The 57,671-nt window shown below is 51.5% G+C and carries 57 protein-coding genes and 1 pseudogene (1 of these 58 only partly in view); 34 read left to right on the forward strand and 24 right to left on the reverse strand.

Translation table 11 applies throughout. From position 1 onward, the window contains the following. Positions 1-484: the 3' portion of a LysR family transcriptional regulator gene (locus K5I40_RS18370; protein WP_223075156.1), read on the forward strand. 416 nt of this gene lie to the left of the window's left edge; 484 of the gene's 900 nt are visible here — the last part of the coding sequence; the start codon falls outside the window, past its left edge; it ends in the stop codon at positions 482-484. 33 nt (positions 485-517) lie between these two features. Here K5I40_RS18370 and K5I40_RS18375 read toward each other — a convergent pair whose 3' ends face one another. Continuing rightward, positions 518-1,426: a LysR family transcriptional regulator gene (locus tag K5I40_RS18375; protein ID WP_223075157.1), complete on the reverse strand. Its 909-nt coding sequence runs from the start codon at positions 1,424-1,426 to the stop codon at positions 518-520. 212 nt (positions 1,427-1,638) lie between these two features. Here K5I40_RS18375 and K5I40_RS18380 point away from each other — a divergent pair, with 212 nt between their 5' ends. The 3 genes from K5I40_RS18380 (at position 1,639) to K5I40_RS18390 (ending at position 4,863) form a co-directional block, all read left to right on the forward strand. Continuing rightward, entirely contained in the window at positions 1,639-2,625 is a 987-nt protein-coding gene (locus K5I40_RS18380) for an aldo/keto reductase (RefSeq protein WP_223075158.1), read from the forward strand. A gap of 46 nt (positions 2,626-2,671) precedes the next feature. After that, positions 2,672-3,853, forward strand: coding sequence for an aldo/keto reductase (locus K5I40_RS18385; protein WP_223075159.1), 1,182 nt, complete (start codon positions 2,672-2,674; stop codon positions 3,851-3,853). Positions 3,854-3,918: 65 nt separating this feature from the next. Then, positions 3,919-4,863, forward strand: coding sequence for an SMP-30/gluconolactonase/LRE family protein (locus tag K5I40_RS18390; protein ID WP_223075160.1), 945 nt, complete (start codon positions 3,919-3,921; stop codon positions 4,861-4,863). A gap of 51 nt (positions 4,864-4,914) precedes the next feature. On the opposite strand, the gene K5I40_RS18395 is transcribed toward K5I40_RS18390, so the two are convergent. The 3 genes from K5I40_RS18395 to K5I40_RS18405 all read right to left on the reverse strand — a co-directional run bounded on the left by K5I40_RS18395 (position 4,915) and on the right by K5I40_RS18405 (position 6,884). Beyond that, positions 4,915-5,952 (reverse strand): aldo/keto reductase, encoded by a 1,038-nt coding sequence (locus tag K5I40_RS18395; protein WP_223075161.1) that lies wholly within the window; start codon positions 5,950-5,952, stop codon positions 4,915-4,917. A 388-nt stretch (positions 5,953-6,340) separates the two neighbouring features. Continuing rightward, positions 6,341-6,658 carry a type II toxin-antitoxin system RelE/ParE family toxin gene (locus K5I40_RS18400; protein WP_375540648.1) on the reverse strand — a complete coding sequence of 106 codons (318 nt, stop codon included), beginning with the start codon at positions 6,656-6,658 and terminating at the stop codon, positions 6,341-6,343. Continuing rightward, the gene (locus tag K5I40_RS18405; protein ID WP_223075163.1) at positions 6,624-6,884 is read right to left on the reverse strand and encodes a type II toxin-antitoxin system ParD family antitoxin; all 261 of its coding nucleotides are present in this window, start codon (positions 6,882-6,884) and stop codon (positions 6,624-6,626) included. Before K5I40_RS18405 ends, K5I40_RS18400 begins: the two co-directional genes overlap by 35 nt. Positions 6,885-7,213: 329 nt before the next feature. On the opposite strand from K5I40_RS18405, the gene vapB reads away from it, so the two are divergent. From vapB to K5I40_RS24160, 3 genes are all read left to right on the forward strand, one after another. Further along, entirely contained in the window at positions 7,214-7,444 is a 231-nt protein-coding gene (gene vapB, locus K5I40_RS18410; protein WP_223075164.1) for a type II toxin-antitoxin system VapB family antitoxin, read from the forward strand. After that, complete coding sequence (locus tag K5I40_RS18415) at positions 7,441-7,857, forward strand: PIN domain-containing protein (RefSeq protein WP_223075165.1); 417 nt, start codon at positions 7,441-7,443, stop codon at positions 7,855-7,857. Before vapB ends, K5I40_RS18415 begins: the two co-directional genes overlap by 4 nt. Before the next feature lie 2,046 nt (positions 7,858-9,903). After that, positions 9,904-10,119, forward strand: coding sequence for a YciI family protein (locus tag K5I40_RS24160; RefSeq protein ID WP_375540651.1), 216 nt, complete (start codon positions 9,904-9,906; stop codon positions 10,117-10,119). Between the two features lie 468 nt (positions 10,120-10,587). On the opposite strand, the gene K5I40_RS18420 is transcribed toward K5I40_RS24160, so the two are convergent. The 4 genes from K5I40_RS18420 to K5I40_RS23945 form a co-directional block, all read right to left on the reverse strand. After that, positions 10,588-11,361: a type II toxin-antitoxin system HicB family antitoxin gene (locus tag K5I40_RS18420; protein ID WP_223075167.1), complete on the reverse strand. Its 774-nt coding sequence runs from the start codon at positions 11,359-11,361 to the stop codon at positions 10,588-10,590. Positions 11,362-11,748: 387 nt separating this feature from the next. Then, positions 11,749-12,417 carry a uracil-DNA glycosylase family protein gene (locus K5I40_RS18425; protein WP_223075168.1) on the reverse strand — a complete coding sequence of 223 codons (669 nt, stop codon included), beginning with the start codon at positions 12,415-12,417 and terminating at the stop codon, positions 11,749-11,751. Continuing rightward, on the reverse strand, positions 12,414-12,884 hold the full coding sequence (locus K5I40_RS18430) for a hypothetical protein (RefSeq protein ID WP_251929782.1): 471 nt from the start codon (positions 12,882-12,884) through the stop codon (positions 12,414-12,416). Before K5I40_RS18430 ends, K5I40_RS18425 begins: the two co-directional genes overlap by 4 nt. Positions 12,885-12,957: 73 nt before the next feature. Then, complete coding sequence (locus tag K5I40_RS23945; RefSeq protein WP_255589003.1) at positions 12,958-13,086, reverse strand: hypothetical protein; 129 nt, start codon at positions 13,084-13,086, stop codon at positions 12,958-12,960. Positions 13,087-14,029: 943 nt separating this feature from the next. Between K5I40_RS23945 and K5I40_RS18435 the strand changes: the two genes are divergently transcribed. The 10 genes from K5I40_RS18435 (at position 14,030) to K5I40_RS24165 (ending at position 18,172) form a co-directional block, all read left to right on the forward strand. Then, on the forward strand, positions 14,030-14,392 hold the full coding sequence (locus tag K5I40_RS18435) for a hypothetical protein (protein ID WP_223075169.1): 363 nt from the start codon (positions 14,030-14,032) through the stop codon (positions 14,390-14,392). 71 nt (positions 14,393-14,463) lie between these two features. Then, on the forward strand, positions 14,464-14,628 hold the full coding sequence (locus K5I40_RS18440) for a hypothetical protein (RefSeq protein WP_223075170.1): 165 nt from the start codon (positions 14,464-14,466) through the stop codon (positions 14,626-14,628). A gap of 46 nt (positions 14,629-14,674) precedes the next feature. Beyond that, positions 14,675-15,109: a hypothetical protein gene (locus tag K5I40_RS18445; RefSeq protein ID WP_223075171.1), complete on the forward strand. Its 435-nt coding sequence runs from the start codon at positions 14,675-14,677 to the stop codon at positions 15,107-15,109. Positions 15,110-15,166: 57 nt separating this feature from the next. Continuing rightward, positions 15,167-15,514, forward strand: a complete 348-nt coding sequence (locus K5I40_RS18450) for a hypothetical protein (protein WP_223075172.1) — start codon at positions 15,167-15,169, stop codon at positions 15,512-15,514. 39 nt (positions 15,515-15,553) lie between these two features. Beyond that, positions 15,554-16,090, forward strand: a complete 537-nt coding sequence (locus tag K5I40_RS18455) for a hypothetical protein (RefSeq protein ID WP_223075173.1) — start codon at positions 15,554-15,556, stop codon at positions 16,088-16,090. 38 nt (positions 16,091-16,128) lie between these two features. Further along, positions 16,129-16,563: an OB-fold putative lipoprotein gene (locus K5I40_RS18460; protein WP_223075174.1), complete on the forward strand. Its 435-nt coding sequence runs from the start codon at positions 16,129-16,131 to the stop codon at positions 16,561-16,563. After that, complete coding sequence (locus tag K5I40_RS18465) at positions 16,563-16,922, forward strand: hypothetical protein (protein ID WP_223075175.1); 360 nt, start codon at positions 16,563-16,565, stop codon at positions 16,920-16,922. The genes K5I40_RS18460 and K5I40_RS18465 overlap by 1 nt, the downstream gene beginning before the upstream one ends. 75 nt (positions 16,923-16,997) lie before the next feature. Continuing rightward, on the forward strand, positions 16,998-17,474 hold the full coding sequence (locus K5I40_RS18470) for a GNAT family N-acetyltransferase (protein ID WP_251929781.1): 477 nt from the start codon (positions 16,998-17,000) through the stop codon (positions 17,472-17,474). Then, a complete protein-coding gene (locus K5I40_RS18475; RefSeq protein WP_223075176.1) occupies positions 17,474-17,803 on the forward strand; it encodes a hypothetical protein in 330 nt (109 codons plus the stop codon). The genes K5I40_RS18470 and K5I40_RS18475 overlap by 1 nt, the downstream gene beginning before the upstream one ends. 141 nt (positions 17,804-17,944) lie before the next feature. Next, on the forward strand, positions 17,945-18,172 hold the full coding sequence (locus K5I40_RS24165) for a cell envelope integrity TolA C-terminal domain-containing protein (protein ID WP_375540652.1): 228 nt from the start codon (positions 17,945-17,947) through the stop codon (positions 18,170-18,172). Positions 18,173-18,292: 120 nt separating this feature from the next. Here the strand turns inward: K5I40_RS24165 and K5I40_RS18480 are convergent, their stop codons facing one another. The 3 genes from K5I40_RS18480 to K5I40_RS18490 all read right to left on the reverse strand — a co-directional run bounded on the left by K5I40_RS18480 (position 18,293) and on the right by K5I40_RS18490 (position 22,215). Continuing rightward, entirely contained in the window at positions 18,293-18,706 is a 414-nt protein-coding gene (locus K5I40_RS18480) for a DUF2846 domain-containing protein (RefSeq protein ID WP_223075178.1), read from the reverse strand. A 713-nt stretch (positions 18,707-19,419) separates the two neighbouring features. Continuing rightward, positions 19,420-20,220 (reverse strand): hypothetical protein, encoded by an 801-nt coding sequence (locus tag K5I40_RS18485; protein WP_223075179.1) that lies wholly within the window; start codon positions 20,218-20,220, stop codon positions 19,420-19,422. Between the two features lie 873 nt (positions 20,221-21,093). After that, a complete protein-coding gene (locus K5I40_RS18490; protein WP_223075180.1) occupies positions 21,094-22,215 on the reverse strand; it encodes an FAD-dependent oxidoreductase in 1,122 nt (373 codons plus the stop codon). Positions 22,216-22,400: 185 nt separating this feature from the next. On the opposite strand from K5I40_RS18490, the gene K5I40_RS18495 reads away from it, so the two are divergent. The 11 genes and pseudogenes from K5I40_RS18495 to K5I40_RS18545 all read left to right on the forward strand — a co-directional run bounded on the left by K5I40_RS18495 (position 22,401) and on the right by K5I40_RS18545 (position 33,178). Further along, entirely contained in the window at positions 22,401-23,300 is a 900-nt protein-coding gene (locus K5I40_RS18495) for a LysR family transcriptional regulator (protein WP_223075181.1), read from the forward strand. A gap of 136 nt (positions 23,301-23,436) precedes the next feature. Further along, positions 23,437-24,639 carry a S9 family peptidase gene (locus K5I40_RS18500; protein ID WP_223075182.1) on the forward strand — a complete coding sequence of 401 codons (1,203 nt, stop codon included), beginning with the start codon at positions 23,437-23,439 and terminating at the stop codon, positions 24,637-24,639. Beyond that, on the forward strand, positions 24,620-25,543 hold the full coding sequence (locus K5I40_RS18505) for a VOC family protein (protein ID WP_223075183.1): 924 nt from the start codon (positions 24,620-24,622) through the stop codon (positions 25,541-25,543). Before K5I40_RS18500 ends, K5I40_RS18505 begins: the two co-directional genes overlap by 20 nt. Further along, a complete protein-coding gene (locus K5I40_RS18510; RefSeq protein ID WP_223075184.1) occupies positions 25,540-25,905 on the forward strand; it encodes a Rieske (2Fe-2S) protein in 366 nt (121 codons plus the stop codon). Before K5I40_RS18505 ends, K5I40_RS18510 begins: the two co-directional genes overlap by 4 nt. Further along, complete coding sequence (locus tag K5I40_RS18515; protein WP_223075185.1) at positions 25,883-26,881, forward strand: fumarylacetoacetate hydrolase family protein; 999 nt, start codon at positions 25,883-25,885, stop codon at positions 26,879-26,881. The genes K5I40_RS18510 and K5I40_RS18515 overlap by 23 nt, the downstream gene beginning before the upstream one ends. Next, positions 26,878-27,666 carry a cyclase family protein gene (locus K5I40_RS18520; protein ID WP_223075186.1) on the forward strand — a complete coding sequence of 263 codons (789 nt, stop codon included), beginning with the start codon at positions 26,878-26,880 and terminating at the stop codon, positions 27,664-27,666. The genes K5I40_RS18515 and K5I40_RS18520 overlap by 4 nt, the downstream gene beginning before the upstream one ends. Position 27,667: 1 nt before the next feature. Next, positions 27,668-28,385 (forward strand): annotated as a pseudogene (locus K5I40_RS18525) (CoA transferase subunit A). Then, positions 28,372-29,025 carry a CoA transferase subunit B gene (locus K5I40_RS18530; RefSeq protein WP_223075188.1) on the forward strand — a complete coding sequence of 218 codons (654 nt, stop codon included), beginning with the start codon at positions 28,372-28,374 and terminating at the stop codon, positions 29,023-29,025. Before K5I40_RS18525 ends, K5I40_RS18530 begins: the two are co-directional and overlap by 14 nt. Positions 29,026-29,032: 7 nt before the next feature. Then, complete coding sequence (locus K5I40_RS18535) at positions 29,033-30,235, forward strand: acetyl-CoA C-acetyltransferase (protein ID WP_223075189.1); 1,203 nt, start codon at positions 29,033-29,035, stop codon at positions 30,233-30,235. A 232-nt stretch (positions 30,236-30,467) separates the two neighbouring features. Then, entirely contained in the window at positions 30,468-31,652 is a 1,185-nt protein-coding gene (locus K5I40_RS18540; RefSeq protein ID WP_251929780.1) for an MFS transporter, read from the forward strand. Positions 31,653-31,861: 209 nt separating this feature from the next. Next, positions 31,862-33,178, forward strand: coding sequence for a carbohydrate porin (locus K5I40_RS18545; RefSeq protein ID WP_223075191.1), 1,317 nt, complete (start codon positions 31,862-31,864; stop codon positions 33,176-33,178). Positions 33,179-33,244: 66 nt separating this feature from the next. Here K5I40_RS18545 and K5I40_RS18550 read toward each other — a convergent pair whose 3' ends face one another. Genes K5I40_RS18550 through K5I40_RS18560 form a run of 3 tightly spaced genes read right to left on the reverse strand, consistent with a single transcriptional unit; the run spans position 33,245 to position 37,398 of the window. Then, entirely contained in the window at positions 33,245-35,686 is a 2,442-nt protein-coding gene (locus K5I40_RS18550) for a glycoside hydrolase family 3 protein (RefSeq protein ID WP_223075192.1), read from the reverse strand. Further along, on the reverse strand, positions 35,661-36,284 hold the full coding sequence (locus K5I40_RS18555) for an NADPH-dependent FMN reductase (RefSeq protein WP_223075193.1): 624 nt from the start codon (positions 36,282-36,284) through the stop codon (positions 35,661-35,663). The genes K5I40_RS18550 and K5I40_RS18555 overlap by 26 nt, the downstream gene beginning before the upstream one ends. A gap of 19 nt (positions 36,285-36,303) precedes the next feature. Continuing rightward, positions 36,304-37,398, reverse strand: a complete 1,095-nt coding sequence (locus K5I40_RS18560; RefSeq protein ID WP_223075194.1) for an LLM class flavin-dependent oxidoreductase — start codon at positions 37,396-37,398, stop codon at positions 36,304-36,306. Positions 37,399-37,596: 198 nt separating this feature from the next. On the opposite strand from K5I40_RS18560, the gene K5I40_RS18565 reads away from it, so the two are divergent. Continuing rightward, positions 37,597-38,247 (forward strand): TetR/AcrR family transcriptional regulator, encoded by a 651-nt coding sequence (locus tag K5I40_RS18565; protein ID WP_223075195.1) that lies wholly within the window; start codon positions 37,597-37,599, stop codon positions 38,245-38,247. A 28-nt stretch (positions 38,248-38,275) separates the two neighbouring features. Here K5I40_RS18565 and K5I40_RS18570 read toward each other — a convergent pair whose 3' ends face one another. The 3 genes from K5I40_RS18570 to K5I40_RS18580 all read right to left on the reverse strand — a co-directional run bounded on the left by K5I40_RS18570 (position 38,276) and on the right by K5I40_RS18580 (position 42,810). After that, positions 38,276-39,517, reverse strand: a complete 1,242-nt coding sequence (locus K5I40_RS18570; RefSeq protein ID WP_251929778.1) for an MFS transporter — start codon at positions 39,515-39,517, stop codon at positions 38,276-38,278. Between the two features lie 242 nt (positions 39,518-39,759). Continuing rightward, entirely contained in the window at positions 39,760-41,286 is a 1,527-nt protein-coding gene (locus K5I40_RS18575) for a GMC oxidoreductase (protein ID WP_223075196.1), read from the reverse strand. Positions 41,287-41,349: 63 nt separating this feature from the next. Then, positions 41,350-42,810, reverse strand: a complete 1,461-nt coding sequence (locus K5I40_RS18580) for an MFS transporter (RefSeq protein ID WP_223075197.1) — start codon at positions 42,808-42,810, stop codon at positions 41,350-41,352. 218 nt (positions 42,811-43,028) lie between these two features. Between K5I40_RS18580 and K5I40_RS18585 the strand changes: the two genes are divergently transcribed. The 5 genes from K5I40_RS18585 to K5I40_RS18605 all read left to right on the forward strand — a co-directional run bounded on the left by K5I40_RS18585 (position 43,029) and on the right by K5I40_RS18605 (position 47,493). After that, positions 43,029-43,835 carry a TIM barrel protein gene (locus tag K5I40_RS18585; RefSeq protein WP_223075198.1) on the forward strand — a complete coding sequence of 269 codons (807 nt, stop codon included), beginning with the start codon at positions 43,029-43,031 and terminating at the stop codon, positions 43,833-43,835. Beyond that, complete coding sequence (locus K5I40_RS18590; protein ID WP_251931028.1) at positions 43,825-44,232, forward strand: hypothetical protein; 408 nt, start codon at positions 43,825-43,827, stop codon at positions 44,230-44,232. Before K5I40_RS18585 ends, K5I40_RS18590 begins: the two co-directional genes overlap by 11 nt. Then, on the forward strand, positions 44,189-44,833 hold the full coding sequence (locus tag K5I40_RS18595; RefSeq protein ID WP_251931029.1) for a hypothetical protein: 645 nt from the start codon (positions 44,189-44,191) through the stop codon (positions 44,831-44,833). Before K5I40_RS18590 ends, K5I40_RS18595 begins: the two co-directional genes overlap by 44 nt. A 12-nt stretch (positions 44,834-44,845) precedes the next feature. Continuing rightward, the gene (locus tag K5I40_RS18600; RefSeq protein WP_223075199.1) at positions 44,846-45,241 is read left to right on the forward strand and encodes a DUF6379 domain-containing protein; all 396 of its coding nucleotides are present in this window, start codon (positions 44,846-44,848) and stop codon (positions 45,239-45,241) included. A 1,259-nt stretch (positions 45,242-46,500) separates the two neighbouring features. Then, complete coding sequence (locus K5I40_RS18605; RefSeq protein WP_223075200.1) at positions 46,501-47,493, forward strand: tyrosine-type recombinase/integrase; 993 nt, start codon at positions 46,501-46,503, stop codon at positions 47,491-47,493. A gap of 305 nt (positions 47,494-47,798) precedes the next feature. On the opposite strand, the gene K5I40_RS18610 is transcribed toward K5I40_RS18605, so the two are convergent. The 7 genes from K5I40_RS18610 to K5I40_RS18640 form a co-directional block, all read right to left on the reverse strand. Then, on the reverse strand, positions 47,799-49,679 hold the full coding sequence (locus tag K5I40_RS18610) for a sigma 54-interacting transcriptional regulator (RefSeq protein WP_223075201.1): 1,881 nt from the start codon (positions 49,677-49,679) through the stop codon (positions 47,799-47,801). 133 nt (positions 49,680-49,812) lie between these two features. After that, on the reverse strand, positions 49,813-50,979 hold the full coding sequence (locus tag K5I40_RS18615; RefSeq protein WP_223075202.1) for a metallo-dependent hydrolase: 1,167 nt from the start codon (positions 50,977-50,979) through the stop codon (positions 49,813-49,815). Between the two features lie 15 nt (positions 50,980-50,994). Next, complete coding sequence (locus K5I40_RS18620) at positions 50,995-52,389, reverse strand: DASS family sodium-coupled anion symporter (RefSeq protein ID WP_223075290.1); 1,395 nt, start codon at positions 52,387-52,389, stop codon at positions 50,995-50,997. A 72-nt stretch (positions 52,390-52,461) separates the two neighbouring features. Further along, positions 52,462-53,160 carry an RraA family protein gene (locus K5I40_RS18625; RefSeq protein WP_223075203.1) on the reverse strand — a complete coding sequence of 233 codons (699 nt, stop codon included), beginning with the start codon at positions 53,158-53,160 and terminating at the stop codon, positions 52,462-52,464. A gap of 10 nt (positions 53,161-53,170) precedes the next feature. Next, positions 53,171-54,124 (reverse strand): hydroxyacid dehydrogenase, encoded by a 954-nt coding sequence (locus K5I40_RS18630; protein ID WP_223075204.1) that lies wholly within the window; start codon positions 54,122-54,124, stop codon positions 53,171-53,173. 1,114 nt (positions 54,125-55,238) lie between these two features. Then, complete coding sequence (locus K5I40_RS18635; protein ID WP_223075205.1) at positions 55,239-56,780, reverse strand: sensor domain-containing diguanylate cyclase; 1,542 nt, start codon at positions 56,778-56,780, stop codon at positions 55,239-55,241. Between the two features lie 59 nt (positions 56,781-56,839). After that, positions 56,840-57,607: an EAL domain-containing protein gene (locus tag K5I40_RS18640; protein ID WP_223075206.1), complete on the reverse strand. Its 768-nt coding sequence runs from the start codon at positions 57,605-57,607 to the stop codon at positions 56,840-56,842. Positions 57,608-57,671: the final 64 nt, after the last annotated feature.

The following is a 57,671-nucleotide window of genomic DNA, read 5'->3' on the forward strand; positions in this document are numbered from 1 at the left end:
GCGTTTTGATCTTGGGATCCGTTTTGGCGATATCCTTGAGGGTGGAGTAGTGGCGCGGCCGTTAATGAAACCCTTTCGTGAAGGGTTATATGCATCCTCAGCTTATATCAGCGAGTATGGAATGCCTCAGGTGCCGTCAGACCTCAGTCAACACAAGCTGATTGGCTACCGTTTTATTACGAACAACCGCATCCTTCCGTTGATCCTGAATGACTGCGGAGAGCAGTTGACGGTTGAGATGCCCGGGCAGTTAATCAGTAACGATATCGACGTTATGGCTGACGGGATCCGTAACGGGCTGGGAATTGGACGCCTGTTTGAACCCATCTGGCAGTTACAGCCCGACAGGGAGCACTTTATGCCCGTGATGGAGAGTTACTGGAAAACCTACCCGCCAGTCTATCTCTATTACCCCAAAAACGCGGGTAAAACGAAAAGAGTGAAGGCCCTGATTGATTTTCTGATATCCGCTACGGGGCGATAAAGACGATAACGCTTCGTTCAGTATGGAGGTGCTTCACAACCCCAGCGGCCTGGCCTCCTGTATGAACTCAATCAGAAGGCGAAGCCCGATCGGCAATTGCCGACGGCTTGAATAATAGATATGAAAACCTTCCTCCTGCGGGGACCATTCCGTAAGCACCAGGCGGAGCCGTCCATCCTTCACATAGGGTGTAACAAGAGGCTCCGGAAAATACATCAGGCCGGCCCCGCCTAATACGGCCACAAGACCCGTTTCAGCCTGGTTGACCGTCACTGAGCCAGGCACAGTGATTTGGTACCTTTCGCCATTTCGCTCAAGTTCCCAGCGATAAATCCGATCGTCGCCGAGGCGATTGCTAATACAGCGATGGTGCAATAAATCATCAGGATGTTCAGGCGTTCCGTAGCGTTCAAGGTAGTCGGGGGATGCTGCGATAACCCAGCGAATATCGGCAGATAAACGCCGGGCAACCATGTCTTCCGGGACGGTGCCACCATAGCGGATACCGGCATCGAAGCCCGCATCAGTGACGTCAACCATACGGTTGCTGGCCACAATATCGATTTCAATATCGGGATAGCGATCCATAAACGCGGGCATAACCGGCGCAAGCAAAAGATTAGCTGCTTCAACGGCAGCATTGATGCGGATACGTCCGGTAGGGGTTTTACGATACCGATTAAGCGATTCAAGCGCGCCTTCTATCGTGTCGAAAGGTTGAAGGACAGACTGAACCAGTTCTTCACCTGCAGCCGTAGGTGTAACGCTCTTGGTCGTGCGATTAAGGAGGCGAACCCCGAGCCGTGTTTCCAGTCCCTTCAGGGCATGACTAAGCGCTGATGCACTGACACCTAATTCAATCGCCGCACGGCTGAAACTGCGATGACGTGCAATAGCCATGAAATAAATGAGATCGGCGACATCAGCTCTGCTTATTTGCATACAGAATCGTTTTCCTTGTGCGTTAAGGCCCGAATGTATGGATACGGAAATGATATACACCATAGACCGATTAGCGCTAATCCGTTGCTGAATTTATTTCACAAGTCCATCCACTCATCGCCTCTCACTGAACACGTTGTGCTTCGTTATTCTTGAAAATTATGCGCTCTGGCCGTCGGTCAGGGCGGAACATTCACCTAACGGAGCCGTGTATGAACTATACGCATCTTGGCCGCACCGGCCTGAAAGTCAGCCGCCTTTGTCTCGGAACCATGAATTTTGGTGACGTCACCGACGAGAAAACCAGCGCCCGCATTCTGGATGAAGCGCTTGAGGCGGGTATAAATTTCATTGATACAGCAGACGTGTATGGCACTGAGCAATCACCCGATATCCAGCAAGGTTCGGGGCTGTCCGAGGAAATTATTGGTCGCTGGCTCCAGCAGGGTGGCCGCCGTGACCGTATTGTTTTGGCGACGAAAGTCTATCAGCCTATGGGGCCAGGTCCGAACGATCGCCGTCTTTCTGCTTATCATATTCGCAAGGCCTGCGAAGACAGTTTGCGACGGCTTAAGACGGACCATATTGACGTCTATCTGATGCATCACATCGATCGCTATACGCCATGGGAAGAGGTCTGGCAGGCCATGGAACTCCTTGTTCAGCAGGGAAAAGTGCTTTATATCGGTAGCAGCAATTTCGCGGGCTGGGACATTGCGACTGCGCAGTCAGTTGCTACGGCCCGTCATTCCCTTGGCCTGGTTGCTGAGCAAAGTCTCTACAATTTGACTGCCCGGACTGTTGAGCTGGAGGTCATTCCCTCATGCCGTCATTTTGGCCTAGGACTGATTCCCTGGAGTCCACTTGCCGGAGGGTTGCTTGGCGGCGTACTGAAAAAGATGGAAAGCGGGCGCCGTGCAAGGCCCGCGTTTTCCCGTCTAATCGAACAGTATCGTCCACAGCTGGAAGCCTACGAAGGATTATGTGAGGACCTCGACGAAACCCCTTCCGATGTGGCTCTTGCCTGGCTCCTGCAGAATCCTGTCGTTACTGCGCCACTTATCGGGCCTCGTACGGTCGAACAACTCCAGCAGGCGCTTCACGCAACGACAATCACGCTATCAGACGACACCATGAGCTGTCTCGACGAAATCTGGCCCGGACCCGGGGGAGAAGCGCCACAGGCTTATGCCTGGTAAGGACCAAATTAATGAATCCTTTCTTCGCTATAGGGAGTTCCAGTTTATGAGCAAGATGATGCATGACCAGCATTCTGCTTCCGTACCCGCTTCCCGGGATCGTCGCAATTTTCTGATCGCCGGCGCCGGTCTGGCATTGGCCGCAACCACCCTTGGCAGGAGCGGTGCAGTGATGGCGAAACCGGCTGGTCAGGACACGTCGAACGCACCTTCGGATGCTGTTCCCGTCCAGAAGGAGACCTTAACCACGCGTAAACTCGGCTCGCTGGAGGTTTCCAGCATGGGACTCGGGTGTCTGCCTATGGTGGGGTATTACGGCGGTGGTCTGCGCGATCGTAAAGCCATGGTTTCGCTCATCCGGGCCGCCTTCGAACAAGGCATTACGTTCTTTGATACTGCCGAGGTGTATGGCCCTCATCTCAGTGAAGAATTTGTCGGGGAAGCACTGGCCCCCGTTCGCGATCGTGTGGTGATTGCCACTAAGTTCGGTTTCGGTGTGGAGGAGGGGAAGCCAACCTCCATCAACAGCCATCCTGACCATATCCGCCGCGCCGTAGAGGGCTCGCTAAAGCGTCTGAAAACGGACCATATCGATCTTCTTTATCAACATCGCCCTGATCCGAATGTGCCGATTGAGGATGTGGCGGAAACCGTGAAGGCGTTGATCCAGGAGGGTAAAGTGAAACACTGGGGATTGTCGGAAGCGAGTGCCAGGACAATCCGCCGCGCACATACGGTACTCCCTGTGACTGCAGTACAGAGTGAGTATGCCATGTGGTGGCGTGAACCGGAAACGCGGATATTTCCAACGCTCGAAGAGCTGGGTATCGGTTTCGTACCTTACTGCCCGACCGCCCGCAGTTTCCTTGCCGGAGCAGTCAATCCAAGCCAGCGGTTCGACAGCACCGATCGGCGGCATAACCTGCCACGCTTCCAGCCCGATGCCCTGGCCAAAAACATGGTACTGCTTGGATTCGCGCAGTCGTGGGCCCGTCGCAAAAACACCACTCCGGTTCAGTTCGCGCTGGCCTGGGTGATGGCGCAGCGGCCCTGGATTGTCCCTATCCCGGGTACGACGCAATATCCGCACCTAATAGAAAACAGCGGTGCACCGCAAGTCCGGTTGACGGACAGCGAGCTACGCGAAATCGATGCGGCGCTTGCCAAAATCCCATTGCAGGGCGGTCGCGCCGACCCGTTTACCGAAAGTCAGTTTGATAAAAATTAATACCTGCTGTCACAGGGAGACTGCAGGTAAAGTCTCCCTCAGTGCTATTGCCGGGGGTAAACCACATGAATGGACTAAATCATAACGCGCTTACGCGCAGTGCCGTCCCCATACCGCCCTGCGAGCGTTCTCTTCAGACCGTGGAGGCCCAACCGTACTTCAGCGTTTCAGAGGCGTCGCTCGTGCTCGAAGGGGCTGTGTTCGATCGGAACAATAACCTGCTGTTTGTTGATGTGGTGACGGGACGCGTGTTTAAGCTCACCCCGGAGCGGCAGCTTACCATTGTCCTTAAGGAGAATACATTCGGTGCTTCCGGCCTGGCGGTACACAAAGATGGACGGATCTTTATTGCGTCGGTGGGCGATATGCAGCGAGGTTCAGTCCGGGCTATTGAACCCGACGGCACCCGTGAGCAGATGGTTGTTGCTCCTGATGCTGGATTTCTTGTCAACGACCTGGTCTTTGATAATCAGGGCGGATTTTATTTTACTGACAGCCGGGGAAATTCAGCCGATCCACAGGGTGGGGTGTTCTACGTTAGTCCCAACGTCGGGTCAATTCATACCATCCTGCCTGGACTCGCGGTCGGGAACGGCATAGCGATTGACTCCGCCGGCTCTCAGATATGGGCCACAGAACACGCTAAAAACAGGCTTCATCGCGTAAGATTGTCAGACGCCACCACGATTGCCCCCTTTGGTTCGGTTGTTACCTATCAGTTCACCGGGCCGGCTCCAGATGGGGCCCGTGTCGACAGCGAAGGCAATGTATATGTGGCCATCTCAGGCCAGGGACGCGTCATGGTCTTCAACCGCAACGGACTGCCGATTGGGCAAATTGTGCTGCCTGACCGCGACAAAGGTCGTAACCTTAAATCGACAAGCCTGGCGATCCGACCCGGACATCACGAGTTGTTCATTGTCACCAACAGCGGGAACGAACCTGGTGGAGCGATGATTTTTCGATCGGGCGCATTCGCGCCGGCACCGCTTCCCTTTTCACATCAGTGACCGGGCATGAGTGTCCTGGGGGACCCGGCAACGCCGGGCTAGGGTAGGGCATTAACAGTCCTGTATTGCTGAAGGCGGCGTGAGTGAAGGTGGCGTATCCGGAAGCGGGGGAATGATCCCGTCGACGGGGTGTGGCAGATAGTGTGTCTCGAGTTCCATGATTTCGTCATCGCTAAGTGAAAAGTCCAGTGCGCTGATAGCCGTGGAAAGATGTTCTGGTTTCGTCGCGCCGATGATCGGTGCTGTGATGACCGTTTTTGATAGCAACCAGGCAATTGCAACATGGGCTCTTGGCACATGGTGCTTTTCAGCAATGCTGGCAACAACATCAATAACGGGCTTATCCAGAAGGGTTGCGTTCTCATACATTTTTAACGCAAAGGCATCGTTTTGCGTTCGTCGGGACGTGACACTCCAGTCGCGCGTGAGCCTGCCGCGTGCCATCGGACTCCAGGGGATCACACCAACGCCCTGGTCTTCACACAGGGGCAACATCTCGCGCTCTTCTTCCCGGTAAAGCAGATTGTATTGCGGTTGCATCGTAATAAATCGGGTCCAGCCGTTACGCTCTGCCGTATGCTGCATTTTTGCAAAGCGCCAGGCTTCCATAGATGATGCGCCGATGTAACGTACTTTTCCTGATTTAACGAGGTCATGCAGAGCCTCCATGGTCTCTTCAACAGGCGTGGAGTGGTCAAAGCGGTGAATCTGAAAGAGATCGACATAATCCATACCTAAGCGCATCAGGCTATCGTCAATAGATTGAAAAATGGCTTTGCGGGAAAGAAACCCGGTATTGGGTGAGTTGCGCCACGGAAAGAAGGTCTTTGTCGCCACAACGATCTCATCGCGTCTGGCCATTTCTTTCAGTGCTTTTCCAGTGATCTCTTCAGAACTTCCGCCCGAGTATATATTCGCGGTATCAAAAAAATTAATGCCCGCTTCAAGCGCCTGACGAATGAGTGGACGTGACGCCTTTTCATCCAGGGACCAGGGTTGAGGAAGACGTTCAGGTTCACCATAGCTCATACAACCGAGGCAAAGACGGGATACTTTCAAACCGCTACGACCCAGATTCACATACTTCATTCTGTGTTCCTTCTTTTATTGCCAGCAATTCTTTGTGTGACAGGGTATTGCACTGACATGAAGGGAACCAGCATGCGTTATCGAATGGTGTTGTGAGTTTTTTTCACAGATGGGCGTAATCGTCAGTGGATTTTCTATTAAAGGAAAGCGACCCACAAATCTGTATAAGAGAATTAATAGCAAGATCCAACAATCAGCATTAGATGAAGTAAATGTGCGACAGACCTAATGCAAAAAAGGGAAGTATCTCAAAATTGACAACATGCTGATTTCTGTGGCCGCACGAGTAAACCATGAAGTAATAGACTCATGGAGGTTATTTAACATAAGATAGATTGTGCGAACTAAGTTATTGAATTTATTATTATTTGATCAATGGCTTTCTCAGCTATCTCCAGGGTTCATGCCGCACCGTATCCTGAGACTGGCTGAGAATACGAATGATCGTAACCACCGAATGTGATGCCACAAAATAGATCATGTGATGTTCCACCGGCAGCGAGTAGATATTTTCTCCCAACTCTGCGCGATGCGTGCCGATATCATGCATGGCCAGCACATCAAACACCGCTGCTATACGGCCGATATACGCATCCGCCTGAACAACCCCGAACTTTCTGAAGCTGTAGTCCCAGATAGCCTCCAGATCTTCTTCTGCTTTCCGTGTCAGCTCAATCTCTTTCATTTGCCACCCTGGCCCTGACATTATTCAGGAATGCATCCTTGTTCCATGGTTTCGCCTCGCCGCTGCTGATCCCTTCAGTCAGTAGATCGCGCAGTTCCTGAAGGCGTGATTCAGCCTGCTTCTCGCGCAGTAGACGCAACGCATCACGCATGACCTCGCTCTGGGTACGGTAATCACCAGCCTTCACCAGGGAATCGATAAATTCACGCAGCTCATCCCCCACGTCCACCGTCATAGTACGAGCCATATCCCCTCCTTTTCTCAATGTAAGATTTGTTCTTACATCATTATATCAGTTTACTTCCTTACTTCCATCTCCGGCATTTTAGCCTAAACAATCCGGCTGTAGTCTGGGGATCCGACTTTTGTATTTTTCGGATCTTCACGGAAAACGAGAGGAAAGGGTATAGGTTGAACATATTCAAATGCAAGGCATCTCCATATGTCAGCCATACGCATATCCAGCTCCTACACATATGTAGAACATCTGCCTATACTAAGCATATGCGCACACCCTATGTAATGAACACTATTCCGGATATGCACCACGTATCCACACTTACCCGGGAGAGAATCATGAGAACCGTATCCATTTTTAAAAACGGCAACAACCGCGCCATCCGTCTGCCCCGCGATATGGATTTTGAGGGAGTGAGTGAGCTGGAGATCGTCCGGGAAGGGGACAGCATCATCCTGCGTCCCGTCCGGCCGACCTGGGATTCATTCTTTGAGCTCGATAGAGCCGATCCGGACTTTATGGCGGAGCGCGAGGACGTTGTCACCGACGAAGGACGATTTGATTCATGAACAAGATTTATATGCTCGACACCTGTATCTGCTCGTTCATCATGAGTGAGCAGCCGGAAGCCGTCCGAAAACGCCTGGCGCTGGCGGTGCTGCGCGGTCAACACATCGTGATCTCGGCCATCACCTACCAGGAGATGCGCTTCGGTGCCGCCGGCCCGAAGGCCTCGCCCCGCTATGTGCAGCTGGTCGATGAATTCTGCACCCGCCTCGATGCCGTCCTGCCCTGGGACCGCGCGGCGGTGGACGCCACCACGGAGATTAAGGTCGCGCTGCGCCTCGCCGGAACACCGATCGGCCCGAACGACACGGCGATTGCCGGGCACGCCATTGCCGCCGGCGCCATCCTGGTGACGAATAATGTGCGGGAGTTTGAGCGGGTGCCGGGCCTGGTGCTGGAAGACTGGGTTAACTGACCACAAAAAGAATACTTAAGCGAGGAATGTCCGCTTTGTGCCAAGAGCGAAAGTCAACTATATCTCGCTCTATTTGCGTATGGTCAACTGAATACGTTGTATTTATCATGCAAATTACTTATTAAATTTTTTCCCATAACTAAAAGCGCATAGCACACAACTTTTTTATAACAAAAAATGCAACAAATAAATTTAAAAAAATCTTTAATTTTAGCTTGTTATTTACTGTATGGATGATTCTATATTCATTGTTTTTTCAGGTGACACATTCCCTACACGGATGATTAAAAAAATTACTCATCCAGAATGAATTTTTTGATTAGTTTTCGAGCCAAACTAAGTTTACAGTATCTTGCATAAAAAATGCACTATAATTAATCAACTTTTAAGGAGTTGATAGTCATTGAAAAGTTAATAGGATAATTATGATCCTGACATTCTAGATAGTGCTCTCTAAACAATCCCTAGCCGATTAATTAAATATAGTATCGGGCGGGTCTGCTAACACTCAAAGGCAGAAAACAGCCTCAGCGGAGTGAATTTCTAGTACAGATCTACACCTGAAGAATTTAATCTAAGTGTGATTTCTTACTCAATCTGACAACGAATAAGAACTATGATGATGCCCGTGGTTATGGTTTTGTTCTGATTGGTATGAGTTACGTGTCACTAATGTTATTAAAATGTTGTTATCAGTGAGGCTACGATGCGTGAATTTATTAACACTTTGATGTATGATATTAAAATAAACTCATTTAAATCAAAGATTATAATATTAATATTCCGCATGGCTACTCTTCATTCAATGACTAAGTTGCTTTATCCTATTTCTTTGTCTTTTGTTATTTTAAATAGGTTGATTAATGAATGTTTTTTTGGGGTTGAAATTCCATACCATTAAAAATAGGGAAAGGCTTTAAAATTTGGCATGGCAATTCATTTATAATAAACCGAGGTTGTATTATTGGTGAAAATTTTACAATAAGACAATTCTGTACTCTTGGGAGTAATAAAAGAGGAGTTGATATTGATTTTAGAGTAGGGAACAATGTGAGCATGGGCGCTCACTCCTGCATTATTGGTGATAACATTAATATAGGTGATAATGTTTCCATAGGAGTTGGTGTGATAGTATTAAATGACATTCCACCCAACTCCTATGTTTTTACAGAAAATAAAAACATCATCAAAGATAAAAGAAATAATTCATAGTTGGTAATATTCTGCCCCGGTATACGAGCTGGAATAATTTCCTACTGCCCATTTTTTATGGCTGAAATTGCATTTAATGAACAAACATTTCCTCGGTTTGAAGGCATGTCAACGGCACGGTTTTTGCAATATTTTCTGAAAGATCATGTACAGAACTCCGATGGGGAATAGTCATTCACCTACTTAACCGGTAGGTTCATTTTAAGGCTAGTAGTCATTTGAGTTTGGCGATCTTACCGCAAACAAGCTGTCCGCTCCTCGCTCACAGTTGCTTGTCATACCTGCTTAAAAAGCAGGCTTGGCGTAGGAGGTTTTTCGTTTTCCAGGCTGACCCCTGAATGCTCTTCCTCTCAACCAACGAGATTTGAAGGCAAGGTGTTAATACCTACTCGTTTTTGCGTTGTCAAAGAAGCTGATAACTACCTATACTCTCTTCACTCGTTGCGTGTTATGCATATAGTAAATATAAACCGGCGGATATATTGGCCAGTATTCATGCAGTACAGGTTTGAAATCCCGGGAGTCCGCCATGCCAGCATGTAAAGGTTCAAATATACGACCTATACCGATTGAGACAAGGGCAGTGCTATGCAATCTCGAATATGCGGGTTCCATTTATACAAATGGTGTGAGTTACGCAGGCCGGTAAGATGAGAAAAAAAGATCTGCCCAGAGACATTCTGCCCGCCGGATTGACACTATCAGAAGCAACGTTGCTTATTAATTATGCACTGACAGCTTATAAGGGTGATTAATGTTTGTAATTAATATCACGGTTAATTCTGATGTAACCGAACAAACACAGAGTGAAATGTATCCAGTTCATGTAAATGGCTGGAAAAGTATTTTAATAATGGCAGGTTTCTGATGCTTGGTCCCTATATTGACACTGACGCCCATGCGGGTGTTATTTTTGCACAGGCCAGCAGTAAGAATGAGTTGCAGTCTATCCTTGAGGAAGACTGCTATTATCCCGGGTTTGCCCGGTATGACGTTCGTGAATTCACGACTAAGTTTATTGCAGAAAATTTTAACACAGCGATTAAGTAAAACGCTGACGATGTTGAACAAGTGACATGTGCTCAAAAAATAAACTGAACAATGTTGTTGCGATCCCCCGTCTGGGGTTCGGTATCTTCCAGATGAGCGATGTAGGAGTTTATGAGGCGGCGGTTCCCAACCGATCTCACGTGCCGCTTCCGTGTACTATGCACCAGCATATTAAACTCATCGAGTTTTTCATGGTTGTATGTTGTCGTCTACGGCATACTCCATACGAACATGATAACCATGTATATTCGCTTCATCGGCGTTTTCAAATAGCTCTGTTCGGACAGATTTGTGATCGCCAGACAATCCCAGTGCCTGCCAAAACTCCCAGAAGCTACCGTATCGTTGATTATCCAGTCCATGCCCGGTTACGTAGCAAACGCGGGGCATATTGTGCCCCCGCGCATTGGTTTTTTAATAAACGTCATGATAATTCCTTGGCGTCAATCTTGCGGTTGTGTGTATCGTCTATCGAGCGGACAGCGCCCGGATAGTGTCACCGTGCCGCTCCATAATCACGTCAATTGCCAGCTTCCATTCGGCCCGCTCGTGCCTAGTGTGTACCTTCCCGGTTAGCTGCTGCGCAACGGCAGACAGCTCCTGATGGCTCACCTCGGCTGGCAACTTCCAGTCCAAGGCGCGGCATGGGGAATACATCCATTGGCATGCACTAGATTCTTCATCTTCGAACAGCACCAGCACGCGGTCGGGGATCTCCTGATACGCTGCCAGACCATCACGGGTGCACCCTTCCAGGAATACGCGCAGGGAGGTTTCACCCTCGTCCACCAGCTTTTTGAGGCTAGCCGCGTAGAAATCAGCCTCGCCGCTCAGCCCCAGAAATTCACCCCGGTACATGTTGAGCTCCTGATCGTGTTCAACCGTGGCCGGATGGCCGTTAATCACCAGCCTGTTGCTGTTGAGGACTTCCGCCGGTGGCGGGAACATATCAAGCAGCACGGAAAAGCCAGCTGCGTCCAGCACGTCGATAATGACCGCTACCATACCTTTGTCGCCTGTGGCATTAAGCACGCTTAAAACGGCTCCTGCGCGCTTTGGTAACTCCACGTACAGATTTACGGCAGCGATGACATTATGACGCTGTCGACCGTTCACGTCTTCGGTTTTGGCACAAACAGCGGCAGCGTGATGCAGATCGTTGTGCAGCCAGATGACAGAATCTTGAGCGGTACTGATCCGCTGATATTCCCGCGCTAACGTGGCCGTGCTGTATGAGTCCATAAATACCTCTTAAGAGATTTTTTCGTCAAACCCTATTCTGATTTTGACCACGTGGTTAGTTCTTCCATCGTATCAAATTGCACCACCAGCGACGCCTCACAATCAGGGCTCTGTGCCAGCCGCAGGCGGCTCAATTGAATGGTAGAAAATCGGCTCTGCACGCCGTTTAACCCACTCGGCCTGTTTACGCTCAGCCAGCTCACATGCTGCGTCATAATCGTCAGCTTCTCCCAGCACTGTAGGCCTGTCCCAGCTCCTGTCGTTCAGGCAGTACACCTGTAGTTTCCCGTTATGGGATACGCGGTAGGGGTGACCCTACCAGGCATCAGTTGCGCCTTTGAGCGCATCTCATTTGGCTTGATGTCGAAGTTCTTCGATAGTGTTGGGTTAATCGGGATCTGGTTCGGCATGTTGTTTCCTTGTTTTTATCCATTCGATCACCTCTGGTTTCCCTACTGGCGAGTATCGGCTCAGGTGAGGCAGGCCCACAACGCATACGCTTTGGCCGTTGATGACTGTGTTAAAGCTCCTGACAGTCCATGAACCGTGGCCGGAGGAAATACTCTCATCAGCGCCACCAGCGTTAAACCTGTTGCGAAGATAATCATAGGGCGACGTGGCGGAATTGCCAAAGACCAGGATTAGCTTCGGCTGTACGATGCTAATAATCTCCTCATGCACCGGCCAACACTCATCTGCAAGGGTGTATTCCACACCCCTGTAATCGCGGCTGCGGATGAATATCAGGTTGCTGGCGCACACCTCGCGCGGCTGATAGCCCAGCGCCTTTAGTACCCACGTTACGCGCCTCTGTAGCGGTGCCTCGCCTGCCTTACCCGTCCATTCCTCATCCAGGTAAGCATTGGTTGTCCGGTCGGCCAGCGCATCGATCTGCTCGCTGATGGTCGGGCCATCGCCGCCGCCCGGGTTGAACCCCATCAAATAGACATCGCCCACTTTAAGCGTGCTGGTCGCGCTGTAAAGAATGCTTCCGGATCGCTCCAGATGGGGGCTCAGGTGATGCCGTAATGACTCAGTAAGGGCGTTAATACTCATAACAGGCCACCAGCCTTGCGAAGTGATGTGGCCACAGCGGCAAATGTCAGTTCAGAGGCCATACGGCTACTTGGGTGCAGAATGCCGCACCATCCGACCGGGAACTCCGGCGGCAGCTCGTCTACCTTATTCCAGAGGCGGGATCTCAGCACAATGATCACGTCAGGCTCCAGCGCCCGGACAATCTCCAGAAACGGCGCTTGTGCTGCCCGCCACATATCCGGGGTTGACGCTATGCGCGATTGCCCACCCACAAATTCCTGAATGAAGTTGTAAAAGGCGACGTGCTGCCATGTTTCCCGGCGTTCCTCATCCGTAGGCCAGTCGATCCGACCGCGCAGGACATTGGTCAGCTTGCTGAAAAACGGCTCACCCGGTATGTAGGCGCAGTCCTGAACAACCTTTTGCGTGAAGTCCGGCCCGCTATCCTCGGTCGCGCCATAATGCGACTCGCCCAGCACCAGCACGCGCACACCTTAGCGGCTGTTGTGATAGTGCTCGCCCACGAATGGGAGGAACTTCACGCCAGGCAGACGGCCATTAGTTTGCATATTCTTCTCCGGCGTTAGCGCTGGTGATAATCAGCAGGGGTTTAGTCACGCCAGCAGGCTGGCCGCTCCAGATCGCCTCTGTCAGCTGGCCCTGGTTGCGTAATTCGATAGCCTGCACACCGTCCCAAAACAAAACCCGCTGCGATGAGTTTTCCACGGCCTCACTGAGTCGATACTCCCAGAATCTTTGGATGCACGGATTCAAGATAAGGAGGCTGTAACGCTCGCTAAGCCATGCAATCAGCCGGGTACTGTAACCCGCCAGCGCGGACTGATACTCGCAACGGGTAGTGCGCCAGGCGTCACCCTCGACGGCGTTGGCTATGCCCTGCACGGAATAGCCTATTTCTTTCAGCTCGACGCAATGGACGGTATAGCCGTTATGAATGAGGCTGTACGCGGTTACATGGAGTAACGAAATTGTTTACAGTTCCGTTAGCGAGGCTTCCAGACTGGCGTTAGATCTGCGCGGCTTGCCCGTCATTGTCTCTACGAATTGAGTACAAGAGAATTAATTCACGCGATGAATCAAGTGTAAATCCGATTGATTATTTGTGCTATTTTGTAATACATAAGAGCCATAAATATAAAAAATCCTGATTTGTTAATTTTGATGATGGTAATGAAAAATAAAGTTAATGGATTAATTGCGCCACCGCTCGCGTGTGCCGATATCCCTGAGTTTCAATGAAAGTGAAACTCAAATACTGGAGCGAGCTGAATTTATCCAACAGCAATTTATTGTATTGAAAGAACAGGTTGAGAAATTAAATCACCCTAATCTTGGCGAAATAATAATTGTTCTCGAAAACCAGATTGTGAATGCGCAAAGCTCTGCATTGACCTGAATGAGCGTATACGCGGAAATTACGGCAAATGAGGCTGGCTATCAACCGTCGCGTCCTGAGCTATGTAACGTAACTACTTGTAGAGCTGGTTTTGATTAATAATCAACGCGATCTAATAACAATCGCCAAAAATTAAATATTCAATAACAAGTTCTTAAAGTAAATTCTCTCGCGAAATAACAAATGCAAGAATGAACAGGAATAAAATTTCAAATGAAAGCCAAACATATTTTTTTATTGGCAGGGGTTCCCCTTTTCTTATTTTCAGGGTTAGTCCCCGCGCACTCTCGACCAGTGGATTGTGAACAGATCGCAAAGAAAACTGCGGCCTATTTCAGCGAACCTGCAATGAGTGCGGCCACACATGAATCGTATGTCATCAACCACCGATTTGGCATCGAAATGGCCGAAATGAGCATGGATGAAAGCGAAGCCCTGGCCGAGATCAGCCGGGTTGCGAAGGAAGTAAATGACGGTATGGAACCGGAATATAAAGACGATCCGGACGTGATGAATGGCACCACCGACTCCCTTCATGCACGGCTTGCCGCTTATCGGGAGGCGGTAGCTAAATAGGACATTTAATTGTGTTAACAATCAAATAGGCCACCACGCGAAAAGTTGCGGAAGAAATTTATAACGACGGCATGACTCGCAATACCAGCGGGAAGCGCTGGGATGAAGCGATTTTCAAGATAGCGGCCTGGAAACTGATCCCTCAAGAGCTCGCCAACATCATGAGCGATGAGGAAGAGCAGAAATATCAGCAGAGCTTTATCGAACTGGCTCACGACGGCTTTGATGGCCGCTAACTAACACGTGCCGCTCATCGGTGGCGCTTTAAACAGGTTAATACTAATGAAAACTTACAAAGCGGTAATTCTGGCAATCATGTTGATCCTCAACTGCCTCCAGATGTTCAGCGTCTTCGCGACTTATGGCGTGGGCTACTGGTCAATTCTGATGCTGCTGACGGGCATTGCTATCTGGTTTAACTGGCAGTACAGCTCCGGTGAATGGCCGGAAATGACGTTTCTCAAAGCGATGGGTATCGGCTATGTGATCTCTGCTGGTGCAATTTACGTAGTGGCGATTTGCTTCGCTGATAAATACCAGCATGGTGTTGGCGAAATGCTGCGTCTGTTGTGGGAAAAAACTCCAAACATCTATATCACCCCGGCAATCGTCACCCCGATTTCCCTGCTGATCTGGCGATGGCTGATGAAAGAGCCGCGACTGGCTTGCCAGCATGCTGCTGCACTGGCTGTGACTTATCTGAAAGAAGCCGAATAACCCGATATTAGCGCCGGAATCGCCCGGTGTTCTGAACCCCTTACAGGAACTTTTACGATGAAACTGATTAAGACCCTGATCGCCACCGTGCTACTGACTGCTGGCACAGCTCACGCCGACGGTGTTGATCTGACCCCAGCGGATTGCGCTCATGCGAAGAAAGAGCTGGAAGCATATAACGCCAAATTTACTAAAAACACCGAATACCGCCGGACATTTGCAGACAAGGCTACGTATGCCTATGCACTAGCGTGTCAGTCTGCCGGATTGATTGTTATCCCGATGTTTCTGACGCAAGCACCGGAAGCCTCCAAAGAGGTGCGCGAATACTGCGCCGATAACGCCCGCTCACGCGGTGAGACTGAACGTTGTCTGGTATCCGGAAAGCTCGACTCTGACCAGTAACATTTTTAACCGGCTGCTGCTGCTAATGAGGTAAAGAATATGAACGCTTTCGCTCAAAAATGGGGCAAGAAAATTGGTGTGGCCGTTGTCGTTATGTTCGCGGCAAAGGGTTTTGGCTACTGGATGGGTAAAACAATGGCTGAATCGAACCAGGCCAGCTCACCTGCCTATAGCGCGAACGCACCGAAGACGGTGGAAGAGGCTTATCGAATCGGTGAGCAAACAATGATGGCAGCAATGAATAAACCTGCGTCCGAGTTTTGCAAAGGCCAGGCGCAGGATTCTTTTGCCGAATTGTCGCAAACAATCACCTTCCCTGATTCGGCTGCTATGACTGATTATCTGGCGAAAAGCTGTACCGGCGGTTCTGATATGGCTCGCATCATGCGTGATGAATGGGGTAGCAGTGCCCAGAAAATTAGATCCGCTGCTGCTGATTTATCAGAGAACACGCAGAGCATTGCAACAAAACTCAAAGGCCAGGGTATTGATGCTGATCTGGCAATGCCAATAGCAATTCAGTACATACACATGGTGCAAACTGGCTACGAAATCGAAGCCCTTAAAGCCTACTAATCCCCGCCCCGTGCGCGGGGCATTTTGAGAGTAATACGATGAAAAAGTTATTTTGGGTAGTTCTGGCCGCTTTCGCTATTTACCACGTAGCTAACAACAACACAACCACCGCCAGTGCCACCAGCTCTGACACGTCAACCGAACAGGCCGCGCCTGTACAGCAAACCATTTCCATTGATGCCGCTGAATTCTCAAAGAAAATGGATGATAACGAAGTCGCGGCGATGGCCGAGGTTGAAGGTCGGAAGGTCTTTGTACATGGCACGATCAAGCGCTTCAACCTGGACATTGCCGACGAGCCAGTAATCGAACTGAGCGACGGCCAGCGTTACAGCTTCGAAGGCGTGATGGTGGAAATGGTCGATAAAGCCACTGTAGCGAAACTCCACAAAGGCCAGCGCGTCACTCTGTCTGGCGACCAGCCAACCGAGATCATGGGCAGTCTGTATCTGCATAACGGGCAGGTTGAATAATGAAACTGAAAGCCCTGATCGCTACCGCCCTGCTGGTGGCTGGTGCGGCTCACGCTGGAAAAGAAGCGGGCGAGCATGAATATCTGTTCCATGAATGCGACGCTAAATATCACGCCATTTTGGACGCAACCGGATCACAACCTCTGGCCGCTAATTTTAATGCAGCGTGCGGGATGGGGCTGGCTGCTGGCCTCAAAGGCGACAAAGAAGCGCAACGCGAAGCTGCGGAAATTGTGGCGAAGTATGCGCCCCAGGCTGAAACGGGCATGGGGGACGCCGAGGCGATATTTATCGTCGCTCAGTATCAGCTTTTCTTGCATGAGTATGAGCGCGGCTATCAGGTGACACACGGCAATTGAGATACCAACGCCTGAGCATTTTCCTCGCCGAGCGTGGCCTGACCTTCTGGGAATGGCTGACGCTGGCAAGGAACTATGATCAACGCCATTGGGCGCTGTACGAAGAATTTGATCGACAGGAAAAAAGAAATGAAATTTATGAAGCTGGGTATTGAGGGCTGTATTGACATTCGTCATCGCGTTTTATGGCCGAACCTGAACCGTGACGAGCTATATATGCCGGGTGATGATGAAGCGCATCATTACGGGATAGTTGAGGGTGAAAAGGTTGTCTGCTGCCTGTCAGTCTTCAATTTGTCAGACAGCCGCTGCCAGATCCGGAAATTTGCCACGCTGCCGGAATACCGGGGCAAAGGGTGCGGAAGTCTGCTGATCCGGTCGGTGCTGGAAGAAATCAAGCTCCAGGGCTTCAAGGTGGTGCAGCTCAACGCCCGCGTGAGCGCGTCCTCGTTCTATACGCGCTTTGGTTTTGCGATTGAGGGCGAGATATTCCGAAAGAGTGGGGTAGAAGACAGCATTGATTTCGTGCTGATGAAAAGGGATGTCGAATAATGTTTATTCCCGTTTGGGTATTGATCGGGCTGGCCGTGCTGGTGCTATATCGCATCGGCGTGCTGCTTAAAGAAACTGATCGCCAGCGCCAGCAAATCGCGCTGCTAACCAGTGAAAACGACTCACTCAATAAAGCAGGTGAGCGCATGGCTAAAGTGGTGCTGGATTATCAGGAACACGTCAAACAGGACACAACACGCGCCTGGAACGTTCGGTTTGCTGTCAGGCATACCATCGGCAATGGTGCGCATCCCGACGTGCTTAAGCGACTGCATGAGTACGTTTTTGACCAGTCGGCCACTGAGGAAGAATTTAACTGGAGGAATTGAGTGAAAGAGATTGTTTTACTGGGCGTGTTGGCACTGGCGGAATGTCACCAGACCGCGCATCGGGTTGGGGATTGTATACCGTCAGCCTCAACGGAATGTGCCGATGTGACGAGTAAAGACCGCCAAGTGAAGCTGTTTCACATGCCCGCCCCCGCAGCTGCAAAATTTGCGTATGGCGTGGCCGTAGACAAGGCTATCCGGGGCAATCTATACAACCCGAAGAGCTACTCCGGGAAAGCTTGTTCGTTGTGCGTGAGTATCGTTCCGGATGGATTGTTACTAGCGTTGCATCGACCCGTTGAACTCACAGCACGCAGCGGACCTTCAGCTCAGTCAGCAATGTCCGCTGCGTGCCAGGAGCGGACCTAATTTAGTTTTAATTTAAAAAAACGATCTTGGTTAAATCACGTTTACTTGATTACGAGGCGTAGAATACAAAGCCTCATACGCCCCGTAAAGCTTCAAATAAAATTAAAAGAACAACTGAGTTTAGTCGGTAGTCCGATTAATAAATGAGTCAGCCTGACCTCCATACCCAATACGATAGGTAAGTAATTTTCCTGCTTTCACATTTGCTTCAATCTCTTGCTGAGAACCAGTACATGGGTCATTAGGCCTCGATCCAAAAATATACTCTCCAGGGTTGGGATAGAAGGTTAATTTTTCTCCTGGGGCTAATTGAGCAATACGTTCGCCATCAATAAAAATAGTCATATAACAGGGTGAACCCATAACCCATCTATCTCTCTTTATAACGACTTTCCCTTTTGCTTCAGAATGCTGACGAAGCTCTTCTGGCTGATAATATCGATTGCTGGGTACTTCGTGTGCACTGTCACTATGAACGGGCGTGGTCGAACATCCAGCAATAAATATTAATGAAAATAAAGATATCCTTTTCATTCCAATTTCCCTTTAATCTAATTTTCAAGAATATAGGTTGTAACATTCAACTTAATGAACTGGCAAGGGGTTGGTTTTGTTAATTGCAGAATTTGCGATGATGTTCAAAATCCCCAATTAATCATGACAATATCATCTTGCAACTTTGAAAATACATAGATGATAGTTATAATAAAGTATTGATTGCATGCGCTACCTGCCCAGGGATTGAGAACGGTTTTTTCAAATTTATGATGCGTTGCTAATACTTTTCTCTATGTATTAGTTAATGGCAAGAGCACATGAGTAAATAATGAGCAGCTTTGCAAGAAAATAATAGCAATAACATACTTAAATTACAGTATCTATGTTGAAAACTAATCTTTTGAGAACTTCCGCTCCTCACTCAAAGCTGCCTGTCAACATGGTCAATATCCTTTCCCGCAGCCCAGAGGTACAAATAATCACCTTAACGTACAATAATTTTCGATAACCAAACTGCCCCCTATATGATTGATTGCAGGGGATTGATATGACGCCTCTAGGCCGGAGCGATCTGGTAAGGCGCAGTGTAGCGGGGGCTTGATATCCTGTGGGGTTGTCGCTGGAAACAAAAAACCCCGTACATTGTTCGAAATTAACCGGCAACCTACGAGGGCGTTTCTATCTTCAGCAAGATCAGAATAGTCGTGAGCAGTTGTCGTCGCAACTGCGGCTACTCCGGCATGATTTGTTTACCTAAAGTGCGGTGGCTGCGCGGCGGTCAAGGCAGCCCATTTGTTCATGCTGCACTCAAGATTGAGGCGGGAAACCAGATTTTCGACCTCCCGCGGTACCATAAAGTTGCTTTCCGATAGAGTTTCATTGAAGACATCGACATGCAGCATGATGGTTGGCGAAGCCTCATCGCCAAACGTGCCGAACGCAATGAAGAAGTAGGCACTTACGCCACCGTCGAATTTCAGTTCCAGGTAGCCCCATTCATCTTGGGTTGCCCTCACTGCATCAGAATACTCACCTCGCACCATTGATTTTAAGACCTCAATTTCATGTGCGTACAGATGGTCCAGGGTAATTTCAAAACCTATCTGTATTGGCTTCCCTTCAACCCAGTTGCGCTGCTCCAGGAGGCTGACTTCAAACTTAGTGACGCGCTCTATCTTCTTAAGATTCTCGCCAAACTCTTTAAAGTCACTTCTAATTTTTTGCTGGTCTTCTAAGGTGTAATTACCCTCACTGATCTTTGCCAGTAGGTAGTTGAACATAGAAAAGATCGTCGCGCGCAAGATGACGTTAGGCATGTTTTCCAGACTGTTCTCCCAGTCATAGTCAACGCCGTTGTCGTCCACGCGGTCGTCGCGCAAGTCAATTTTCTCCTGCAGGGCGGAGACCTCATTTTTAAGAGCACGGATTTCCGCCTCGTACTCGCTGCGCTGCCTTTTCAACGAGTCGTGGTCTAACTCCAGGCTGTTATATCGCTGCTGAAGCAGATTGTAGTTGTGCTGGGATACATCATTGCCGCAAAGAAAACACATACCGCTCTCCAAATAAGCTTATAGACTGCTAAATCATAGAGAAAGCGTAACGTAATCTGAAGCGGTAACCGCCTAACGAATCATCTTCTTTGCCGAACCTGTTCTACCATCAGACTCCATCGAAACGTACCACTCATGAGAAGCAGTATATGAGCACAGCAAAGAGTACCGTTACCCTGTAGTGGTGCACTAAAATTGACCACCTAATTAGAGGAGATATCATCGCCTTTTAATCGAACCATTGGCTTTTAGAGATCCTAAGTACGTTTCAGTTATGCTTATAAGGCCAATATCCGTTCCTCGCTCAAAGCTGACCTTCCGTTCCCTCCTGCTTTTTGTTTTGAAATTTCTCCCACCGTATCTCTTTCACTCGGCCATACGTTTATTTAGTTCAGATCCGACTTTGCCATTTTTCGAATCTGAGCGAAAAAAGGGAGAATAAGAATAGGTATGGCATATCCATGAGTAAGGTATCTGAGTATGCAAGGCATCTCATTATACCGAATAAAAACACACATCCGGTGCAATGAACACGGCATCTCTGAATGAGCTGCATTTCATGCTGGCCTTCGCCCGTCAGATATCTATGCGAGGACCCAGCTAGCTGATCACGCTGCTTGCACTCTTGCCCCTGTTGCATATAGTGCGTGAATTGTTAATCAGGTTGACAGAGAGCATAACCTTGTGGCGGATGCGCCTCATCTGAAGGGGATTTCTGACTGCAGGGGATAGCCTTATAGATGCGTATTTCCCCTTATGTCAGAACTTAAGTGACTTGCAACAGCAAGTACATCATATCGGGGGCGTCGTGAAGTAACATTTTTAAGCCAACATTGTAATGCTGACACTAGCATTGAGGTATCGCAGAAATACCTATATAGGTCTGGCGGTAAACATCATCATGTCACGAATCACTGATTGCCGATCAAACAGGGGGTCATTATTAATTTCACTTTCACCGACTCGAAGAGAATCTCGCCAGATACGATAGCAACGGTCACGACGGCGGAGATAATAGTTAGATAATGCTCGTTGAATGTCATCATCTGAATGCAATGTTTCAGCCAGAACAAGTGCATCTTCAATCGCCATTCCAGCGCCCTGGCCAAGATGCGGTGTAGTTGCATGTACAGCGTCACCGATTAGAACGACACGATTCTCAAACCATGGTGCATCAACAAATAATTCTTCTAAGGGTTTGTAAACAACCTGCCCATCATCAACAATTTGATGACGCAGATCGCTAATCATCCCGCCACAATCAGGTATACGACAACGCATCTGCTCAGCAAATTCATGACGGGCAAAGCGCGGATTTTCAGGCTCATGCGAGGTAACGAACAGATACATCAGATCCTCTGCCAGCGGAACCAGTCCGCAGTTACATTCCTCGCTAATGAAACACATTAAGTGATCGATCCCGGCGGGGCGGGGGAGGTTGTAGCGCCACACTCCCTGGCCCGTAAATCTTGGGGTAAATCGGTTACCGTAAAGCTGACCTCTAATCATCGAATAAATGCCATCGGCACCAATTAGTAGATCGTAGCGCCCTGTGGTCTGGTCGTTAAAAACCACATCGACGCCGTGCTCATCCTGTTCAAAAGCGTCGACAGTTTTGCCGGTAGTAATGGTTGTACCCAACTCTTCGGCGGTTGAACACAACACCTCATGTAGTTTTAGACGTGAAATACCCACGTTCGCCGGGAACTGTGCCCCCGCTAGCCGCTCTCCTGGGAAGTTCGCCAGCGGATGGCCCTCCATTGTGTGCAGAGAGACTTTATCGAAAGGCCAGGCAACATCCAGGTAACGTTCAAGGACGCCCAGGCGCTGCATCTCCCGTACCACGTTGTTCTGCTGAATAATGCCTACCCCGTATACTCGCCATTCGGACTGGATCTCCACCAGATCAGCGCTAATACCCACTCGGCGCAGCGCGATGGCCGCACATAATCCACCGATGCCGCCTCCAACAATCAATACCTTGTTTATCGTCATTACCCGTTCCATTCACAGGGACAAAACCTGGAGGCTAATCGAAGATCCCGACACCCGACTAATCGCAAAGTAAGATGATCGCTATCGCAAAAAACAATATCGGCGTCGTAATAGTGAATTAAAAGTTGCGTAAATGTTAATTTGACGATCTAGGATAGGGTAAAAATAATAACCCGGTTGACGATATGCGTTATCAGCATCTTGATTTGAATTTACTGGTCGCACTGGACGTGCTGCTTGATGAGCAAAATATCACCCGTGCCGCAGGACGGTTGCACATGACCCAGTCTGCAACCAGCGGCGTGCTTAATCGCCTGCGTAATTACTTTGAGGACGATCTGCTGACTCAGGTTGGGCGAAAAATGATGCCCACGCCGCTGGCGCGCGAGCTTCACCCCTCCGTGCGAGAGATCCTGTTTAAAATCCATACCTCTATTGCCCGGCGCCCCATTGATGAACCTGCTACTAGTAAACGGCATTTCCGCATTATGGCCTCCGATTACGTGATCAACGTGATGCTCAAAGACGTGCTACAGATGGTCCATCAGGAGGCACCGAATATCACCTTTGCGTTTTTATCCCCGGATCACCAGTCCGCAGGGATGCTCAACCGTGGCGAAATTGACATGATAGCCGCCCCCGAACGCTTTATGCCCGTGGATCAACCCTCGGCGCTGCTGTTCGAAGAGCAGTTTGTCTGCGTCGCCTGGCAAGAGAATGCGGAAATTGGCGAGACCCTGACGCTGGATGACTGGATGCGCCTGGGGCATATCGCCGTAGAATTTGGCCGGGAACGTATTCCGGGTCTGGAGGAGACGCTGTTTGCCGAGTCTGGTCTTAATCGCCGGCTGGAAGTGGTGGCGAACAGCTATCACTCTCTGCCGCATCTGTTGATTGGAACATCGCGCATTGCCACCATGCACCGTCGGCTGGCGGCACAATACGGCAGGCACCTGCCGCTGCGAATCTTCCCGGTACCGGTGGAACTGCCGGTAATGCGGGAATGTATTGGCTGGCACCGCAGTCTCGATCGCGATCCGATATTCACCTGGCTCAAGGACAAAATTTTCGCCAGTGCGCTGTAATGCGCTCCCCGGATATATTGCCTGAACTGATAGCTGGCATCCCGACACGTGATTAGTCGCGACCAGGCACTCTGTGTGAGAGTGCCTGGGTGACAGATTTTCTGCCACTCGCGATTGAACGCTGAAGGATACCGTTATGTTTCGTTACTTTCCCAATAATTACGTCTGGAACCTGTCGGTGGATCTCTCCATTGAGATGGGTGCCCGCATTGGCGAGATAGAAGAGATGTGCGCCCCGTTGCTGGCCGCCTCTGAGCATCCTGATGCGCAGGGTACTCGCGCCTTTCGGGAAACCTGGTCGGCTATGGCCGATAAGCTGTGCGTGCTGGCGCAGGAGGATGAGCAGCAGGATCGCCTCTACTCTGCGGGCGAAAAGTACCTGCGCGCCGCCAACTACTACCTGACCTGCGAACGTCTGCAGGCCCACGGCGCACCGGGTCGCAATGAGCTCTATCGCCGCTTTCTGGCGGTTTTCGATCTCGGCTGTCGCTACACCGGGGCAAATTGCCAACGGGTAGAGATCCCCTATGAAGGCACCACGCTTTCCGCACTGTATGTCCGGGCGGAAGGGAATGCCCCACGCGCCCCGGTTCTGGTACAGGTCAATGGCCTCGACTCAACCAAAGAGCTGAAATACTTCGTCGGTTTACCTCTGTGGCTGGCCAAACGCGGCGTCTCGTCGCTGATCGTCGATCAACCGGGCTCCGGCGAAGCCCTGCGTCTGCACAACATGAAGGCGCGCTTCGACAGCGAGCACTGGGCATCGCGCATTGTCGACTGGCTGGAACAACGGCCAGAGGTTGATCCTGCCCGTATCGGTCTGGAGGGGGTCTCATTAGGGGGCTATTACTGCCCGCGAGCGGTGGCGTTTGAACCCCGCTTTGCCTGCGGCGTGGTATGGGGAGCCAACCACGACTGGCGTGATGTGCAACAGCGCCGTCGTGAGAAAGAGGGTAGTTTCCCGGTTCCCCACTACTGGGAGCATGTGCGCTGGGTATGGGGGGGCGAAAATATCGAGCAGTTTATGCGTATCGCGGAAAATGTTCATCTGGACGGCATTCTCGATCGTATCCGGGTGCCATTCCTGGTGACCCATGGTGAAAAAGATTCCCAGATCCCGCTGAAATGGGCGCAGCGCACCTACGACCAGCTGGTTAACAGCCCGCGCCGCGAACTGAAAATCTTTACTGCACGAGAGGGTGGGGCGCAGCACTCCAGTTTCGATAACTCCATTAACGCCGGTCACTACATTGCTGACTGGGTCGCCAAAACGCTTGGCGGTCGCGTGGCGGGCACAATTTCTTCCGGGGAGAAACAGCATGAATATTCTGGGGCCTGATTATCTGGTGTTTGGCGTTGACGATTTCCAGAGTTGCCGACAATTTTTGCTGGATTATGGCCTGACAGAGACGCAAAACGGCTATTACCAGGCGCTCGACGGTACCGGTGTGCTGCTGCGCGAGCGTGACGATCCGCAGCTTCCTCCGGCGCTTGCCAGCGGCAGCCAGCTGCGTGAAACCGTCTATGGCGTCGCCGATGATGCAACCCTTAATGCCATTGTCGAAGAGCTGCATAAAGATCGGGAAGTGCATATCGATGACGAGGGCGTGGTGCACAGCCATGATGATATGGGGTTTGCGCTCGGCTTTCGGGTCACGCAGCGAACGCCCGTTACCCTTGCTGCAGAAAAGGTGAATGCCCCAGGGGATGATGAAATGCGTCCGGTGAACCACACCGGCGCCAGCGCCACGATGCCTGCTGCCCCGCGCTCCCTGTCGCATGTGGTCTATTTTGTGCCCGACGTGGCGCAGGCAGAGGCGTTTTATAGGCGCCTGGGTTTTATCTGTACCGATCGCTTCACTCATGTCGGGCCATTCCTGCGCCCGGGCGGCACCCTCGATCACCACACCCTGTTTTTAATTCAAGCCCCGCCATTTATGACCGGTATCGAACACTTCACCTTCCACATGGGAGGGCCGACCGAGCTGATGATGGCCGGCAGCCGCTTTGTTGAAAAAGGTTACCAGTCGTTCTGGGGACCGGGTCGCCATCAGTTGGGCTCCAACTGGTTCTGGTATTTCAACAGCCCGCTCGGCTGCCACATTGAGTATGACGCCGATATGGATCGCCACGATGACAGCTGGCAGCCGCGGGAAGCCTTACCCGGTGCGGATAATTCCCAGTATTTCCTGCTGAACTGGCGGGAAAAATGGGCCCCTGGCCCGGATAACGCCCGCGCATGAATACGCCGCTGCGGTTATGCCGGGCAGCGAGCCTGCGCGAGGGCGAGGCGCAGGGATTCGATCCCCAGGACACCGGACAGACAACGCTGTTCGCCGTGCGCTACCGGGGCCAGATCTATCTCTGGCGCAACCGCTGCCCGCATCTGGGCACCCCGATGAACTGGCGGCATAACGCCTTTCTCAATGGCTGCGGCGACAAGGTGGTGTGCTTCGCCCACGGGGCGTTATTTGAACCGGACAGCGGCCTGTGCGTGCAGGGCGCCTGCCTGGGCCAGGCGCTGACGCCGCTGGCCTGGGACATTACCAAAGAGGGCTGGTTAAGCGTAACGGAGACGATGGATGAAACTGGCAACACGGAATAATGGCACCCGCGACGGTCAACTGGTGGTGGTATCGCGGGATTTACAGTGGATGGAGGCGGCCACCGGGATCGCCGCCACGCTTCAGGAGGCCATCGAGCGCTGGGACGAGACGCAACCCTTGCTGCTGTCGCGTTACCGGGCCCTGAACGCCGGAGAGACCGCCCGGGCGATCCCTCTTACCCCGGACGGGCTACTCGCGCCGCTTCCCCGGGCTTGGCAGTGGCTGGACGGTTCCGCCTTTCTCACTCACGGGGAGCGCATGCAGCAGGCATTTAATCTGCCTCCCATCGAGGGGGTGAAACACACGCCGCTGATGTATCAGGGCTGCGGCGACGATTTTCTCGGTTCGCAGCAGGATATTCTGTGCGCTGACGAGGCCTGGGGCCTGGATTTTGAAGGCGAGTTCGCCGTGCTGGTGGATGACGTGCCCATGGGCTGCGAGGCGGGGGAGGCGCTAGCCCATGTCCGCCTGCTGCTGCAGCTCAACGACGTCAGCCTGCGCGCCCTCGCCCCCCGGGAGATGAAAACCGGCTTTGGTTTTATTCACGCCAAACCCTCCAGCGCCTTTGCGCCGGTTGCGGTTACCCCGGACGAGCTGGGGGACGCCTGGCACGCTGGGCGGGTAGATCTGCCCCTGACAATCCGGCGCAACGGCGAACCCTTCGGTAATCAACCGGGGATTGGGATGCATTTTCACTTTGGCGAGCTGATCGCTCACGCCGCGCTTACGCGCCGTTTACGAGCCGGGACGCTCATCGGTTCTGGCACCGTGTCCGGGCAGGATCCGGCAAAAGGAGCAAGCTGCATCGCCGAAGTGCGGGCGCTGGAAACCCTTGCCTACGGGGCTCCCCGTACGCCGTTTTTGCGCCCGGGTGACAAGGTGTTTATGGAGAGCCGCACCCGTGATGGGGAGGTGCTTTTTGGGGCAATTAAACAACGCGTCGTGATAGCGACTGACAAGGACAACCGCTTATGAATCTTTTACAGGGTCGCCGTCTGATCGATCTCTCCGTAACCCTGGATAACAATCCCTGGACAGACCCACCGCCGCTACTGCCCAAAATTGACTACATGGATCACCAGCAGGGCTGGCCAGAGATGGCGGCTATGTTTCCGGGGCTGGAAAAAAGCCAGATGCCAGGGCAGGAGGCATGGGCCAGCGAAAAATTGACCGTGACGCCGCACAACGGCACTCACATGGATGCGCCGTGGCACTACAGCTCCACCACCAATGGCGGTGAGCCAGCGTTTGGCATTGATGAGTTGCCGCTGGAGTGGTGCCTGCGCCCCGGCGTCAGACTCGATTTTCGTGATGCTGCGGACGGAGAGATTTTGCAGCCCCGGGATCTCGAACATGCCCTACAACGCATTGGCCATACTCTCTCGCCGTTAGACATTGTGCTGATCAATACCGCGGCGGGCGCCCGCTATGGCAAAGAGGACTATTTACAGCGGGGCTGCGGGATCGGACGTGCCGCCACGCTCTGGCTGCTGGAGCAGGGGGTCAGGGTGGTCGGCACGGACGCCTGGAGCTGGGATGCGCCATTCGGCTTTACCCGGGAGCGTTTCCGTCAGACCGGCGATGCGGCCCTGATCTGGGAGGGGCACAAAGCCGGACGCGACATCGCCTATGGACAAATGGAAAAACTGACCAATCTGGATTTGCTGCCCGATCACGGCTTCTGGGTGAGTTGCTTCCCGTACAAAATCAAGCGGGCATCGGCAGGCTTTACCCGCGCCGTTGCCATTGTGGAGGAATGAGATGAAAGGGCTGGATAAACGCGTTGCCAGCATTGAGGAGGCCCTTGACGGGCTCAGCGACGGCATGACGCTGCTCGCGGGAGGCTTTGGTCTGTGCGGTATTCCAGAGAATCTGATTGCGGAGATACGACGCCGCGCCGTGCGTAATCTGACGGTGGTTTCAAACAACTGCGGCATTGACGGCTTTGGGCTGGGACTGCTGCTGGAAAATCGCCAGATCCGCAAAATGATCGCCTCTTATGTGGGGGAAAACGCGCTGTTTGAACAGCAGCTACTCAGCGGCGAGCTGGAGGTGGAGTTAACTCCACAAGGCACCCTGGCGGAAAAACTGCGCGCAGGGGGGCGGGATCCCGGCGTTCTTCACCGCTACCGGCTACGGCACGCCAGTGGCGGAGGGTAAAGAGTCGCGCCAGTTTGGCGATCGCCACTGTATCCTGGAGCCTGCCATTCAGGGGGATTTTGCCATTGTGAAGGGCTGGAAGGCGGACTGGTATGGCAACGTTATCTATCGTCACACGGCGCAAAACTTCAACCCGCTGATGGCCACCGCAGGGCGCATTACCGTCGTGGAGGTGGACGAGATCGTGCCTCCGGGCACGCTGGATCCGGCACACATTCATACTCCGGGCATTTATGTCCATCGCATCGTTCAATGTCCGTGCGAAAGGCGCATTGAAAAACGGACGTTGCAGACGGGAGGTGCCCATGTTGACGCGTGAACAGATGGCGCGTCGGGTGGCGCAGGAGTTGCGTGATGGCGACTACGTCAATCTGGGGATCGGTATCCCGACGCTGGTGGCTAATTACGTTCCGTCGGGCATGGATGTGATGCTGCAGTCGGAGAATGGCCTTCTGGGAATGGGCGGCTTCCCCACTGCGGCTACCGTGGATGCCGACATGATCAACGCCGGAAAACAGACCGTCACGGCCCGCAGCGGTGCGGCGATTTTCAACTCTGCGGACTCCTTTGCCATGATCCGTGGCGGACATGTTGACCTTACCGTCCTTGGCGCGTTTGAGGTGGATGTCCAGGGAAATATCGCCTCGTGGATGATCCCCGACAAGCTGGTGAAGGGGATGGGCGGGGCGATGGATCTTGTCGCCGGGGCGCGGAATATCATCGTCACCATGACCCATGCGTCAAAAAGCGGCGAGTCAAAGCTGCTGAAGCACTGCACGCTGCCGCTGACCGGTGTGAACTGTATCCGCCGGGTGCTGACCGATTTAGCCTGGCTGGAGATCGCTGACGGCGAGTTCACCCTCCGGGAGCGCGCCCCGGGCGTGAGCGTAGCGGAAATTAGGGCTAAAACCGCAGGTCCATTGCGGGTGCCAGAGTATGTTCCGGAGATGAAGGTGTGAGAAGACAATGAATAATGATGTGGTGATTGTGGCAGCGTTACGCACGCCCACCGGGCGCTTTCAGGGGGAAATGGGCGCGTTGAGCGCCGTCCAGTTGGGGGTCACGGTGGTACAGGCGCTGCTGGCCCAAAGCGGCGTGCCAGCGGATGCCGTGGATGAGGTGATTATGGGCCAGGTTTTAACCGCTGGATGCGGTCAAAACCCTGCGCGTCAAACGGCGCTGAACGCCGGGCTGGGGGTGAGCGTCAGCGCGGTGACCGTAAATCACGTCTGTGGCTCGGGCCTGAAGGCGGTACAGCTGGCGGCCCAGAGCATCCAGAGTGGTGCGGCGGAGATTGTGATTGCGGGCGGACAGGAGTGTATGAGCCAGGCGCCGTATTTGCTCAGCGGCGCGCGGCAGGGGATGCGCTTCGGTCACGGCAAAGTGACCGACAGCCTTCTGCATGACGGACTCTGGGATGCTTTTAACGACTACGCCATGGGGATCACTGCGGAAAACCTGGCGCAGAAATACGCCATCGATCGCGAGGCACAGGATCGCTTTGCCGCTGCGTCGCAGCAGAAAGCCCGCCACGCTGTCGAGAGCGGACGCTTCTGCGCTGAAATTGTTCCTGTGAAGCTGCCGCAGAAGAAGGGGGACGAACGCTATCTGGCCGAAGACGAACAGCCTCGCCCGGACACATCCCTGGATTCGCTGGCGGTGCTGCGTCCGGCTTTCTTAGACGACGGAACGGTGACGGCAGGGAATGCCTCGACGCTGAACGATGGTGCGGCTGCAGTGATGCTGATGCGCCGCGAGCGCGCCCAGGCTCTGGGGCTGCCGATCATGGCGACTCTTGTGGCCAGCGCCACGGCGGGCGTAGACCCGGCGTATATGGGTATCGGTCCGGTCGCGGCGACCCGGCGCTGTCTGCAGCGGGCGGGCTGGTCGGTGGCGTCTCTCGATCTGATCGAGGCCAATGAAGCCTTTGCCTCTCAGAGCCTGGCCGTTAACAGGGAGATGGGCTGGCAGGCGGAACGCGTAAACGTCAACGGCGGGGCAATCGCCCTCGGCCATGCCATCGGGGCTTCCGGGTGTCGTATTCTGGTGACCCTGCTTCATGAGATGCAGCGCCGGAATGTCTCTCGCGGTCTGGCTACGCTGTGTGTGGGGGGCGGTCAGGGCATCGCGCTGGCGGTGGCACGTGATGTTAATGCGATTATTTCTTAATGTTAAATTAATGTGTACTAGTTGTATTAATTGTGAACATCCTCTCAGACTCTGCTTCACCTGTCGGGTAGGTTTATCCGGGTGCAAGTTGCCTGAGGCAGCGCCTCACCTGACCTGCGCCCGGTGATTCGTCACTTTTTTTATCGCCAATAAATAGAACTGGAATTCACATTCGAATTTATAAACATTGAGCAGGAGCAAGAGGAATGAAGTTATGCAAAGGGTAACAACGATGCCAAAGCCTGCAGGTGCCCTCCAGGCCATGTTGCTGATGTTCGCGGCCGTGCTGCCGGTCATGGGGACATTAACCATGATCCCGGTAATGCCGATCCTGTTTAAACATTTTTCCTCCCAGCCTTACGCTCCGCTTCTGGTACCCATGATCATTACTATCCCCTCGGTCAGTATGGCGTTGATTGCGCCCCTGGCAGGGATCGTTGGCGACCGCTTCAGCCGCCGACGCCTGCTGATTGCGGCAACCGGCGCCTACGCGCTGTTTGGCTTGCTGCCGGTGATGCTGGATAGCCTGGTACTGATCCTGATGGCAAGGCTGGTGATGGGCATCGCGGACGCTTTTATCCTCACAACCGCCAATGCGCTGATTGGCGACTACTTTACCGGTCCGTCCCGCAGCCGCTGGCTGGCGGTGCAAAGCGGCGTTGGGTCGGTGATTGCCACGCTGATTATTCTCGCCTCCGGCTTTTTAGGCGCCTTTGGCTGGAGCGGGCCCGTCTTTATGTATGCGCTGGCGATCCCGGTCTTCCTGGGACTTATCTTCCTCACCCGGGAGCCTGATGCGCGCGCGCAAGACACCGCAACGGACTTCACTGCCGGGCAGCCTTTCCCACGTGGACAGATGCTGGTCATCAGCGTAATTACCCTGATTAGCGCCATGATCTACTTTCTGGAACCGTTGCAAATCAGCCAGGTATTTAGCCAGTTGGGAATGGAAAGCAGCAGCCAGATCGGTATCGCTACCGCTATTGCCGGGGTGGGCGTTCCGCTGGGGGCCTGGATATACGGGCGTATGGCCCGGCAGCGCATTGATAAACAATTTCTTAATTTTTATGCCATCTTTGGCGCAGGGCTGCTGTTTATCGCTCTCGCCGGAAATCAGATTACCGTTGTCATGGCGGCTTTTATTGCGCAGGTGGGAAATGGCATGCTGATCCCCTTGATGCTGGGCTGGGTAATGAAAGTGCTGCCGGCTGAGCATCGGGCCAAAGGAATGGGAATATGGCATACCTTCTTTTTCCTCGGGATGTTTATAAGTCCCGTTGGGGTAACGGCCATGAATAGCGTGAGCGGCAATCTTCAGGATACATTGCTAGTATTTGCGGTAATATCCTTGCTGATCGCCCTTTGCCTGGCCTTTGCATCAATACGGACCACGATGCGCAATATCACCGCCAGTTAATTTCAAAACGTCATCAGGATAACCTTCGCCCCCGCTGTGAATACAGCGGGTAGGGAGCGCCATGCCCGAATAAACACCTTACCTGTAATGCTGTTCAGATGAAGTCATCCCTATAAATAACTCGAACGTCGGCAACGTGAATAATCATTATTTGCGCGCCGCGGTATGGAACATTTTTACCTGCAAAAAATAAAAATTGAGGATTTATGATGAGTCTGTGCTGTACCCCAACAAACAAGAAAAGTGTATTTCCTCTGTCTCTCCTGACGCTGGCAATATTTTCGTCAACGGCGCTGGCTGCGGAAAATAAATATACCTGCCAGCAACTGGATAAATTAAATACCCGTTCCCAGCAGGTGGTGACCCCGCCTTCTATTTGTGAGTCTTTAATTGGCGATGTTAACGGCTGGCGAAGCGCCCTCGCGGATAATGGCTGGGGCGTGCAGTTGAGCTGGAACCCGACCATTTTATATGACCTGCGGGATCAACAGCGCGACCCGCAGGAGTACAGTGGACAGAACTTTACCTGGGCGCAGACGATGGCGTTGAACGTGACCTACGATTTAGGGCGCATCGGCTTTAGTAAGGATGCGCAGCTCACGATCTCCCCCCAGTGGTCGACATCCAACTATCAGGATGGCTATCCGCGCCTGCACAATATTGCGACGCTCGCCGTCAATCAGCCCTTTTTAGACGGGCAGATTGAGCTGCAATATGGCTTCTATCCGCTCATCCGTCAGTTCTACGGCATGATCCTCGGGGGGAACTCCTCCTCGGCGGCGCTGGGGCCTACCAGCGTGATCCCGGTGCAAGTAGGCATCAGCCTGAATGCGCCGACGCCGACCTTTACCTTTATCGCGCGCGACAGCGATAAAAAACTGTATAACAACTTTGCCGTAAGCCGCAGTATGTCCCCGAAAGGCCATCTTGATGACGTGGAGCAAAACCCCTACGGCCTGAAGTGGCACGTTGACGGTGCTAACCCCATCCTGGTGAACGAGGTGGGGTATAAGCAGGATGCCAGCGATACCGAGCGTTCCCTGTGGTTCCGCGCCGGGGGCATCTATAATACCTCCCACTACGACTATTATGATAAGCCCGGCGACAGCAGTGATAACTATGCCTTTTATGTCGCTAATACCGTTCAACTGACCCAGCCACAGCTGGGGTTGCCCCTGGGGCTCTATCTGGATACGAAGGTCAACTACGCGCCTGACGATCGCAACGCCTACACCAGCGATTTCCAGGTCACACTGTTTGACATTGGCCTCTTCCCGGGCCGTCAGCAGGACATGACCTCCCTGGGGTATACGCGCTCGTTTATCAGCCATAAATTCCGCGATTCTCTGAAACCCGCCGATCTGGAAGCGCCGCAGAGCATCAACGCCATATCGCTCTCCCACGCATTCCGTCTGACGACGGGTATCTACTGGATTAACGGCATCACCTGGCAGGATAACCCGACGCTGGTACCGAAGCGCGATGATGCGGTGCTGTACCAGTCTTCCATGTACTGGAACTTCTGACGGATAAAAAGATGCCCCTTGCAGGATCCTGCGGGGGGCATCTTTTTGGCAGAAATAAAAGGCAGGCTAACCGGTAATCAGTACGCCGGTTTCAGTTACCTGAACGGCGAAGGACGCGGTAATGGTATCACTGGCGCTGCCGGTCAGTATTTTCCAGTGACCAGTTTGTCTTTCCCACGCCTGCTTGTCCGGGTGCCAGCGACGGAACAGGCGGTCGTCCAGCGGGACGCTTACCGTTGCTGATTGCCCGGCGGCAACGGTTACAGCGGCAAAATCGGCCAGCGTTAGCAGCGGCGCATCGCCGGTGGCTGCAGGCGGACACAGATAGATCTGCACCACCGCTTTCCCGGCCCGCGGCGAAGCGTTATACAGACTAAACGCGACCGATAAGCGTGCGCCTTCGGCTTGATGCAGAAGCGTCTCGCCGAAGGTGATGTCGGCATAGCCGATTCCGTAGCCAAATGCCCATGCCGGAGCGCATTCCCGGGCTGCAAAATAGCGGTAACCCACCCGCAACCCCTCGTGATAGGTCAGGTTGCCGTGGCTGTCGGGGGTGAGATCGATCACCGGGTAATCTGTCTCCTCCCGGGCAAACGTCACCGGGAGACGACCGCCCGGCTCTCGATCTCCGGCCAGTACAGACGCTAGTGCCGGGCCAAACTCCTGTCCGGGATACCAGGCCACCATCACCGCCGCCGCCTGTTCAAGACAGTGCGTATCCACCGGATGAGCAATGTTCAGCACCACCACCGTGCGGGGGTTGGCAGCGCAAACGGCGTTAATCAGCGCTACCTGATGATCGGGCAGGGCGGTGGTATGGCGGTCGATACTTTCCAGTCCTGCGTCGGCGGTTTCGCCAATTACCATCACCACGCTGTCAGCCCGCCGGGCGCAGGCGACGGCTTCAGCGAGTAGATCTACCGTTTGGGGCTGCTGGCAGCCAAACCAGATGCCGTGGGCGATACTGCGAGAAAGGGTCATCTCAAGCGTCAGATTCAGCGTCACCCCTTCAACAAGTTCATACTCCACGGTATCGCTGGCCGCCTGCATCAGCTTGCCCATAATGTCCCCGTCCAGCGCTTCGCCGTTAAAGTGCGCCACCGTGTCGCCGTTCAAGGTCAGGCTGATCGTCCCCGTTCCGCCGAGCCAAAAGCGGTAAACGCCGGTACGGGTGGCGATAAAGCGCGTGCGCACGGTGACGGTCGCCTCATCGTCCAGGGCCAGCAGATCCCCAACGCCGGGCATATCACGAAACCAGATCAGGGAAGAAGCGTTGCGCCGCTCGCGATGGCATTCCCCCTGGCGGGATGTTGCATAGATGACCTCCAGACCCGGTTCATCGTCATCGCAGCGGAGCGCCAGCGCGGTGAGCGGCGGGATGCGATAGTCGCTCTCCACGCCCTGGGCATACTCCACCTCCACCCCCTCATGGGCAAAACGCTGGTGGAGCGCCGCAATGGGCGTTATCAGGTCCGGCATGAGCGCTACCCTGGCAAATGTTCCCCCCTGGAAGCAGGGGGTCTGAGCATTCGGGCCTATCACCGCGAGGCGCGAGGCGGGTTTTAGCGGTAGCAGGTTATCTCTGTTTTTTAGCAAAACGAACCCGGCGGCGGCGGCCTCTTCCAGCACCTGAGTACGCTGTCGTTGGGCCTGTGGAGCGGGATCGTAACGCGAAGGGATCGAAACCCGTTCAGCAAAACGGCTAAGACGTGCCACCGCGTCGTCAAGACGGGCGGTATCATTCTCATCCAGCAACTCCCGTAGCTTATCCCCCATATGCCGGGCGGGGCCGGGCATCTCCAGATCAAGCCCGGCGCGGAAGCTGGCGATGCCGCTCTGGGTACCGAACCAGTCGGACATTACCAGTCCGTCCCAGCCGAGATCGGCTTTCAGCCATTGGCTAATGGCCTGGTGTTGTTCAGCGCAGTAAATGCCGTTCACCCGGTTGTAGGCGGTGAGCATGCCCCATACCCCCTGGCTGGCGGCACGCTCAAAAGGCCAGAAGTAAACCTCCCGCAGGGTGACTTCGTCCACGACCACGTTCATTGTTCGGCGGTCGGTTTCCGAATCGTTGCAGACCATGTGCTTGACAACGCAGCCGACGCCCCTGGACTGGACGCCGTCAATCCACGCCGCACCCATCTCGGCGATGTGGCGCGGATCTTCGCCGAAGAGTTCAAAGGCGCGCCCTGCCATCGGGCTGCGCATCAGGTTAAGATTTGGAGCCAGCAGGGCCTGAACCCCGGTGCGCTGCGCCTCCTGGCCAATCACGTCGCCGACCCGGCGAACCAGCACGCGATCCCAACTGGCCCCCAGCGCCAGACCGCAGGGGCTAAGCAGGGCGATATCCCGCTCGTCAACCCGTCCGCCGGTGAGACCCATCGGCCCGTCTGAGAGCGTGACCGAGCCCAGCGGGGTATCGGGAATGGGGTGTGTCGACCACATCCCCATCCCGGCGGTCAGCGGCAGTTTTTTGTCACGATCATGCGGGATGTTGAATGAAGGCATTCGACTCCCTCCGTGCTGCCATTTTGGGGGCAAAGGTGAGCGTCTGCTCGGCCAGCATCTCCAGCGAACGCTGGGCTGCCGGTTCGGTGCAGTTTCCGTTGGCATCGAACAGCGACACGCCCGCGGTGTTAAGCGTGACGCCCAGCGGCGTTGGCCATCCGCGCAGAGCGTGGACAATATCACGCAGAGCACCCAGGGTGGTGTTACATCCCTGCCAGCCCGCAGCAGTAACAATGCACCCGACCGCCCGCCCATCCAGATAGACGCGCTCATCGGCGCGGAGATCTTCCAGCAGATCAATCGCGTTTTTTACCAGACCTGAGACGCCGCCATGATAGCCAGGTGATGCTAACAGGATCCCGTCGGCCTGACGCACTGCCTCGACAAAGGCCAGTTCGTTTGCCGTACGGGTGGTGACTTCCGGATTAAACGCAGGCAGGGCTGCCAATTCCTGACCACCAAACAGCTGAGTTCTGGCGCCCAGACGCCCGGCATGGGCTAGCGCCGCACTCAGCGCGCGCTCAGTACTTGAGCCGGGGCGCATCGTGCCGCCAATACCCACAATGAAAGGTTGTCGGGGAAGTGTGTGAAGTGTCATACAGGATCCTATGCGTTAGTTAGCGAAAGCGCGGCAGAATTTTTTCAGCGAACAGCGACATCGACTGTTGGCTCAGACGAAGACGTTCCGGGGTTAATGGACCGTTGGTGAAGCCCAGCAGCACGTTGCCGATGCCCAGCTGCTGATGGCGTTCCAGCTCTGCTGCCACGGTTTCCGGACTACCGTACAGACACCATGTCTTAATCCACTCTTCGCTGAAGCAGTCCGGGTGGCGGTGTAGCGACACGCCGCTGAACTCCTCCGCGCGTTTGTTGTATTCGTATTCGCGATCGATCGCCTCCTTATACCAGCCCATAATTTGCAGCATCTCTTCCCGCGCCTGCTCGTCGGTGGGGGCGACATGTACACACTGCCATGTGTGGGTAGTCCAGGAGAGACAGTGATCGATAACCGCCTGGGAATGTCCGGCGTTCAGCAGCGCATCACGATAGCGAGTGAAATAGTGCGTTAACTGGCCGAACGGATCGTTGCTGGCCGGAACAGGGGGCGTAAAGGCCGGGATAAAGGCGGGCCAGCCGTTATCGGCGGCCCGCTGCATGCTGCTTTCGCGCAGGGCGACCGGCATGATGCGGTTGAACGGTTTTTGCAGCGCGGTAGGCACAATGCGCTGAACGACGGCACCTTTGTAATGGGAGGTCTCGAAAATAATCGGCTCATCTTCGATTTTTTTCTCCCACAGACGCTGCACAAGGTCGAGGTTCTCCTGCAGCAGGCTGGAGGCATCTTTGTAGTTAACGCCGAAGCCGATCATCTCTTCCGGCGTGGTTCCGCTGCCAATGCCCACCAGCAGACGACCTTCCGTTAAGTGATCGAGCAGGTTGACGCGTTCGGCGAAACGCACCGGGTGGTGCAGGGGAACGGTGGTGACGGACATGCCGAAATGGATCTTTTTAAGCTGCCCGGCCAGCCAGGCGGCAAACATAAAGGGATCGCTGGCCATTGGCGCGTAACCGGTGAAGTGGTGGTCAGGCATAAACACAGCATCGAAGCCATACTCTTCCGCCTGGCGGGCGTGATCGGCCAGGGAACTCATTACGAAACTGTCTTGCTCAGGCGCGGTAGATCGGCCTACGAGAAATACGGAAAAACGCATAGCAACTCCTGTTTTGAGGTTGTGTTGAGTGATTAATTAAAACTAGAATTCTTATTCTAGTTATTTTAAAGGGAATTGTAATGACGCAGTTCACATATTTTTAACAATCATCTTTCATTTTCCACGGTGGCAATTTGCAGGGGAGACGTTAAGTGCAATACACTGCGGGGGTTTCTATGGCTATGAGGTGTTACGCTAATGACCGATCTTCCCGATATGCGCAAGCCCAAGCAGGACCGCAGCCGCGTTGCGCTTGAACGTCTGATGAGCGCCAGCCGTGAAATTCTTCATGAAGGCACCTTTGAACTGCTGACGATAGCGGAGATCAGCAAACGCTCCGGGGTTTCCGTAGGGTCTATCTATGCGCGTTTCAGCGGTAAAGAAGAGCTGTTCGTCGCGGTGATGATTGAGGTGATGCAGGGGCTGGACGCCGAATGGCAAGGGTTGACCACCCGCCTGCGGGAGCGTCATCTGCCGCTGCGCCAACTGGTGCCGGCGCTGCTCGATATGCAGGCCGATTATCTCCGTCGCCACGCCGGGATCCTGCGTCCGTTTATGGCGCGCGCCGATGACGAGCGGATTGCCGGAATCGGCAAAGCAACCTATCTCAAAAACGAACAGACCTTTATCGATCTGCTGATGGACTCCGGCGTGGACATCCTCCATCCTCATCCGCAGCAAGCGGTGAAATTTTGCTTTACCATCGCCTATGCGGCGCTGGCGCGCTTTCTAGGACTGGGGTCCGCCAGCGATGCCGCTGGCGAGGGCGACTGGGATCAGCTTAAGAAAGATCTCGGGGTGATGTGTTTAAGTTTTTTAATGTCTCCGGTCATTGAAGAACAGCAATAACCTTTCCGATTATCACTGTTCCTTAAACCTATTTCGCCAGCTGCAATTCGCTGGCGTCTTTGCCCCGGTGCAGCAGCCGACCGTGGCGCGAAAACGTATATAAAAACAGCGCCGTCGCCAGCACTACCGTCACCACGCCCAGCATAATAAACACCGTCAGAATATCGTTATCCGCCTGCATACGCATCAATCCAACGATTATCGGGCTGACAAACATGCCCGCGAAAAAGGCGCCGGACCAGGCCCCCATTGCCCGTCCAATGAAGGCCGGGGGGATCAAGGAACCTACCCAGTAAATCATGGCATTGATCGCCATGCCTGCACCCATCTGCTGGAGAATGGAGCCCGCTCCCATGGGCAGCAGCGTACTGGACAGCCCCATAATGACCATGCCGCAGCCGATCAGGACGAGGGTTATCGCAATGACCCGCTCAGGGGAGTAGTAACGTGTGAGCAGCCCGAACAGTAATGATCCTACCGGCACGGCGAGACTGACCAGCGACATGATTAGGCCAATGTGTTGCGGGCTACTCTTATCCAGTGTGTGAAACGCATTGGCGCCGTTGATGGTATAGACGTAATAAAGGATTGCGGTAATAAAGGTGACGGCGCTGAGGGCCAGTACCCGCGACCACGGGAAGGGCTGAGTGGCAGCGGCTTGCTGCTGGCGCGGGGATTTTTGCGGTTCAAACATCCAGAAGTACATCGCCATAAACAGCAGCAGTGCGACGCTGTAGATAACAAAGGCACCGTTCCAGCGCAGGGCGGTCAGATAGCCGGAACTGGCAAGGACGATGACCGCCAGCGCCGGGCCAATGACCCCTTGCACCGTTAACCAGAACCGGCGCTTTTTGTCGTCAAAATAGTCAAGCAGCATAGTGTTGGCAATGGTCAGCACTACCGCCTCAGCCAGGCCAACACCGATGCGGCTGGCAAAGATCAGCGGCAGTGGGTGCAGCCACAGCGGCATGGTGCCGCAAATTCCGTACAGCAGCGTGGCGTTAAGCAGTAGTTTGCGCCGACCAAATTTATCCACCATCCAGCCGGTACAGGGACCCGCCACGGCGATGACCAGACCTGGCGCGGTAAGCATAAGGGGCACCAGGGTTTCCACATAAGGAACGTGGGCGAAGTGTTGGATCAGCGTCGGGACCGCCGGGGCCAGGGACACAATGGCCAGAATGGGCAGAAACGCGGTCAGGGCGATAATAATGCCCTGTACCGCGCCCGCCTGCGGCGCGGTTTTGGGTGATTGCAGATGATAGCTCACGTCTTTCTCCTATATCACCTGACACCAGATTGCGCTGCGGCGGGGTGATTTTTTTATTTTGCAGGTTGAGTACAGATCGGAGCCGAATGACTCCGGTCTCAAGAGTAGGAGGCTTTCCTGCACGCGGAAAAATTGCGAATTCACATAAGAGATATTGCGAATCTAAATACCATACGCACTGGAGGGATATTAAAAGGCCCCAACAAAATGGGGCCTGAAGGCAATGTCGTCATGCCGCACGCTTAAAGACTGTGGGGCGGGAAGAAACGCTCGATGATGTCGTCCGCAGCCATCAACGCGAGCGCAACGCTGGTGAGGGTAGGATTACAGGCGGTGGCGGTGGGAATAGAACCGTTGCCGCCAAGGTAGAGATTGTCGAACCCCCAGACCCGGGATGCAGGCGAGGTGACACAGGTGCCATCGTCCACAGGACCCATGCGATGGGTGCCCTGATAGTGCAGTGAGGTTCCGGCAGGAAGAATGATCGCTTCCCCGCCGTTTGCCACCCCATTCAATGCGGCGCCGACCTGCTGCACTGCCTTGAGTGCCTTCTCCAGGCCGGCGCGATCGGCGTCCGTCAGGGTGTAGGATAGCGTCATTCGCGGCATGCCCAGCGCATCCCGCTCATCGCTAAACATAATTCGATCGTCTTCGCGCAGATCTTTTGCGAGGAACAGGCCCAATCCGACCACCGGTTTTCCGACGTCTTTGTCGTTCTGATGAAAGGCGATGGGGGAGGTATCCATCTGCATTAACTGGCCGTGGAAAGGGAAGTCAGGCTCGTTAAAGGGAAGCCAGGTAACGCCCGACACGTTGTCACGCCCGTCCTGCGTACTGCCGGCCTTCGCGTTGGGCCGGGCCGGGGCATCCACGTCAATCAGGGCGATGACCTGAGGCTGATCGTTGAGCCAGCGGCCCAGCGCCTGCGGGCGAATACCCGATGCGTACAGCAGCTGCGGCGTGCGCAGGGCATCGGCGGCGATCACCACAACGCTGGCATGAACCTCATAATCACGTCCGGAAGGCAGATGGCGTAACATTGCCCCACTGGCCACGCCATCCCGGGTCAGGATCTGTCGGCACAGGGTATCGGGACGGATTTCCAGCCCGCGACGCGCACGGACCTCGGCCCGGGCAAGATCGCCCAGAATCGCATCGGTACCTGACCAGCGCGGCTTGCCGTCAGGCTGCGGGGTACAGGCCAGCGGCATCGGCTGCGCCAGCCTGGTCGCATCGCGTCCGTCGGAAAACCGATCGTTTAGGGCAGCAATAATGCTCTGACTGAGTGCAGTGGCGGGAAATCCCTGCTGTGTCACCTGCAGATACGCTTCTGCGGTCTCGTAGGCGGCATCCAGTCGGGTTTGATCGAGAAACGAGATCCTTTCTGAACCACTCGGGCGCGGACAGGCGCAGGTCCAGTGGATCCCCATACCGCCAATGTTGCTGGACATCGCCGCGGCGGGCATTCCCTGGTGCAGTGGCGTGGCGGTGGCAAGAGGATTAAGCAAATGCGTACCGGGACGCGCCTGCAGCACATCGGCGGGGGCATCATGGGGTATCGCCGCCAGCGGAAATGTTCTGGCCTGACCCCAGGCTTGCTCCCGCGCCTCGGGCATCAGATTACGAATATTTCCGCCGGTGTCTGAGGTGAGGGCGCTGCCTGTATCCACCATCAGGATCCGTGCCGTGGTTCGGTCTGCCAGATGGCGCGCAAACGTCGCCCCAGCCGGACCGCTACCAATAATCAGAACATCAATATCAGTGCTCATATCTCTCCTTATCTTTTTATATTATCGGGACGATGTCCCCGTAGGGTGCAACAGGTTAGCGGGTTAATGGGCTTGAGCGGGTTGCCGATGGACATCCTCCGGCAGACCTCGACTCAACAGGGCGATGATCAGCAGCACCAGCCCATTCATCCCCAGTAACGAGATAAAGGCGGACGACCAGAGCTCCGGCATCACAGCGATTTGCGTCAGATAAAAACCGCCTAGCGTAGCCATCCCCAATGCGGCGCCAAACTGTTGTCCGGTGCGAAACAGGCCTGATGCGGCCCCGGCATGGGCCACCGGGACGCGGGCCATTGCGAAGGCGGGCAGAGGGGCCGAGACCAGCCCCATGCCGCAGCCGCACAGGCCAAAACCGCAGCCCAGCAAGACCAGGCCTGTCGGCGAAGCGGCAAAAATGACGCCGGTTCCCATCAGCAGCAGGGCGGTCAGTTGTACTCCAACCCCGATGGGGGCGATATTACGTCCAAGCCTCGCGACCAGACGACGACCCGCTACGGCAATGGAGAACGCCGCCCCAAGGGCGAACGGCACATGCATCAGCGCGGTGTGCAGAGGAGAAAGGCCCAGCCCGTTTTGCAGCACCAGAGATGTTGCGAGAAGCAGTGACGCGGTGGCCAGCTGATAGAGCAGCGTGATGGTGAGGCCGGTGACAAAAAACCGGTCGCGTAATATAAACGGCGGGAACAGCGCCGCGTCGCCTGCTGTTGTCCGTCGTTTGAGGTGCTGCCAGAGCGCGGCAAGCAACAGTAATGAGATTAGCGGCATCAGGCTAATCCACCAGGGCCACTTAAGGGCAGGGGCTTCGACCAGGGTAAACAGCAGCAGGCCGCCGCCCGTCACCGCCAGCAGCGTGCCGGTCAAATCCACCTTCCGGGCGTGAGGGCTGCGTACATCCGGCAAGACCCGCCATGCCAGCACTAACGCCACCGCGACCACCGGAATATTAATTAAAAAGACCGGACGCCAGCTGAGGCCAAAAAAATCATATTCAATGATTGCCCCACCAAGGATCGGCCCAAGCACCCCGGCCGCGCCACCAAGGATGCCGAAGATACTCATCACGTTAAACCGCTCGTGGGGCGGGTAAAGCACCTGCACGAGGGAGAGAATTTGCGGCCCCATCATCGCCCCGCTGATCCCCTGCAGAATACGCATGGCGATCAGCATTTCCGGGGAGACGGCCAGACCGCATCCGGCGGAGGCCACGCCAAACAATAGCAGTCCACCCATAAACAGACGGCGATAGCCAAACAGATCCCCAAGCCGACCGCCAGTTAGTAGCAATACGGAAAAGAAAAAGAGATAGCCGGTAAAGATCCACTCAATCTGCTGGCCGCTGGCGTGGAGATCTTTTTGCAGGACCGGTACGGCAACGTTCAGAATGGAGACATCAACGATCTCCAGCACCATCGCGATGGAAACCACCACTACGGAGAAGGTACGTTTACGTTCACGGTGGGTGTCAGCGGCATCCTCTTCAGCCGCTCGGATATTGCTTAACATGATGTACCTTCAGATTTGGTTAAAATATTGTTAAAAGTAATTGACAGCATTTCGCATTTAAATAATAGAATTAGTGCACTTGTTCGGGTTTGCGGTTCTGTTGCGTTCACCTTGTGAATAATGACGGGAAAGTAAGGTTAAAAACAAGTTAAATATAGAACTAGAATTATTGTTCTATATCCTAGATGTCTTATCAGCCACCTTAAAGGGGAGGAAAGATGTACCTGTCAGCATGTATTGAATGGCTGTTTAGCCACGAGTACCCGGATATCGATGAAAGGATCCGCGCTGCGAAACGGCTCGGGTTTTCCCATGTCGAATTTCATCTCTGGCGCGAAAAACCGCTGCCTGCTATAGCGGCCGCTCTGGAAGAGACGGGCGTGAAACTGAGCAGTTTTGTGGTGGAGCCGCGCCGCAGTCTGGTCGACCCGGCGCAGCACGACGAGTTTTTAGTGGCCCTGCAGGAGAGTCTGGCCGCGGCGCAGAAGCTGGGTTCCCCTCCGTTGGTGGTGGCATCGGGCTTTAACCGGGAAGGGATCGCCTTCGATGAGCAAAAGGCACAGATGGTGACTATCTTGCGCCAGGCGGCAACGCTTGCGGAGGAAGCCGGCATCGTCTTGCTGCTTGAGCCCCTGAACACGCGCATCGATCATCCGGGCATGTTCCTGCACGACACACGTGTAGGGCTAGACGTGGTGGAAGCTGTAGCAAGCCCGCATCTGAAACTGTTGTTTGATGTTTATCACTCGACCGTGATGCAGGAAGACCTCTCTGATGTGCTGGCAGGGCGGATGCACTTGGTGGGGCATGTGCAGATTGCTCAGGCACCCGGGCGCGACGAACCTGACGCAGAGAGCACGGACTGGAAGGCGACCCTGCACACCCTCAGCACCCTGGGCTATCGCACAGCGGTGGGGCTGGAATATAAACCGTCACTGCCGGTAGTTGCGTCGGTGGCAAAAGTGTGTAACGCAACGGGTTTATCCCTGACTATGGGTCACAAAACGGAAAATCATGATGCATAACATTCAACGAGGCGTGAGCCTCTACAGTTTTCAGAACGAAACCTACCTCGGAAAAATGACACTTGAAGAGGTTATTGGTCACTGCACTCGCATGGGCGCGCGAGGTATTGAAATTATCGGTGAGCAGACTTTTCACGGCTGGCCAGAATGCGGTGTGCCGGAGCAGGCGATTACAGAATGGCACCGCCTGATGCATCAATATGATGCGGTACCGGTCTGCCATGACTTTATGCTCGATTACAAGCGCTATAAAGGACGGCCCATGCCCTTCCAGGAACAGGTGCAAAGCGTACAGCGTGATATCGATTTCGCGGCGCGCCTGGGGATGAAATTTATCCGCTCGCTGGTGTCCGTTGCCCCGGAAGTACTGGTCGCGCGCGCCGTATGCGGAGGATAAAGGTATTACCATCCTACTGGAAGTCCACGCCCCACTGCATTTCGATCATCCCTGGATCATCCGTCATGCCGAAGCATATGAGAAGGCCAACACCCGCGCGCTGGGCTTTTTACCCGATATGGGGATGTTCCTCTTCCGTTTCCCCCGCGTCTGGAAAGAGCGCTTTATTCGCAACGGTTGCCCGCAGGAAGCAGCAGATTTCATTGAGAAAGCCTTTGATGACCGCATTCTCAGCGAATATGTGATTCTGGATGTGATGCAAAATGGGGCCCGGCCGCAGGTAGCCATGGCAGAAACACTGCGTCATAACGCGGCCTTTGAACCGAAGCGAATGCTCGATTTTATGCCTCGTATTCACAATATCCACGCAAAATTCTATGAGATGACCGACGAGATAGCTGAATGGTCAATTCCTTATGACGAGGTGTTCCGCGTACTGAAGCAGGGCGGCTATCAAGGATATGTTTGTTCGGAATATGAGGGCAACCGCTGGATTGAGGACGCCCAAGAGGTCGACAGCCTTGAACAGGTTCGCCGCCAGCAGCTGATGTTCTGCCGCTTATTAAACGAAACGCCACCTCCGGCATTACTGACCCAATAAGGAGCTTATCCTATGTTCGATCATCACATTATTTGCCGCAACACGTTGCATAATGTCGTCGATAACGACGACATTATTGGCTTTCGCTTTCAGGCTCGCTTGCCCTATTACCGCGGGCTGGGACTATCGATGGTGGAAGATTTAGCCATCACCATTAACGGCGAGAAGATTGACCGGCAGGCTATACGATTAGGGCTTCGTGGACGGGAATGGGCCCTGGATGAGCTGGAGACGGTTTACGATGACCGATGGAATTTTGGCGAGAAAGCCACCATTACCGTACATAAACCGGGCGGGCTGACCCAGGGTAAACATCAGCTTGAACTGGCGGAGCAACTGCGTATCTCCTACCTACCTTTCGTGCCGATTACGCGCTTTGCAACCGAACTGGAATTGAATGCTAGCTAGATTTGATGTTCTAGAACATTTTATTGTAATCAAAATAAAATAATAAAAGTCCGCTCAACTTAGCATCACGTCGAGTGGACTTTCAATAATTAACTAAAATATATCAAGAACACTACTTACATATAGATTTTAATTCTTTTAGTATAATACATACGTAATGGTTAAATATTAAAGAAAACCTTGTGTCAATCATCATTTTGGTGAAGATGACAAGACGTGGCTATCATCTATCGAACAATACCAGGACAAAGTATTGATAGGGAAAAACTTGGTATTATTGAATTATTATGCTTTTCAGTAAGCCATAATAAAGTACACCGCTGTATCAACTGCGAGTTACAAATAACCTCCCAGATTTAATTTTATTTATCATTTCTGAATGATAAAACATGAAATGACGGTGGCTTTACTCAGGACATCTGGTAACCGATTTCATCTGATCGCTTATTTTTACTATTTTGCTAAGCAGTTTTCTAGTTTGGAAAGAGAGCTTTTAAGACCAACCCCGAAGGAGAAGGGTGCTATCATTGATATCTTGTCGACCACTTTTCAAAGCATTGACTTGAGTCGGACCACAAAACTGCGCTTTACGTGCAATACCCGAAACGCTCATACTTAGTAAAGCCGTACCAATCAATCCATTGTTCATTTATTTCTTTCTTCATGGCAATGTATTACGTGCAAGAAAATGCATTCAGTATGTAAGTAATTATAAGGTCATTCCAGATGATATGAATAGATTATATGCAGTACGCTATAAATCTATCTCATTTATGAATTTCTCGATTTTAATACCTGCTATATATCTCACTGCCCTTTATATACAACGAAATGAAAAAATTCAACGATCCTGTATGTGAAGATTTAAAACGAAGAAAATTCGCCTTTATGATAGTACTTTTGTATATCCCCTCTGACTCAAACCATTAACGATATTTACAAGGCCCATGGCAAATACGAGGATTACGCATCTTTTTTATTTTATAGTTGCTATTGTGAGCATCGCATCAGGTTAAAAACCGACCGTTAGCTAGTTAAGATTCTTTCCGGGCATGCTCCTGTCACAGTAAGTACCTGTTCATTAAGTATTCTTGCTCTATATCAGACAGTTGTAAGTACGGGTTGTATAGGTTTTTATTTCTACTTATTAAAATGTACGTTTGAAAAAGTAGAACTCCTGCGTTACGCTCATGCAGAATGATTCCCCCCGATTTTTCGCACAGCACGCCGGACAGATTCTGGCCAGACGGGAGCCTGACATGAACCTGATGACGGATGACGATCCGGAGCTAAACCTACTTACGGAATTAAATTCTCCTGACGCAACTTTTTTACCGACCCTGTCAGATAATGACTTACCCATAAATCCGGCCAGGGCCTATCTGCTCTCCCTGAATTCTCCTCGCAGCCGGCAGACCATGGCTTCATTTCTCGGCGTAGTCGCCAGGATGCTTGGGGCAGCGAACTATGAAACCTGCAACTGGGGCAGTCTGCGACGGCATCACATCATGGGGATCGCCGAGCTGTTGCGTGATACAGGCCGTGCCACGGCAACTGTAAACACCTACCTGTCGGCCCTCAAGGGTGTGGCAAAAGAAGCCTGGATGCTCCGGTTAATGGACGTTGATAGCTTCCAGCACATTCGTGCCGTACGTAACCTCCGCGGCAGCTATTTGCCGAGCGGGCGGGCCTTGCCACGCGAGGAAATCCGCTTATTGTTTGCTGTATGCGATGCCGACCGCAGTTGCCTCGGGCCACGGGACGCAGCGATGCTGGCAGTGATTCTTGGCTGTGGTCTGCGTCGCTCTGAGGCCGTGGGGCTGGATATTAGTGACGTTGTCACGCGGGATCGGGCGCTACGAGTATTGGGGAAGGGGAATAAAGAGCGGCTGACCTATATACCGGCCAGTGCCTGGCAGCGGTTGAAAATCTGGATCGATGAGGTCAGGGGCGAGACCCCCGGGCCTTTGTATACGCGCATTCGCCGCTTCGGGGATGTGACTCTGAACCGGCTCACTGACCAGGCGGTTTACCATATCCTGCAGGTGCGTCAGGGCCAGGCGGGGATCAGCAAATGCTCGCCGCATGACCTGAGACGAACCTTCGCAACGGCGATGCTGGATAATGGTGAGGATCTGATTACGGTGAAGGATGCGATGGGCCACGCCAGCATTACCACAACCCAGCAGTACGACCGCCGTGGTGAGCAACGTCTGCAGGAAGCACGGGACAGGCTGAATCTCTTTAAGTGATTTTCGGCTGGTTAAAGGTTTAGCGGATAAATTACACATTACTCTTACAATTGGACGATGCATGTCATCCAATGAGATATCTCTCTGTATATACATGACAGTTAAAAATATAGGGCAGGAAGGTCTATCGAGTTGGATGCATTCCATGAATGACTCTGAGATGTCTGTTAATTCATGGCGATTCAACCTATTCTGCTTTCAAGACTGCCTGGCAAGGCAGTCTGCAACTAAAGGTAGGTTGTGATCGTGGTAAGTGAAAGAACTCAATCTACTTCTTAAACGCGTGGGTAATTATACTATCCTGATCACAATTCTTCCACCCCATACTCTTTCATCTTACGCCATAAAGTAGTTGGGCTTATTCCCAGAATAACCCCGGCTTTAGCGCGATCGCCCTTGGTCTGTTTTATTACAGAACGAATAAGTTTCTGCTCCTGCCTTTTTAATAATCCCACCTCGTCATTTGGCAATTCAATTTTATTTGCGCTCAATCCTTCAGAAGATTGGAAGTAAAAAAATTCTTTCAGTGCAGAGACATCTACTACTCTTGAATTGTGTAGCACAACTAATCTGAATATAACGGCTTGTAGTTCTCGAATATTGCCAGGCCAATTGTAATTGTTGAGAAAAGTAATAGCTTCATCAGTAAAATTAATTTTCTTTTCCAGCTTCGACAGTAAATATGTGATAAGCATCATGACGTCACCAATGCGTTCTTTAAGAGCTGGTAAGCGTAGTTCTAGTATATTAATACGATACCAAAGATCCTGACGAAACTCCCCAGCATCCACTTGCGCACAAAGATCTTTATTACTCGCTGTAATCAGGCGGAAGTTAGCGTTGATTAACGTATCCCCCCCCACACGGCTGAATTTTTTTTCCTGCAAAATACGTAGCAATTTAATCTGCACAATAAGAGGTGCTTCACTGATTTCATCAATGAATACAGTACCATTCATTGCCATCTCAAAAATGCCGGGTTTGCCACCCCGCCTTGCATTAGTGAAGGCTCCTTCGGCATAACCAAAAAGCTCACTTTCCAGAAGCGTTTCCGGAATGGCAGCACAGTTAATGGCAATAAATGGCTCGGCGCTACGCGAACTGGCGTGATGGATACTCTGGGCAAAAAGCTCTTTGCCAGTGCCTGTATCTCCCTGAATATTCACCGGCAGGTCGTGCGTGGCATAAATTTTGGCGCGGCTAATCACTGCTTCCATGGCTGGCGAGCTTCCAATAATGTCGGAGAACGAGTAAGTAGTAAGAAAGCCTTTATTATCGCCCTTTTTGATGCTCCGTGAAGCATTCCAGGCCGCCTGTTCAGCTCTGATGCCAGTAATAATGGTGTAATAACCGTGCTTGTTAGAATAGTGTTTCATCGAAAGAAGCACTGTATCGCCATCAATCTCCAGCATGTGTTCTTTTATATCAAGTTCATTGATTATGCTGGCAAAAATTCCCTTAAACGCCTCTTTTTTGAAAATTCTGTCTCCAACATTGCACTTAAACAACGAGAAACCCGGGGCATTAATGTTGATTATCTCTCCTGACTGATCCAGAAACATAATCCCCTCGCGCGATTCATTTAACGCTGACCAGGACATTGCCAGTTTTGTGCTCTCTCCAGTAATGTACTCTAACATACTGGCTGCTACGTCAAGTGCTTGTTCAATGGAAATATTGTCTGTATCGCCCATTACAACTTTCAGACCATATTTTTTCGCCATCTCAGCTACGGTCAGACCACCTATAACTAACTGGTAATCATTGTCCGCCAGATTTTTTACTACATTTTCGATATCGTTGTGGTTGTAGACTTGGCAAATTTTAAACTCGTTACCTGTCATGCTCTGGTAATGGCGAAGGACATTGCAGAACTGCGGAAAACCTACTGCAGCGATTTTTTGCGACTTTGTACGTGCTTCATGTAAAATGCGATAGATACCGTGCAAGTCATGAGCAATTTCGACAACAGGGATATGCAGGTTACTACGTAGCAATGCCGCTGTACCGCCCCGACTGATAAGTATTTTTGTTCCACTCTGAACTAACTGGCGTGCTTTTTCTAACACTTCAAAATAGCAATATTCGTAAACGGGGATCGCACTTTTCCTTTCCAGAAGTACATTGGATATGCGTTGAGTAATAGTTTTTGAAACTGAAAAAATAGCAATTTCTTGGTTTTGCATAGGAAGCTTAAGTTTATTAATTTAAATGCAGGGCATCATATCGCCAGCCCTGTGAAACTGAAAGTACCGAATGATGAAAATATGAAAGCCTGCGCATATTTTGTGCGCAGGCAATAATTATTAAACAGGTTTATTACACAAGCCGTTGACGACGATAGACAATTTGCCCATTGCTGATGGTTGCGCAATTATCGATATAATGGTCGCCCCATAGCTGCGCACCTTTGGTATCTTCAAACATAATCTTTTCTTTACGCAGCTTCACAATGGCAATATCAGCAAGCGCACCGGGCGTGAGTGTGCCAATCTGCTCATGCATTTTCATCAGTCGTGCGGGTGTATGTGTCACTGCACGAACCACATCAAAGAATGACATACCCATGTTCAGATATTTCGACATGATAAACAGCAGACTGAAGACTTTGTCGGTGCGCAGACTGTTACGTAGAGTAAGGTCGGTGCTAATGATATCCGGGTAGAAGTCCTGTTCCATAGCGTTGCGAGCCACCTTGAAATCAAAATGCGCCACGCCGTTAGAGCAGTCAAATATGACCCCGCGTTTCTTGGCCTCCATAATAGCCGGGAACAGATCGCCATTTTCCCGAAGAATGGCATTACCGGTGCCGTGGAAACAGTGCGCGTAAATATCATCAGTCTGGAAGTGACTAATCAATTCATCGGCTGGCAGGCGCGAATCCGTCACGTGTACGCACAATGTGGTATTCAGCGCCCTTGCCAGTCCCACGGTGGCGTAGAAAGGATCGCCACTGAAATTGCGGCCAGTGGCAATATCCTGGCTGTAACGCAGTTTCAGTCCAAGAATATTGTCGCGGTTCTCCTCCAGTGTCTGGCTGATTTTTTCCACATTGAAGTTGGCCGGATTGGTGTTTTCCAGATAACCCGTGGGCCCACCGCCGAGTGTAGAAAGTCCCACATTCACTACGTTGAGATAGCTTTTGATTCGCGTCTGAGCCATATTAATGACGCTATTGCGGAACAATTTATAATTCACCCAGCCACTGCTCCCGGCATCCACCACGCTAGTAACGCCATTGGGCAGGCAGATCACATCTGGATTAACGCTGATCGCGGCGCCGCCATGAAAAACGTGGGCATGGAAGTCAATTAATCCAGGAAGAACAATGCAACCTGCCGCATCGATGACAGTTTCAGCGTCTGTGCTTTCAAGGGCCCGCAAATCTACAATACGGTTGCCGACGATACCAATGTTCTGGTTTACATACTTTGCGTTGTCGAGGTCAGCCACCAGACCATTTTTAATGAGAATATCCAGTTTCATTTCGCTTTGTCCTAATTAGATGCCGATCAGTTTCCAGTAAGGGATACCAATCAGGAAGAAGACCAGAACGTTGACCAGCACCATAATGGTCCCGAGCAACCAGAATGTCTTTTGCGGCACATAGCCACTGGAGAAGGTGAAGACACCCGCACCGTTACCGTAGTGTGTCAGCAGTGCGCCGTAGCCCGCAGAGAAAGCAAGAGAGAGCGCGATGTACATTGGATGTGCCTGAGTGGTCATACCTAGAGTAAAAAGAACCGGGTAGAAGGAAACGACGAAGGCACTGTTGGAGACGAAGAAGTAGCGTACCGCAAGGCTTATAAACACCAGCACACCAAGGGCGCTAATTTCACTCAACTGAGACAAGTCGAGATAGGTTTTAATCACATCGACCAGGTAGACATAAAAGCCGCCTTTGGAAAGTGCTACGGCACAGCCGTAGAACGCTCCGTACCAGACGAAAGTTTGCCATGCGGATTTTTCGCTAACTACATCATTCCAACTCAGCACCCCGAATAGCAACAGACAAGCAAGGAAAGCGAGACCGACTGGAATAAACTCGATACCTGTTATGGAGCCGGTCATCCAGCCGATAATTCCCAGCACAAAGAAGACAATCAGGAGCTTCTCTTCGCGCTTCACAGGACCAAGTTCCTGTAATCCCTTACTGGCGATTTCGTTAACGTTGGTGATGGTTTTCAGTTCAGGAGCATAGAGTTTATAAAGGATCCAGGGAGCCGCTAAAAGCACAATACCTGCTGGTACGACGGCCGCTTTGAACCATACCATCCATTCAAGATTTACGTTCATGATCTCGTTAGCGAGCGAGACTGTAATAGAGTTGGTGGCCATCCCGGTCAAAAACAGACTAGATGTGCCCATCGATACCACATACATCAGGATTGTGAGATATGCCCCAATTTTGCGGCTACCCTCATCCGGCTTCGAACCCAGAGCTTCGGCAATATTACGAAAAATAGGATAAGTGATGCCTCCTGAGCGTGACATGTTTGACCCTGTAGCTGGCGCCAATACGGTATCAGTGATCATCATCAGATAGCCCAGAGTCAGTGTATTTTTACCGTACCGCTTAAGTAACAGGTAGGCGATACGTTTACCTAATCCCGTGATTACGAAAGCCTTACAGATAATAAATGCACTGATGATAAACCATACCATCGGGCTACCAAATCCGGCAAACAGCGGACCTGGTTCAATCACCAATGAGGCGAAACCGAGGATGATAAGCATGATGACAGCGTCGGTAAATGGGCGCAGAACCAGCCCGCACAGCATCGCCAGATAGATACCGACCATTTCCCATGTCTGGGCAGAAACGCCTTCCGGATGGGGTATGACCCAAAAAAGGACGGGAAAAAAGATAATGGGTAATAGTTTAAGATAAAGCATGTTTACATTACCTGTATTTAGTCGCTGCACACTCTGACTCCAGCGTGTGCAGCATCTCATTATGAATACGAATTAGCGGCAGACGTTGTCGATGAACTCAACACCTTTTTCGTCCAATGATTTTCTTACCCATGCACGGTTGGCCGTGCCATTTTTAGCAGCTTCCACTTTGCCAGCATCAAATTTGGAGTAGTCCATGGCTTTGTCCAGCAGCGCAGCTGCATCGTTCAGGGGGACAACAATCACGCCGTCAGCATCGCCGATAATAAGGTCACCAGGGCACACTGCTACACCACCGACAGCTATCGGCGTGTTAACTTCCCCAGGGCCTTCTTTAAACGGTCCAGCCGGATTAGAGCCGGTGGCAAAGATTGGGAAATCCAGTATTGAAAGGGCATCGATATCCCGGACAGGGCCATCCAGAACAATGCCAGCGATTTTTCTGGTGCAGTGGGCGTAAGCCACCATAATTTCGCCCATCAGTGCTCGGGAGCGGTCGCCTTCATTAGAGACCACGATGACATCATTCTCCGTAGCCATATCCAGGGCAGCGTGCAGCATCAGGTTATCGCCTGCACGTGCTTTAACTGTAATGGCATAGCCTGCCATAATAGGTTTCTTAGGCGACGATATACGCTTAATACCATTACCGAGGACCGCAATACGGTTCATAGTATCGGCAATATTTGCCGCGGGCAGTTGCTCATACTGCTTCAATAAGTCAATGTCGAATGCCGGACGTTTGGTGAAAACACGATTACCAATAGACATCATTTTCTCCTTAAAAACCTGGCACCGGCCAGGATGGTTTTTTACCCGAAAGGACTTCGTCAATACCGATTGCAGAGTGCAGTGAAGCGCGGTCAGTAGCTTCCTTGGTGGCTGCGCCAATGTGTGGAGCAATTACGATATTGCTCAATGTGAAAATCGGATCTGCAGGATCGAAAGGTTCTTTTTTCAGTACATCCACCCCGGCCCCAGCTATGGCATGGGTTGAAAGCGCGTGGTAAAGGGCTTTTTCATCCACAAGCTTGCCACGCGCGGTGTTGATGAAATAGGCGGAAGGTTTCATCAATGCGAATTGTTTTTCGCCAACGAAGTTATTGGTTTCCACATTTGCTGGGCAGTGTAGAGAAACAAAATCACTTTCTTTGAAGATACGGTCAAGGTCGTCAGTTAATTCGACCCCTGCCGGCATTTGGTCCAAATTTTTGTAAGGATCATAGGCAATGACTTTCATGTTGAAGCCGTGCAGGGCTTTAAGAGCAACACGAGAACCAATATTACCTACGCCTACCAGACCCAGGGTTTTACCATCTAGCTCTACTTTTTGGGTGCGCAGTTTTGCCCAGTAGTAATCTTTGAGCATATTATCTTCGACTAGCTTAAAGTTGCGCGAGCAATAAAGCATGTAAAAAATGGCCAGTTCGGCAACAGACATACTATTAGCAACGGGTGCATTTAATACCGTCACACCATGGCGTTTGGCGGATTCTAAATCAACAGTGTCGTAACCTGCACCATGACGGGCTACCACTTTTAATTTTTTCGCCGCATCGAATACACGATCGGACATTTTAGAGAGTCGAACAATAATACCGTCACAGTCAGGGATATCACGGATGATATCTTCCTCTTCCATCCCGGAGCCGGTAATCAATTCATAACCACGACTCTCAAGATATTCTCTACCTTCTTTCATGATTTCTTGTGGAAGCAAAATTTTATAGGTCATCAATCGTTCTCCTGTGTTGTTTTGTATTATACATTGCAGGAAGCGTGCCAACTGCCCTAATACAGGATGATGCTTATCTTAATCAATTGATTAGTATGATTTTTTTTAACTAATGTTTTTGGGGTGATGAATCAAAGAGTGATATTAGCCACACTAAATGTAAGCCATAAGTCTTTCGTTATTTCAAAATGAATTTTTTTATTTTATTTTGAAATAAGAAATCATAAGTAAATCACGTTAATTACTGGAACTGAAGTGATCAACTAAAACTCGCACCGCCTCAAAAGCTATAGCAGTATCAGAGGCTGTATAATTTTGGTCGACAACCAGTTGAGCTGATTCGCGTCTGAATTGAGGACTATGATTTCTTTTTTCATTGGTGCATCTGTGTTTTTCTGATGCGAGCATATCACCGCTGTTCGGCTAGCCAAATTCAGTACATCACTTTAATCCAGCGGAACAGACGTTGATACAATGTCATTGCCTGCTTCAGTCTGCTTTCAAACCAGTTGCGATAAATCTGCACATGGATTTAACTGAACGAGCAGCCCGGCATAGCTGTTCAGCACATTCGCGCCCGGTGCTTACTGTTATAATTCGCGAGTGTAATCCACCGGCGGATTACATTTATCTTAAATACTGTGGGGGGAACCATTGCGCTATGCAAGCCAGTTCGTCTGGGATGGTAATTAAAACTGTTGTCCCTGATACTTATTGTACTATTAACGGAATACTGATCTCCTCCAGTACCTAGTTGATATGGCTCTCCACGGATTTCTGGCGCGGCTTCAGGGGAAACGGTGGTAGTATTAAGGCATCACCTCATCCGCTGAAAATAATGCGCCAGTTTATCGTCAGAACCTTGGAGTATTCGATAGCCGGCATCACGTTAAACACACCGCTGCCCGATAGGTCGCCATATTCTATGCGTGTTAATAGGAGCCCCTTATATAAGGTGGTTACAGACCTGTAACCCTTTGTGTGTACGTCCGCTTTGAGTTCACCCCAAAAAGCGGACTTTACTGACAGCAATTTGTAAAAGGTGTGGGATTATTTAACCTAGTGTTTCCTTCTGGCTACACAGGCAGCCTTAAATTCGTACGTAATACTTCCTCTATATACTGGCTCGAATTATACGGTTTTTCCCGGCTGACTTAGCCTGATATAGAGCTAAATCAGCTCGTTTTAGTAGGGATTGTCCAGTATCGTCAGGTTTAAATACTGCAATGCCACAGCTAAATGTCACTTGTAGATTTTTTTCACGCCATTGCCGCTGTGCGACCACCAAACGCCAGGTTTCCAGGGCTTCCAGATATGTCTCAATATCGTTACCTTTGAACAGCACAACCAGTTCTTCTCCTCCAAAACGATAAAGCGATGCGTGGTTTTCGTCCATGATGGACTTACCGGTTTTACCCATGTAGTGAAGTACACTATCTCCCACATCATGACCATAAGTGTCATTAATGGTTTTGAAGTTATCCAGATCAATGATTGCCAGCCAGAAAGTGTTACTTTCCTTAATCATACACTCCAGCTTTTCGTCAAATTTACGCCGGTTTCCAATCTTCATCAGCGGGTCTTCTGTGGAGATATGATAGGCATCATTTAGATCCCTGTTCCTCTTTTTTATGTTCTCGTATAAATTTTCAAAATCCTTTTTCTTCTCGTTATAATCGATGCCATTAGAAAGCATATAAAGGGTACGCATGAGATCACGTACGTAAAAATGTGCGACGAAAATAAGCACCAGGTAGATGGTGAGAGAAATTATAACCATATAAATCAGAGAATAAGGTATCTCATTTACCCATTTATCATAGCGTGCCTCATCCACAACCGTAAACGACTTCCAGGACGGATTTGTTAACGTTTTGTAGAAAACATACTGGTGCAATTTATTATCATAGAATCGGCCTTCTTTCCCGATGGATTTTGTAATCCATTCACGAGGCACCGACATAACTTCATCATCTTTTCCACTTGAAGTCATGATAACGGTACCGTTATTTGCAACAACAATATACCGTCCTTCAAATGGGGCAATGATAGAGTTAAGGGTTTTACTCATAGACTGTAAATCCAGATTAAAAGCAATGTTTCCGTATCTGTTCATTTCTATATCAAACAGATTTTTGCTCACCGTGATAGTTTGCTTCACGATATCGTGATGCTTTTCTGAGAAGACAAAATTGTATGGTTCAGAAAAGTATACCCTGTGATGAAGATTGATGTCAGGATATAAAGGGATTTGCTGAATATGAGAATTCTTCAGTTCAAAGGACGGATAAATTGCGTAATTTCCTTCCACATCAGACAGGATTGCTGCATTGAAAAAGGGTAGTGAAGGAACCACTGAAGATAGGATGGTTCCTACCATACCTTTATTACTGTCAATATAGTTGTGTAGCCCCGTAGGTGACAACCGATTGGATATAATAGTCAAAACCAATTCTATATCATCTATCTGCCGGTTGATACACTTCGTTGTTGTATTGTGGGTGAAGCGAGAAAGATTTTCATTAAAAATGCGAGTTCTTTCGTCTTTTATGTGATTCAGGTTCCATAACATAAGAATGGCGAAAGGAACAAAAGTAATGAGCATAAACAGGAAATATATTCCATTCTGCTTTAACTTAATGCGACCAGTTTTCATTAGCTATCCTGCAATAATCTTTTATTGACTGGCTTTAGATTAAACCCTCTGAAAGCAGTTTATTTTACAACCAATTTTTCACTATACGAATGGATGAAATCAATTTTACTGACAGGCGGAGAGAAAAGAAATCCCTGGACATATCTGACGTTCATCTCTCGTAGCATGGATAACTGCTCCTGTTCCTCTAAGCCTTCAACAATAATTTCAGTATTAAAATTGTGAAAGACATTGATGAGGTTTTTGATTAACGATATTTTACTGTTAGTCAGCAAATTCTTATCTAACTTAGCAAAGTCAAATCTGAAATACTGTAGTGTTCTTAATGCATAGTTCAGGCTGTCAACATCATCCCATGCGATAAGAAAGCCATACTCACGTAATCTTAACGCATTCCTGATTGCATAATTATTTAAAGGTATGTTGCTTTCGGTGATTTCAAGGATGATATGATGTGCAATTTTCTGATCGATCTCTTTACAAATCAATGATGCAAAGTCAGGAAGATTAAATGAGTAAGGGGAGAAATTGAAACTAAACCGAAAGTGACTCTGTTGCAGCAGGTCATTATCGCAAATAAATTGAACACCCTCTCTTAATGAAAATAAATCTATGTTTAAAACTGAACCGTTTGCTTCAGATAAGCTTATGAATTCTTCAGGATTGATCATTTCATTACCATATGTTCCTCGTATCAAAACCTCTGCCCCGACACAGCGGGAGTCAACGATGTCGATACAAGGTTGAAGAACTATATCAAGACAACCTTGAACGTTACCATCAGAAATTTTATTTATTAACCAATTAACTTTAAATTCATTAATCATTAGATTCTTCTCGGGAATTTCCACTTAGTCTTTTAGATGCTTTTTTGTAGTCTTACTCACTCTC

The sequence above is a fragment of the Leclercia sp. LTM14 genome (assembly GCF_023736175.1).
Taxonomy (GTDB): domain Bacteria; phylum Pseudomonadota; class Gammaproteobacteria; order Enterobacterales; family Enterobacteriaceae; genus Enterobacter; species Enterobacter barmai.

Coding starts and splice junctions, on each gene's coding strand:
- K5I40_RS18375 (WP_223075157.1), bottom strand. CDS start 1,426: ATGCAAATAAGCAGAGCTGATGTCGCCGATCTCATTTATTTCATGGCT.
- K5I40_RS18380 (WP_223075158.1), top strand. CDS start 1,639: ATGAACTATACGCATCTTGGCCGCACCGGCCTGAAAGTCAGCCGCCTT.
- K5I40_RS18385 (WP_223075159.1), top strand. CDS start 2,672: ATGAGCAAGATGATGCATGACCAGCATTCTGCTTCCGTACCCGCTTCC.
- K5I40_RS18390 (WP_223075160.1), top strand. CDS start 3,919: ATGAATGGACTAAATCATAACGCGCTTACGCGCAGTGCCGTCCCCATA.
- K5I40_RS18395 (WP_223075161.1), bottom strand. CDS start 5,952: ATGAAGTATGTGAATCTGGGTCGTAGCGGTTTGAAAGTATCCCGTCTT.
- K5I40_RS18400 (WP_375540648.1), bottom strand. CDS start 6,658: ATGTCAGGGCCAGGGTGGCAAATGAAAGAGATTGAGCTGACACGGAAA.
- K5I40_RS18405 (WP_223075163.1), bottom strand. CDS start 6,884: ATGGCTCGTACTATGACGGTGGACGTGGGGGATGAGCTGCGTGAATTT.
- vapB (WP_223075164.1), top strand. CDS start 7,214: ATGAGAACCGTATCCATTTTTAAAAACGGCAACAACCGCGCCATCCGT.
- K5I40_RS18415 (WP_223075165.1), top strand. CDS start 7,441: ATGAACAAGATTTATATGCTCGACACCTGTATCTGCTCGTTCATCATG.
- K5I40_RS18420 (WP_223075167.1), bottom strand. CDS start 11,361: ATGGACTCATACAGCACGGCCACGTTAGCGCGGGAATATCAGCGGATC.
- K5I40_RS18425 (WP_223075168.1), bottom strand. CDS start 12,417: ATGAGTATTAACGCCCTTACTGAGTCATTACGGCATCACCTGAGCCCC.
- K5I40_RS18435 (WP_223075169.1), top strand. CDS start 14,030: ATGAAAGCCAAACATATTTTTTTATTGGCAGGGGTTCCCCTTTTCTTA.
- K5I40_RS18440 (WP_223075170.1), top strand. CDS start 14,464: ATGACTCGCAATACCAGCGGGAAGCGCTGGGATGAAGCGATTTTCAAG.
- K5I40_RS18445 (WP_223075171.1), top strand. CDS start 14,675: ATGAAAACTTACAAAGCGGTAATTCTGGCAATCATGTTGATCCTCAAC.
- K5I40_RS18450 (WP_223075172.1), top strand. CDS start 15,167: ATGAAACTGATTAAGACCCTGATCGCCACCGTGCTACTGACTGCTGGC.
- K5I40_RS18455 (WP_223075173.1), top strand. CDS start 15,554: ATGAACGCTTTCGCTCAAAAATGGGGCAAGAAAATTGGTGTGGCCGTT.
- K5I40_RS18460 (WP_223075174.1), top strand. CDS start 16,129: ATGAAAAAGTTATTTTGGGTAGTTCTGGCCGCTTTCGCTATTTACCAC.
- K5I40_RS18465 (WP_223075175.1), top strand. CDS start 16,563: ATGAAACTGAAAGCCCTGATCGCTACCGCCCTGCTGGTGGCTGGTGCG.
- K5I40_RS18470 (WP_251929781.1), top strand. CDS start 16,998: ATGATCAACGCCATTGGGCGCTGTACGAAGAATTTGATCGACAGGAAA.
- K5I40_RS18475 (WP_223075176.1), top strand. CDS start 17,474: ATGTTTATTCCCGTTTGGGTATTGATCGGGCTGGCCGTGCTGGTGCTA.
- K5I40_RS24165 (WP_375540652.1), top strand. CDS start 17,945: ATGCCCGCCCCCGCAGCTGCAAAATTTGCGTATGGCGTGGCCGTAGAC.
- K5I40_RS18480 (WP_223075178.1), bottom strand. CDS start 18,706: ATGAAAAGGATATCTTTATTTTCATTAATATTTATTGCTGGATGTTCG.
- K5I40_RS18485 (WP_223075179.1), bottom strand. CDS start 20,220: ATGTGTTTTCTTTGCGGCAATGATGTATCCCAGCACAACTACAATCTG.
- K5I40_RS18490 (WP_223075180.1), bottom strand. CDS start 22,215: ATGACGATAAACAAGGTATTGATTGTTGGAGGCGGCATCGGTGGATTA.
- K5I40_RS18495 (WP_223075181.1), top strand. CDS start 22,401: ATGCGTTATCAGCATCTTGATTTGAATTTACTGGTCGCACTGGACGTG.
- K5I40_RS18500 (WP_223075182.1), top strand. CDS start 23,437: ATGTTTCGTTACTTTCCCAATAATTACGTCTGGAACCTGTCGGTGGAT.
- K5I40_RS18505 (WP_223075183.1), top strand. CDS start 24,620: ATGAATATTCTGGGGCCTGATTATCTGGTGTTTGGCGTTGACGATTTC.
- K5I40_RS18510 (WP_223075184.1), top strand. CDS start 25,540: ATGAATACGCCGCTGCGGTTATGCCGGGCAGCGAGCCTGCGCGAGGGC.
- K5I40_RS18515 (WP_223075185.1), top strand. CDS start 25,883: ATGAAACTGGCAACACGGAATAATGGCACCCGCGACGGTCAACTGGTG.
- K5I40_RS18520 (WP_223075186.1), top strand. CDS start 26,878: ATGAATCTTTTACAGGGTCGCCGTCTGATCGATCTCTCCGTAACCCTG.
- K5I40_RS18530 (WP_223075188.1), top strand. CDS start 28,372: ATGTTGACGCGTGAACAGATGGCGCGTCGGGTGGCGCAGGAGTTGCGT.
- K5I40_RS18535 (WP_223075189.1), top strand. CDS start 29,033: ATGAATAATGATGTGGTGATTGTGGCAGCGTTACGCACGCCCACCGGG.
- K5I40_RS18540 (WP_251929780.1), top strand. CDS start 30,468: ATGCCAAAGCCTGCAGGTGCCCTCCAGGCCATGTTGCTGATGTTCGCG.
- K5I40_RS18545 (WP_223075191.1), top strand. CDS start 31,862: ATGAGTCTGTGCTGTACCCCAACAAACAAGAAAAGTGTATTTCCTCTG.
- K5I40_RS18550 (WP_223075192.1), bottom strand. CDS start 35,686: ATGCCTTCATTCAACATCCCGCATGATCGTGACAAAAAACTGCCGCTG.
- K5I40_RS18555 (WP_223075193.1), bottom strand. CDS start 36,284: ATGACACTTCACACACTTCCCCGACAACCTTTCATTGTGGGTATTGGC.
- K5I40_RS18560 (WP_223075194.1), bottom strand. CDS start 37,398: ATGCGTTTTTCCGTATTTCTCGTAGGCCGATCTACCGCGCCTGAGCAA.
- K5I40_RS18565 (WP_223075195.1), top strand. CDS start 37,597: ATGACCGATCTTCCCGATATGCGCAAGCCCAAGCAGGACCGCAGCCGC.
- K5I40_RS18575 (WP_223075196.1), bottom strand. CDS start 41,286: ATGAGCACTGATATTGATGTTCTGATTATTGGTAGCGGTCCGGCTGGG.
- K5I40_RS18580 (WP_223075197.1), bottom strand. CDS start 42,810: ATGTTAAGCAATATCCGAGCGGCTGAAGAGGATGCCGCTGACACCCAC.
- K5I40_RS18585 (WP_223075198.1), top strand. CDS start 43,029: ATGTACCTGTCAGCATGTATTGAATGGCTGTTTAGCCACGAGTACCCG.
- K5I40_RS18590 (WP_251931028.1), top strand. CDS start 43,825: ATGATGCATAACATTCAACGAGGCGTGAGCCTCTACAGTTTTCAGAAC.
- K5I40_RS18600 (WP_223075199.1), top strand. CDS start 44,846: ATGTTCGATCATCACATTATTTGCCGCAACACGTTGCATAATGTCGTC.
- K5I40_RS18605 (WP_223075200.1), top strand. CDS start 46,501: ATGAACCTGATGACGGATGACGATCCGGAGCTAAACCTACTTACGGAA.
- K5I40_RS18610 (WP_223075201.1), bottom strand. CDS start 49,679: ATGCAAAACCAAGAAATTGCTATTTTTTCAGTTTCAAAAACTATTACT.
- K5I40_RS18615 (WP_223075202.1), bottom strand. CDS start 50,979: ATGAAACTGGATATTCTCATTAAAAATGGTCTGGTGGCTGACCTCGAC.
- K5I40_RS18620 (WP_223075290.1), bottom strand. CDS start 52,389: ATGCTTTATCTTAAACTATTACCCATTATCTTTTTTCCCGTCCTTTTT.
- K5I40_RS18625 (WP_223075203.1), bottom strand. CDS start 53,160: ATGTCTATTGGTAATCGTGTTTTCACCAAACGTCCGGCATTCGACATT.
- K5I40_RS18630 (WP_223075204.1), bottom strand. CDS start 54,124: ATGACCTATAAAATTTTGCTTCCACAAGAAATCATGAAAGAAGGTAGA.
- K5I40_RS18635 (WP_223075205.1), bottom strand. CDS start 56,780: ATGAAAACTGGTCGCATTAAGTTAAAGCAGAATGGAATATATTTCCTG.
- K5I40_RS18640 (WP_223075206.1), bottom strand. CDS start 57,607: ATGATTAATGAATTTAAAGTTAATTGGTTAATAAATAAAATTTCTGAT.